55 protein-coding genes (2 of these 55 running past the window's edge) are annotated in these 55,711 nt (G+C 62.4%); 39 read left to right on the top strand and 16 right to left on the bottom strand.

Annotated features, from left to right (window positions below; all coding sequences use genetic code 11):
* From eccCa to rpsI, 6 genes are all read left to right on the top strand, one after another.
* Positions 1-1,039, top strand: the end of a protein-coding gene (gene eccCa, locus ABZS45_RS08370; protein WP_412099436.1) for a type VII secretion protein EccCa. The gene continues 2,690 nt to the left of window position 1, outside the view; the window shows 1,039 of its 3,729 coding nt (coding positions 2,691-3,729); its start codon lies beyond the left edge, outside the window; its stop codon occupies positions 1,037-1,039.
* Positions 1,036-2,166, top strand: coding sequence for a type VII secretion-associated protein (locus tag ABZS45_RS08365; RefSeq protein WP_412099435.1), 1,131 nt, complete (start codon positions 1,036-1,038; stop codon positions 2,164-2,166). The genes eccCa and ABZS45_RS08365 overlap by 4 nt, the downstream gene beginning before the upstream one ends.
* Positions 2,167-2,345: 179 nt before the next feature.
* Positions 2,346-2,663, top strand: coding sequence for a WXG100 family type VII secretion target (locus tag ABZS45_RS08360; protein WP_010189512.1), 318 nt, complete (start codon positions 2,346-2,348; stop codon positions 2,661-2,663).
* 70 nt (positions 2,664-2,733) lie between these two features.
* Positions 2,734-3,021, top strand: coding sequence for a WXG100 family type VII secretion target (locus ABZS45_RS08355; protein WP_412099434.1), 288 nt, complete (start codon positions 2,734-2,736; stop codon positions 3,019-3,021).
* Positions 3,022-3,457: 436 nt separating this feature from the next.
* On the top strand, positions 3,458-3,901 hold the full coding sequence (rplM, locus tag ABZS45_RS08350; protein ID WP_010189505.1) for a 50S ribosomal protein L13: 444 nt from the start codon (positions 3,458-3,460) through the stop codon (positions 3,899-3,901).
* Positions 3,901-4,437: a 30S ribosomal protein S9 gene (gene rpsI / locus ABZS45_RS08345; protein ID WP_070644433.1), complete on the top strand. Its 537-nt coding sequence runs from the start codon at positions 3,901-3,903 to the stop codon at positions 4,435-4,437. The genes rplM and rpsI overlap by 1 nt, the downstream gene beginning before the upstream one ends.
* A 183-nt stretch (positions 4,438-4,620) precedes the next feature.
* Here rpsI and ABZS45_RS08340 read toward each other — a convergent pair whose 3' ends face one another.
* The gene (locus ABZS45_RS08340; RefSeq protein WP_412099433.1) at positions 4,621-6,540 is read right to left on the bottom strand and encodes a BCCT family transporter; all 1,920 of its coding nucleotides are present in this window, start codon (positions 6,538-6,540) and stop codon (positions 4,621-4,623) included.
* 198 nt (positions 6,541-6,738) lie between these two features.
* On the opposite strand from ABZS45_RS08340, the gene glmM reads away from it, so the two are divergent.
* The 5 genes from glmM (at position 6,739) to ABZS45_RS08315 (ending at position 10,695) form a co-directional block, all read left to right on the top strand.
* Positions 6,739-8,082, top strand: a complete 1,344-nt coding sequence (gene glmM, locus ABZS45_RS08335; protein ID WP_412099432.1) for a phosphoglucosamine mutase — start codon at positions 6,739-6,741, stop codon at positions 8,080-8,082.
* A gap of 139 nt (positions 8,083-8,221) precedes the next feature.
* Positions 8,222-8,533 carry a hypothetical protein gene (locus ABZS45_RS08330; RefSeq protein WP_412099431.1) on the top strand — a complete coding sequence of 104 codons (312 nt, stop codon included), beginning with the start codon at positions 8,222-8,224 and terminating at the stop codon, positions 8,531-8,533.
* Positions 8,533-10,119 carry a zinc metalloprotease gene (locus tag ABZS45_RS08325; RefSeq protein ID WP_412099430.1) on the top strand — a complete coding sequence of 529 codons (1,587 nt, stop codon included), beginning with the start codon at positions 8,533-8,535 and terminating at the stop codon, positions 10,117-10,119. Before ABZS45_RS08330 ends, ABZS45_RS08325 begins: the two co-directional genes overlap by 1 nt.
* The gene (locus tag ABZS45_RS08320; RefSeq protein WP_412099429.1) at positions 10,119-10,376 is read left to right on the top strand and encodes a hypothetical protein; all 258 of its coding nucleotides are present in this window, start codon (positions 10,119-10,121) and stop codon (positions 10,374-10,376) included. The genes ABZS45_RS08325 and ABZS45_RS08320 overlap by 1 nt, the downstream gene beginning before the upstream one ends.
* Positions 10,377-10,476: 100 nt before the next feature.
* On the top strand, positions 10,477-10,695 hold the full coding sequence (locus ABZS45_RS08315; RefSeq protein ID WP_412099428.1) for a PLDc N-terminal domain-containing protein: 219 nt from the start codon (positions 10,477-10,479) through the stop codon (positions 10,693-10,695).
* Between the two features lie 70 nt (positions 10,696-10,765).
* Here the strand turns inward: ABZS45_RS08315 and ABZS45_RS08310 are convergent, their stop codons facing one another.
* Positions 10,766-11,587, bottom strand: coding sequence for a dienelactone hydrolase family protein (locus ABZS45_RS08310; RefSeq protein WP_412099427.1), 822 nt, complete (start codon positions 11,585-11,587; stop codon positions 10,766-10,768).
* A gap of 227 nt (positions 11,588-11,814) precedes the next feature.
* On the opposite strand from ABZS45_RS08310, the gene ABZS45_RS08305 reads away from it, so the two are divergent.
* The 11 genes from ABZS45_RS08305 to ABZS45_RS08255 all read left to right on the top strand — a co-directional run bounded on the left by ABZS45_RS08305 (position 11,815) and on the right by ABZS45_RS08255 (position 23,567).
* The gene (locus ABZS45_RS08305) at positions 11,815-13,776 is read left to right on the top strand and encodes a PTS mannitol transporter subunit IICBA (RefSeq protein ID WP_412099426.1); all 1,962 of its coding nucleotides are present in this window, start codon (positions 11,815-11,817) and stop codon (positions 13,774-13,776) included.
* Positions 13,776-14,954 (top strand): mannitol-1-phosphate 5-dehydrogenase, encoded by a 1,179-nt coding sequence (locus ABZS45_RS08300; protein ID WP_412099425.1) that lies wholly within the window; start codon positions 13,776-13,778, stop codon positions 14,952-14,954. The genes ABZS45_RS08305 and ABZS45_RS08300 overlap by 1 nt, the downstream gene beginning before the upstream one ends.
* 11 nt (positions 14,955-14,965) lie before the next feature.
* Positions 14,966-16,837, top strand: coding sequence for a glutamine--fructose-6-phosphate transaminase (isomerizing) (gene glmS, locus ABZS45_RS08295; RefSeq protein WP_412099424.1), 1,872 nt, complete (start codon positions 14,966-14,968; stop codon positions 16,835-16,837).
* A 25-nt stretch (positions 16,838-16,862) separates the two neighbouring features.
* The gene (gene alr, locus ABZS45_RS08290; protein WP_412101160.1) at positions 16,863-17,969 is read left to right on the top strand and encodes an alanine racemase; all 1,107 of its coding nucleotides are present in this window, start codon (positions 16,863-16,865) and stop codon (positions 17,967-17,969) included.
* Positions 17,959-18,423: a tRNA (adenosine(37)-N6)-threonylcarbamoyltransferase complex ATPase subunit type 1 TsaE gene (gene tsaE / locus ABZS45_RS08285; RefSeq protein ID WP_070745591.1), complete on the top strand. Its 465-nt coding sequence runs from the start codon at positions 17,959-17,961 to the stop codon at positions 18,421-18,423. The genes alr and tsaE overlap by 11 nt, the downstream gene beginning before the upstream one ends.
* A 1-nt stretch (position 18,424) precedes the next feature.
* The gene (locus ABZS45_RS08280; RefSeq protein WP_412099421.1) at positions 18,425-20,017 is read left to right on the top strand and encodes an aspartate:alanine exchanger family transporter; all 1,593 of its coding nucleotides are present in this window, start codon (positions 18,425-18,427) and stop codon (positions 20,015-20,017) included.
* A 71-nt stretch (positions 20,018-20,088) separates the two neighbouring features.
* Positions 20,089-20,658, top strand: a complete 570-nt coding sequence (locus ABZS45_RS08275) for a hypothetical protein (protein ID WP_412099420.1) — start codon at positions 20,089-20,091, stop codon at positions 20,656-20,658.
* The gene (tsaB, locus tag ABZS45_RS08270) at positions 20,658-21,350 is read left to right on the top strand and encodes a tRNA (adenosine(37)-N6)-threonylcarbamoyltransferase complex dimerization subunit type 1 TsaB (protein WP_412099419.1); all 693 of its coding nucleotides are present in this window, start codon (positions 20,658-20,660) and stop codon (positions 21,348-21,350) included. Before ABZS45_RS08275 ends, tsaB begins: the two co-directional genes overlap by 1 nt.
* Complete coding sequence (locus ABZS45_RS08265; protein ID WP_412099418.1) at positions 21,347-21,922, top strand: GNAT family N-acetyltransferase; 576 nt, start codon at positions 21,347-21,349, stop codon at positions 21,920-21,922. The genes tsaB and ABZS45_RS08265 overlap by 4 nt, the downstream gene beginning before the upstream one ends.
* Positions 21,919-22,971, top strand: a complete 1,053-nt coding sequence (tsaD, locus tag ABZS45_RS08260; RefSeq protein ID WP_412099417.1) for a tRNA (adenosine(37)-N6)-threonylcarbamoyltransferase complex transferase subunit TsaD — start codon at positions 21,919-21,921, stop codon at positions 22,969-22,971. Before ABZS45_RS08265 ends, tsaD begins: the two co-directional genes overlap by 4 nt.
* Positions 22,972-23,138: 167 nt before the next feature.
* Positions 23,139-23,567 (top strand): hypothetical protein, encoded by a 429-nt coding sequence (locus tag ABZS45_RS08255; protein ID WP_070644421.1) that lies wholly within the window; start codon positions 23,139-23,141, stop codon positions 23,565-23,567.
* Between the two features lie 34 nt (positions 23,568-23,601).
* Here ABZS45_RS08255 and ABZS45_RS08250 read toward each other — a convergent pair whose 3' ends face one another.
* Positions 23,602-24,237 carry a response regulator gene (locus ABZS45_RS08250; RefSeq protein ID WP_412099416.1) on the bottom strand — a complete coding sequence of 212 codons (636 nt, stop codon included), beginning with the start codon at positions 24,235-24,237 and terminating at the stop codon, positions 23,602-23,604.
* Positions 24,234-25,364: a sensor histidine kinase gene (locus tag ABZS45_RS08245; RefSeq protein WP_412099415.1), complete on the bottom strand. Its 1,131-nt coding sequence runs from the start codon at positions 25,362-25,364 to the stop codon at positions 24,234-24,236. Before ABZS45_RS08245 ends, ABZS45_RS08250 begins: the two co-directional genes overlap by 4 nt.
* 112 nt (positions 25,365-25,476) lie before the next feature.
* Here ABZS45_RS08245 and ABZS45_RS08240 point away from each other — a divergent pair, with 112 nt between their 5' ends.
* The 5 genes from ABZS45_RS08240 to ABZS45_RS08220 all read left to right on the top strand — a co-directional run bounded on the left by ABZS45_RS08240 (position 25,477) and on the right by ABZS45_RS08220 (position 30,373).
* Complete coding sequence (locus ABZS45_RS08240) at positions 25,477-26,082, top strand: ABC transporter ATP-binding protein (protein ID WP_412099414.1); 606 nt, start codon at positions 25,477-25,479, stop codon at positions 26,080-26,082.
* On the top strand, positions 26,066-27,340 hold the full coding sequence (locus ABZS45_RS08235; protein ID WP_412099413.1) for an FtsX-like permease family protein: 1,275 nt from the start codon (positions 26,066-26,068) through the stop codon (positions 27,338-27,340). Before ABZS45_RS08240 ends, ABZS45_RS08235 begins: the two co-directional genes overlap by 17 nt.
* A 141-nt stretch (positions 27,341-27,481) precedes the next feature.
* Positions 27,482-27,781 carry a co-chaperone GroES gene (gene groES, locus ABZS45_RS08230; RefSeq protein WP_167595557.1) on the top strand — a complete coding sequence of 100 codons (300 nt, stop codon included), beginning with the start codon at positions 27,482-27,484 and terminating at the stop codon, positions 27,779-27,781.
* A gap of 18 nt (positions 27,782-27,799) precedes the next feature.
* Positions 27,800-29,416 (top strand): chaperonin GroEL, encoded by a 1,617-nt coding sequence (gene groL / locus ABZS45_RS08225; protein ID WP_412099412.1) that lies wholly within the window; start codon positions 27,800-27,802, stop codon positions 29,414-29,416.
* 9 nt (positions 29,417-29,425) lie between these two features.
* Positions 29,426-30,373 (top strand): hypothetical protein, encoded by a 948-nt coding sequence (locus tag ABZS45_RS08220; protein ID WP_412099411.1) that lies wholly within the window; start codon positions 29,426-29,428, stop codon positions 30,371-30,373.
* A gap of 41 nt (positions 30,374-30,414) precedes the next feature.
* Here ABZS45_RS08220 and ABZS45_RS08215 read toward each other — a convergent pair whose 3' ends face one another.
* Positions 30,415-30,714, bottom strand: a complete 300-nt coding sequence (locus tag ABZS45_RS08215) for a WhiB family transcriptional regulator (RefSeq protein ID WP_010189466.1) — start codon at positions 30,712-30,714, stop codon at positions 30,415-30,417.
* A 396-nt stretch (positions 30,715-31,110) separates the two neighbouring features.
* Here ABZS45_RS08215 and ABZS45_RS08210 point away from each other — a divergent pair, with 396 nt between their 5' ends.
* Both ABZS45_RS08210 and ABZS45_RS08205 read left to right on the top strand, forming a co-directional pair.
* Positions 31,111-31,728, top strand: coding sequence for a sigma-70 family RNA polymerase sigma factor (locus tag ABZS45_RS08210; protein ID WP_412099410.1), 618 nt, complete (start codon positions 31,111-31,113; stop codon positions 31,726-31,728).
* Positions 31,729-31,835: 107 nt separating this feature from the next.
* A complete protein-coding gene (locus ABZS45_RS08205; RefSeq protein WP_412099409.1) occupies positions 31,836-32,666 on the top strand; it encodes a hypothetical protein in 831 nt (276 codons plus the stop codon).
* Between the two features lie 78 nt (positions 32,667-32,744).
* Here ABZS45_RS08205 and ABZS45_RS08200 read toward each other — a convergent pair whose 3' ends face one another.
* A complete protein-coding gene (locus ABZS45_RS08200) occupies positions 32,745-33,119 on the bottom strand; it encodes a DUF5319 domain-containing protein (RefSeq protein ID WP_010189463.1) in 375 nt (124 codons plus the stop codon).
* A gap of 148 nt (positions 33,120-33,267) precedes the next feature.
* On the opposite strand from ABZS45_RS08200, the gene guaB reads away from it, so the two are divergent.
* From guaB to guaA, 4 genes are all read left to right on the top strand, one after another.
* On the top strand, positions 33,268-34,782 hold the full coding sequence (gene guaB, locus ABZS45_RS08195; protein ID WP_412099408.1) for an IMP dehydrogenase: 1,515 nt from the start codon (positions 33,268-33,270) through the stop codon (positions 34,780-34,782).
* Positions 34,783-34,791: 9 nt separating this feature from the next.
* A complete protein-coding gene (locus tag ABZS45_RS08190; RefSeq protein WP_412099407.1) occupies positions 34,792-35,988 on the top strand; it encodes a GuaB3 family IMP dehydrogenase-related protein in 1,197 nt (398 codons plus the stop codon).
* A gap of 101 nt (positions 35,989-36,089) precedes the next feature.
* The gene (locus tag ABZS45_RS08185) at positions 36,090-36,776 is read left to right on the top strand and encodes a LysR family transcriptional regulator (RefSeq protein WP_412099406.1); all 687 of its coding nucleotides are present in this window, start codon (positions 36,090-36,092) and stop codon (positions 36,774-36,776) included.
* Between the two features lie 24 nt (positions 36,777-36,800).
* The gene (gene guaA / locus ABZS45_RS08180) at positions 36,801-38,369 is read left to right on the top strand and encodes a glutamine-hydrolyzing GMP synthase (RefSeq protein ID WP_269948407.1); all 1,569 of its coding nucleotides are present in this window, start codon (positions 36,801-36,803) and stop codon (positions 38,367-38,369) included.
* Positions 38,370-38,889: 520 nt separating this feature from the next.
* Here the strand turns inward: guaA and ABZS45_RS08175 are convergent.
* From ABZS45_RS08175 to ABZS45_RS08165, 3 genes are read right to left on the bottom strand one after another with little or no spacing between them, the layout of a single operon-like run.
* Positions 38,890-40,041, bottom strand: coding sequence for an HNH endonuclease (locus ABZS45_RS08175; protein WP_412099403.1), 1,152 nt, complete (start codon positions 40,039-40,041; stop codon positions 38,890-38,892).
* 33 nt (positions 40,042-40,074) lie between these two features.
* Positions 40,075-41,139, bottom strand: coding sequence for a threonine aldolase family protein (locus ABZS45_RS08170; RefSeq protein ID WP_412099402.1), 1,065 nt, complete (start codon positions 41,137-41,139; stop codon positions 40,075-40,077).
* Between the two features lie 11 nt (positions 41,140-41,150).
* Positions 41,151-42,206, bottom strand: a complete 1,056-nt coding sequence (locus ABZS45_RS08165) for a PspC domain-containing protein (RefSeq protein WP_412099401.1) — start codon at positions 42,204-42,206, stop codon at positions 41,151-41,153.
* Between the two features lie 113 nt (positions 42,207-42,319).
* On the opposite strand from ABZS45_RS08165, the gene ABZS45_RS08160 reads away from it, so the two are divergent.
* Both ABZS45_RS08160 and ABZS45_RS08155 read left to right on the top strand, forming a co-directional pair.
* Positions 42,320-43,468, top strand: coding sequence for a PspC domain-containing protein (locus ABZS45_RS08160; protein ID WP_412099400.1), 1,149 nt, complete (start codon positions 42,320-42,322; stop codon positions 43,466-43,468).
* 2 nt (positions 43,469-43,470) lie between these two features.
* Entirely contained in the window at positions 43,471-44,124 is a 654-nt protein-coding gene (locus ABZS45_RS08155; RefSeq protein ID WP_412099399.1) for a response regulator, read from the top strand.
* Positions 44,125-44,319: 195 nt separating this feature from the next.
* Here the strand turns inward: ABZS45_RS08155 and ABZS45_RS08150 are convergent, their stop codons facing one another.
* Positions 44,320-44,730 (bottom strand): hypothetical protein, encoded by a 411-nt coding sequence (locus ABZS45_RS08150; RefSeq protein ID WP_412099398.1) that lies wholly within the window; start codon positions 44,728-44,730, stop codon positions 44,320-44,322.
* Between the two features lie 59 nt (positions 44,731-44,789).
* Here ABZS45_RS08150 and ABZS45_RS08145 point away from each other — a divergent pair, with 59 nt between their 5' ends.
* Both ABZS45_RS08145 and ABZS45_RS08140 read left to right on the top strand, forming a co-directional pair.
* Complete coding sequence (locus tag ABZS45_RS08145) at positions 44,790-45,473, top strand: hypothetical protein (protein ID WP_412099397.1); 684 nt, start codon at positions 44,790-44,792, stop codon at positions 45,471-45,473.
* Entirely contained in the window at positions 45,470-47,014 is a 1,545-nt protein-coding gene (locus tag ABZS45_RS08140; protein WP_412099395.1) for a Y-family DNA polymerase, read from the top strand. Before ABZS45_RS08145 ends, ABZS45_RS08140 begins: the two co-directional genes overlap by 4 nt.
* Positions 47,015-47,019: 5 nt before the next feature.
* Here the strand turns inward: ABZS45_RS08140 and ABZS45_RS08135 are convergent, their stop codons facing one another.
* A complete protein-coding gene (locus ABZS45_RS08135; protein ID WP_412099394.1) occupies positions 47,020-47,673 on the bottom strand; it encodes a hypothetical protein in 654 nt (217 codons plus the stop codon).
* Positions 47,674-47,771: 98 nt separating this feature from the next.
* On the opposite strand from ABZS45_RS08135, the gene ABZS45_RS08130 reads away from it, so the two are divergent.
* Positions 47,772-48,662 carry a sucrase ferredoxin gene (locus tag ABZS45_RS08130; RefSeq protein WP_412099393.1) on the top strand — a complete coding sequence of 297 codons (891 nt, stop codon included), beginning with the start codon at positions 47,772-47,774 and terminating at the stop codon, positions 48,660-48,662.
* Here ABZS45_RS08130 and ABZS45_RS08125 read toward each other — a convergent pair.
* The 4 genes from ABZS45_RS08125 to ABZS45_RS08110 all read right to left on the bottom strand — a co-directional run bounded on the left by ABZS45_RS08125 (position 48,659) and on the right by ABZS45_RS08110 (position 52,331).
* Complete coding sequence (locus tag ABZS45_RS08125) at positions 48,659-49,339, bottom strand: methionine ABC transporter permease (RefSeq protein ID WP_143334286.1); 681 nt, start codon at positions 49,337-49,339, stop codon at positions 48,659-48,661. The genes ABZS45_RS08130 and ABZS45_RS08125 overlap by 4 nt on opposite strands.
* Positions 49,336-50,379 (bottom strand): methionine ABC transporter ATP-binding protein, encoded by a 1,044-nt coding sequence (locus tag ABZS45_RS08120; RefSeq protein ID WP_412099392.1) that lies wholly within the window; start codon positions 50,377-50,379, stop codon positions 49,336-49,338. Before ABZS45_RS08120 ends, ABZS45_RS08125 begins: the two co-directional genes overlap by 4 nt.
* 107 nt (positions 50,380-50,486) lie before the next feature.
* Entirely contained in the window at positions 50,487-51,392 is a 906-nt protein-coding gene (locus ABZS45_RS08115; protein ID WP_412099390.1) for a MetQ/NlpA family ABC transporter substrate-binding protein, read from the bottom strand.
* Between the two features lie 39 nt (positions 51,393-51,431).
* Positions 51,432-52,331: a MetQ/NlpA family ABC transporter substrate-binding protein gene (locus tag ABZS45_RS08110; RefSeq protein WP_412099389.1), complete on the bottom strand. Its 900-nt coding sequence runs from the start codon at positions 52,329-52,331 to the stop codon at positions 51,432-51,434.
* Between the two features lie 164 nt (positions 52,332-52,495).
* On the opposite strand from ABZS45_RS08110, the gene ABZS45_RS08105 reads away from it, so the two are divergent.
* Positions 52,496-55,633 carry an error-prone DNA polymerase gene (locus tag ABZS45_RS08105; protein WP_412099388.1) on the top strand — a complete coding sequence of 1,046 codons (3,138 nt, stop codon included), beginning with the start codon at positions 52,496-52,498 and terminating at the stop codon, positions 55,631-55,633.
* A 6-nt stretch (positions 55,634-55,639) separates the two neighbouring features.
* Here ABZS45_RS08105 and ABZS45_RS08100 read toward each other — a convergent pair whose 3' ends face one another.
* Positions 55,640-55,711 carry the final stretch of a hypothetical protein gene (locus ABZS45_RS08100; RefSeq protein WP_412099387.1) on the bottom strand. 399 nt of this gene lie beyond the right edge of the window, so 72 of the gene's 471 nt are visible here — the last part of the coding sequence; its start codon lies off the right edge, out of view; the stop codon is at positions 55,640-55,642.

Here is a 55,711-nt window from a genome sequence, read left to right as displayed (position 1 = left end):
TCACGTCTTGATTGCGGCGGCGCGGTGGACCAGTTTGCGGCCGTCGATTCGGGATCTCATCGCGGCCCGCCTGGAGCTTCGCTTGGGCGAAGCCATGGATTCCCTCATCGACCGCAAGGCGCAGCAGAAGTTGCCGGCAGCACCCGGGCGAGGGATTACTTTGGCAGGGGAAAACCTCCTTTTTGCAGCGACCTCACCGCAGGATATCGCTCATATCTGTGGCGTGCATGCGGATGCTGTTCCGGTCCCACCGGTGAAGATGCTGCCCGCTGTGCTCACCGAATTGCCTGAGCCGGAAGATGGTTCGTCATCAGACGGCGTGGCCTGGGGCATTGGTGGACCGGACCTGGAGGTCCTCGACTGGGATCCGGGCGTCCAGCCTCACCTCGTGTGCATTGGCTCTCAAGGCTCCGGCAAATCGCATTTTCTCAGCGTGATTCTCGCCGGAATCAGCCAGCTGAGTCGGGAGGAAGCCCGCCTGGTGGTCATCGATGAGCGCCGCGCGCATTTGGGGACGCTGGATGAGGAGATGGTTGCGGCCTATGGGGCGTCGGCAAGCGCGGCCACCCAAGCCATTCTCGATACGGTGCGCACCCTAGAGCAGCGCCTCCCCGGCGCCGACGTCACCCCTGCCCAGCTCGCTGCGCGGAGCTGGTGGCAGGGCCCAGATATTTACCTTGTCATCGATGACCTCGACCTCGTCAGCGAGATAGCGCTAGCACCTCTGCTGGAGCTCCTCCCGCACGCCCGCGATGTGGGGTTGCACCTGGTGCTCGCGCGCAAAGCAGGCGGCATTGGGCGCGCGATGTTTGGGCAGTTCCTCTCGGCGGTGCGGGACCTGCAGCCGGCGCTGCTGCTTCTCGACGCTGACCGTGACGAAGGCGCCATCTTCGGCATCAAACCGACGACATTGCCGCCCGGCCGCGGCCAATGGGTCGTCCGCGGCGTATCCCAAGGCTTGGCGCAGGTCTATGTGCCAAGCGCCGATAGTTCACATACCTCACTACAGACCACAAGCAACAAGGGAGAGAACCAATGACCACGACGCATACACTGCGAACCCCGACAACCGCGCCTGAGACCACGCTAGTTATTACGGTGCTCGATGCCGCCACGATTTATGAAGGCCCAGAGACGATCTATCGCTATGACCTGCCCGGCACTGGAATTGTCGAAGGCTGGGCGCTGGAGGCAGTCCTCGACCAAGCCGAAAAGGTCTGCGGGGCGGAATGGCCGGATATCAACGTTGATGTGGTGGCGGATCCCTCCGGAACGGAGGTCAGCGTCGAAGCCGTGAGTATTCTGCGCCGTCAGCTCGCTGGCGCGGGTGCGACCGTGCAGGAACCAGAACCATCGCCGCCGTCCGTGTCTGTTGCGGCTAGTGCTGCACCGTCTTCTTCCTGTTTGGTCGTGGGCACGCAGCACGAGGACCTTGGGGATGAGGACGCGGCGACTGCCGTGCTGTCCCGGCCTGGCCGCCGCGGGCGTTCGCACCGTGCGGCGCCATCGCGTTGGTCTGCTTTGTTGGGAGGTATCGATCCTTTCTACATTGCTATCGCGGTCATGGTGCTCGTAGTGGCCGGGGTGTCGTGGTGGACTGTCGGTCGCAAGGATGCGGCTGTGGCAGCGTCGACTCCTGATCAGGCAGTTGAAGGGGCATCCGCCGCCTCCGGCTCTTCGGGCACGGCCCCGAATCCCGACACGGAAGCACAGCCCGAGAGCTCTGCTGAGGGGACCGGAGCTGAGGAATCCGGAAGCAGGCAGCTGCGACCCGGTCAGCAGGCCATCGATGTGGAGGGAATGTCCCTGGTGCTTCCTCAAGGATTCCGCACCAGCGTGGAGGATGGTCTGGTCACCGCTGCCGGTGACGACCCCAACCTGCGCATCCTCTTGGCTGCTGATCCACTTTTCAATGTGCCTGTCGACGTTTTGTTCGCAGAGATCAAAGAGCAGATTGAATCCGACCCGGCCCTCCGTGATCCGGTAGAGGAGTCTGGGCGGTTGACTTATATCGAGGACCCCGGTGACGGCTCCCGGGTGACGTGGATGATGTGGGAAGACAAGGGCCATCAGATATCCGTGGGCTGTCACACCAAGTTTGAGCCCAATGTAGTGCAGAAGGCTGCCTGCCGAATGGCGGAAGAATCGCTGGTCAAGAAGGACTAAGCGGGAAAGTTCTGCGAATCTCAAAGAATCTGAAAAATAGCGGGAACCGATGAGCCACTAGCTCAGTCCAATAAGGGTGAGAAGGACACAGGGTGCTTCTCGGGGGAAAGAAACACACACCAATCCCTAGGAATAAGGGATACGCCCCAAGGTAGGGAACAAGACAGAAAGAGAAGGACATGACTCAAACGTTCCGCACAGAAGCCGACGTAATGGTGGCCACCGCTGGCCGCGTCGACTCCACCAACGACGAGGTACAGGGGGAACTCACCCGCCTGCAAGGTGTTGTGGACTCCGTCCGTGGCAGCTGGGCAGGCCGCGCGCAAGTTTCCTTTGACAACCTAATGCAGCGCTATAACTCCTCCGCGCAGCAGTTGCGTGAGGCGCTGACCGCCATCAGCGAGAACATCAGGGACAACGCCCGCAACTTTGATTCGGTCGAGGCTGATAACGCCCAGTCTTTCGAGAACGTTGGCGGCGCGGGCCTGGCCCTCTAAACACGAGCTGCTTTCACTGACTACTGCACACGCTGAATCACGCACGAACACAGAAGAGAAGGAACACGCAATGTCTGGAATCAAGTATCAGTTTGGCGCCATCGCCGGTGCCGCCGCCGACATCAACTCCACCTCCGGCCGCATCAACGGGCTCCTCGGTGACCTCAAGTCCACCCTGCAGCCGATGGTATCGACGTGGGAAGGAGAATCCGCTGCCGCATATAACGCGGCGCAGGCCAAGTGGGACAAGGCAGCCGCCGAGCTCAATACGGTGCTGGCGACCATCTCCACCACGGTTTCTCAGGGCAATGACAATATGAGCGACGTTAACCGTCGCGCTGCCGCTAGCTGGGGCTAAACCACTCCGACTGTAAGTCTTGAGCTGGGTGTGCGGACACTTTCTGCCTGACCATTCACCACCATGAGCAGTGAGCGGGAGGGAGGAAGGCGCGGAGGCTAGGGGAGTGGCGCAGAGAATGGAAGAGCTGGACGCGCCACCTTGACCCACACCACCCTCCGCCCACTCAGTAAAAGGCGCCGGTATCGCTTCTCATCAACGTTTCTGTCTCGAACCCCCACCCCGAATTAGCTGAGATGGAGGCGTTGGTGAGGGGCGATATCGGCGTTTTGGGTTTTTGATCCGCTGCGTACTAAAGTGAAACACCTATGTGTCCGCACCCTCGTTGAACGTTGGTGCGCGCGTGCTGCAGGTCTCCACCGGCCGCTGTATGTACCGCGTAGGGGCTTACATAGCGATGGCCGGCAGTTCCGAGACAGACTTTCAAGGAGTCATTTTGTCTACTTTCCACCCGAAGAGCGGTGACATCACCCGCAAGTGGTACGTCATCGACGCTACCGACGTGGTTCTGGGCAAGCTCGCTTCCACCGTGGCTGACATGCTGCGCGGCAAGCACAAGCCCCAGTACGCACCGAACGTTGATTGCGGCGACCACATCATCATCCTGAATGCGGACAAGATCCACATTTCCTCCAACAAGCGCGAGCGCGAGATGCGCTACCGCCACTCCGGTTACCCGGGCGGTCTGAAGTCCATGACCCTTGGTCAGTCCCTGGACGCCAACCCGGTCCGCGTTATCGAGGAAGCTGTAAAGGGCATGATGCCGCACAACAAGCTTTCCAACGCCTCCATCAAGAAGCTGCACGTTTTCGTGGGCGAGGAGCACCCGTACGCCGGCCAGAAGCCGGAAACCTTTGAGTTTAAGCAGGTGGCACAGTAATGACCGAGCAGAACATCGACAACAATGTAGCCGACGCTGCCGACATCGCTGCAGCAACCGCCGCTACCGAGGAGTTCACCAACACCATCGGTGATTCCCTGGCAACCGATACCGAGGCTGAGGTTGAGACCGCTGCCCCGGCTATCCACGAGGGCCCGATCCAGACCGTTGGTCGCCGTAAGCGCGCCATCGCTCGCGTTCGCCTCGTTGCTGGTTCCGGCAACATCTCCGTCAACGGCCGCGCCTTTGACGAGTACTTCCCGAACAAGCTGCACCAGCAGGACATCCTGCTGCCGCTGACCATCCTCGAGCGCGAGGGTCAGTTCGACATCAAGGTCACCGTCAACGGTGGTGGCCCGACCGGTCAGGCCGGCGCTCTGCGCCTGGCTATCGCCCGCGCACTGAACATCTACAACCCGGCTGACCGCCAGGCCCTCAAGAAGGCTGGCCTGCTCACCCGTGATGCTCGTGCCGTGGAGCGCAAGAAGGCTGGTCTGCACAAGGCACGTCGTGCCCCGCAGTACTCCAAGCGTTAATCTTCGCTTACTGCATTTTTCGAAAGCCGCTGCTTCCCTTTCGTGGAGGCGGCGGCTTTTGCCATGTATGGCAGTGCTGAGGTGTCTGAGGCGCTGCGTGCACACAAGAAACCCCGCCGCCCCTCGCAACCTTAGATGTGGTGTGAGGCGCAGGCGGGGGTGGCAGAGAATCACTCGACGAGGCTAATGGTCGTCCTGTGAATCCTTTTCTTGGCTCTCTGTAAAGTGTTCAAGTTCTGCTCGCTGTTGGTCACGTGTCCGAGCTTGGTCCGCAAGGTATTCATCCGTTGCCGATTCGGTGTACCACTCGTGGAGATAAGGATCATCGCTTTCAATGTCTGCTCCCGCACCTTGGCTTTCTGGAACCGCCGAAGAGCCGAAGATGAAGTCACCGTTGTGCTCCTGCAGGCCGTGTTCGACACCACGAGCAATGGCGGCGTATGCGTAGTTCTTGCGCATGATGAGAGGATCTCGTATGAGGTCTTTGCCCCAGGCGACCATGACTCCGATGAGGATGAAGGCAAAAGGCAGCGAGCACGACACCATTATTGACTGCAAACCGCTGAGAGCATCTTCGCCGGCAATCAACAGCAGCGCCAGAGAGATTCCTCCGAGTGCCGCTCCCCACATGACGGAAATCGGACGTGAAGGAACTGGGCGGCCGGATTGGGACATAGAGCCCATAACGTTTGTTGCAGAATCAGCTGCGGTATTGAAGAAGACAATCACGGCGATGAGGACAGCGACGGTGCTGATGCTAGACAGCGGCAGAGTCCTCATGACGTCGAACATGACGTTCTCACCAGAATCAATAATTTCGATTCCATTCCCGTCGAGATGAGTCTTGATAGCGGTGGCGCCAAAGATTACGTACCACAGCAGAGAAAGGGACGTCGGGACGAGCATGATGACGAGAACAAACTCACGGATAGTGCGGCCGCGCGAGATCTTTGCGATGAACATACCGACGAAAGGCGACCAAGAAATCCACCACGCCCAGTAGAGCATGGTCCACGCAGTAACGAATTCCTTCTCGATCTCGCCCTGCGAGGGTGCTACGGACATCATGTCCGCAAAGTTATTGAAGAATTGCAGTATCGATGCGGGGATCAAATCCAGGATGTATAGCGTCGGTCCAGTAAGGAGGACAAACAACCCTAAACCGACGACGAGGCCCATGTTGATATTCGAAAGAATGCGGATTCCGCGTTGGATTCCGGACATGGCCGAGAAAATGAAGACGACGGTGAGGATCGTAATGATGGCAATGATGGTGCCATCGCCTTCAAGTGGCTTTCCGGTGATGATCGATGTTCCCGTGCGAATCTGCAGTGCACCGATACCGAGGGAGGTGGCGGTGCCGAACAGCGTTACAAGGACTGAAAAGATGTCGACGACTTTGCCCACTGCTCGGTTATTGGAGTCAGGGGCCAGGGGCTCGAAAAGTGAGGAAATGAGGGGAAGGCGTCCGCGGCGGTATGCAGCATAAGCAAGTGAGCCGCCGACAAGAGCGTAGACCATCCACGGCAAGGTGGCTTGGTGGAGGATTGCTTGTGTGAAGGCCGGAAGGACCGCTGCCTCGCTGGCGGGTTCCACATCAGAAAGGTAGGGAGGTGGAGTTAAAAAGTGGGAAAGCGGTTCCATTGGCCCATAGAAGACCAGACCGATTCCCAGTCCGGCTGCGAACAACATGGCGATCCATGAAGAACGAGAAAAGTCAGGCTCCGAATCATCAGAACCGAGTTTGATCTTTCCCGTCGGGGCAATCGCAATCGACAGCAGAAATATGGTTGCTGCGATCATGACGATGGTGAACAGCCACCCAAAATTCTGCACGACCCACGACTGCAGGTTGCTTCCCGTAGCGGCCAGATTATCTGGTGCAATGACTGACCAGATAATGATGCCAATCGTTGCGGCCAAAGCGACGGCGAAGACCGTTTTGTTTGTCTTGAAATCGGCGCGGGTGTCCTCAACGCTGACGCCAGGAATGAGCGCGGGGTGGATCGAGCGCTCACCCGATGCGGCTTTAGCGATCGCGCTCCTTGTTCTGCTTGACGTAGTTGCAGGCGGTTGATCGCCTGCTATGTGTGAATCCTTCACGGGTATTCCTCTCTATGACACAAGAATGAGGTGTCGCATTGTTAATCGTTTCACATCAGCCCGGCGTCAGTGCGACTTAGATACACGAGCTTGGAGAACACTGGACGGGATTCTGCAACGAGGAACCGAAGGTTGCGGCTTGCTGAGGAGCGTCCCCAACATGCAAAAGGTGGTGCGTACCGTGCATAATGAACAATTATGACTCGACTTTTTGGAACCGATGGAGTTCGCGGTCTCGCGAATAAGAAGCTCACACCGATTCTCGCGCTGCGCTTAGGCCAGGCCGCGGCGGAGGTTTTTACTTCCGACCGTGAGTCCTATGAGCGCCGCCCTCTGGCGATTATCGGGCGTGACCCGCGTGTGTCGGGTGAGATGTTGGATGCAGCGATTGCTTCGGGCTTGGCATCGCGCGGCGTCGACGTCGTGCGTGTCGGTGTGCTGCCTACCCCGGCTATTGCGTTCCTTACCGATGATTTTGGGGCAGATCTCGGCGTGATGATCTCAGCTTCCCATAACCCGATGCCGGACAATGGCATCAAGTTCTTCTCCGCCGGCGGCAAGAAGTTGCCGGATGAGGTCGAAGACCGCATCCAGGCTGCTATGGACAATCTCACTGAAGATGGTCCGACTGCGACCAAGATTGGTCGTATTATTTCGGAGGCTCCCGACGGCCGCGAGCGCTACCTCAAGCACTTGGCGGAGGTCGTCACCACTGATCTCAGCGGCATCAAGGTTGTCGTCGACACTGCAAATGGTGCGGCTTCCAAGGTTGCACCGCAGGCCTATGAGGCTGCGGGCGCTGAGGTCATTGCCATTCACAACAAGCCCAACGCCTTCAACATCAATGAGGATTGCGGTTCGACGCACATTGAGAAGACACAGGAGGCCGTCGTCGAGCACGGCGCCGATCTGGGCCTCGCGCACGATGGTGACGCTGACCGCTGCCTAGCCGTGGATGCCGAAGGCAACGTCGTGGACGGTGACCAGATCATGGCGCTGCTCGCCGTAGGCATGAAGGAAGAAAACGATCTCCGCTTCAACACCCTGGTGGCCACCGTGATGTCGAACCTGGGTCTGAAGCTGGCGATGCAGGAGCAGGGCATCGAGGTCAGGGAAACCGCCGTGGGTGACCGCTACGTGCTGGAAGAGCTCAATCGCGGTGACTTCTCTTTGGGCGGTGAGCAGTCCGGCCACGTGGTGCTGCCGGATGATTGCACCACTGGTGATGGCACGCTGACCGGTTTGTCCATCATGGCGCGCATGGCTAAGTCCGGAAAGTCCCTCAAGGAGCTGGCCTCCGTGATGACGGTGCTGCCGCAGGTGCTCATTAACGTTCCGGTATCCGACAAGGCCGTCATCCTTAACGCCCCTGAGGTTAAGGAAGCTATCGCTGCTGCCGAGGCGGAGCTCGGTGATACCGGCCGTGTTCTGCTGCGCCCGTCCGGCACTGAGGAGCTCTTCCGAGTCATGGTTGAGGCTGCTGAAGAGGAGCAGGCGCGCAAGGTCGCAGGCAAGCTTGCGGCCGTCGTTGCTGCAGTTTAGCTCTACTCATTCCACCACAATCCCAGGCTTCTGCCCTGGGGTTTCGTGTTTTGTGGGGTGGTGTGGGAACCAAAGGGGATGTTTCTCAGTCCAATAAAGCAGGAATCACTGTTTGTTGTGGACGAGAAGGAGGGCGCATATGCCCGACGTATTTTTTGATGAGGATGAAGCCACGCGGCTTCTCGACGCCGTCGTGGACCAAACCCGTGCCCAAAGTGACGCGCACCGCGGGGATAGGCCGAACTTTCCCCAATCCTCCGCGGGGCGTGATTTCGGCGGGCACGGCGCACAGATTCAGACCCTGTTGAACCGGCTCCATGAACGCGGTGCGTGGCGGTTAGAGAATATATCGGCCACAGCGGATGCCGCGCGCGAACAACTGCGTGCTTTCGGGGACGTGGACCGCGGCCTCGCCGGGCAACTCGGTGACCAGGAAGCAGGGGTGAATTGATGTCCACGATGGTCAAGTCACTCTTGGGTGATTATTCACAAGCGGTGTCCCAGTTCCAGGCGGCAAGCCAAGGAGGCTATTCCGGGCCCAGCACGCCTATTGGCTTGTTGGGGGACATGGTGGGGTCGGTCGATGGGATTAACCCAGGCGACTTGGTTATGAACACTGCGTCGGCGATGGGTGCTCGCCGGCCAGGGCGCGGTGGTAACGGGTTGCGGGAATTCCTTCTCGGTACGGTTCTATCGCTGGCCGGGGGAGCGATCATGGATCATTTGCGCGGCGTGCAAGACGATTTCGAAAAGGAAAGGGACGAAGCCGATGATTTGGTGGAATCCGCGCAGCAGTGTTCGGATGCCATCGAAGATGTCGTTGATGTTTCTGATTCCGCGGTGGCAGAGCTTATCTCTGCTGTGATTCCACTGATTAACATCTTGACCATGTTGTTGCAGCGGCATCCTCTGGGAAAGGTCATCATCCCGGTGATATCGCGCATTGGTGGGGAGCTTATCGATCAGACGAATGACACCATCACGCAAACGTGCCGGGACCGCGATACCGCCATTGAGAATTGCTATGACGAGTTTGAACGGCGCTGCACCGAGGTGTGCGAGCGGGAGCTGCCGGAAACCCCACCAGAGCCCGAATGCGGCTGTGAGGAGAAGCCGAAAGAGTGCCCGCAACCTGAGCCTGAACCTTGTGCACCAGCCCAGCCTTCACCAGCTCCAGCCCCGTCCGCACCGTCTCAGCCTTCGTCGCCAGCTGCACCGCAGCAACCTGTAGAGCCGAAACCAGAAGCGCCGGTGACACCACCAGAAAAGACGGATCCCACCCAGCCCGCCGCGGTGCCTGAAGAAGAGTGCCTACCGGTGGAAGAGAAGTCACAGGCGGCGAAGCCGACTGAGCCGAGCCATGTGCCGACTGAGCCCGCTTCAACGGCACCAGAAGAGGAGCACACACCGTGCCGCTGCAATGCAGAAAAGGAAGCACAGTCGTGCGGGTGTGGTGGGCATCAGCGTGAAATAGGTACCACGAAGCCTGCAGATGCGGGGGTGGAGGTGCCCACCGAACCTGTCCAACAGGAAGTGATCGATTGCCCTGAAGAGCCAGTAGAAGGCGAGGACTGCGAGGAGCCACAGCTGACGCCAGCTTCGGGAGAAGGTGAGTGCAAGCCTGAAGAAGCCTGCTGTGGAAGCTTAGGCCTGCTTGGCATGGGCGTTGCCATTCTGGGGCTGGGTCTGTTGGCTGAGGCAGCTATGGACTTCGTGGAGAATCTGCCGGAGCCGGAGCCCGTACCGGAGCCTGTACCCGAGCCAGAACCGCAGCCAGAGCCCGAACCCTGCCCACCGCCTGCACCAGAGCCTGCTCCTGACAACGGTGTGACACCGCCACCGCCGGAGCTGAACAATGTTCCTGAGCCAGAGGCACCGCCAGAGAAGCTCGCACACATGCAAGCAGCGGAAGCGCCGGCGTCCGCACCTGAACCTGCGCCCACTCCACCTGCTGGGGCTGAGGCCAAACCAGAAATGCCCCCGCAAGAAAGTTCAGAAACCTCCTCCGTACACGCACGAAAGGCAGGGCAGTGGTAATGCCGCACAATGATTTCGACGAGTTCGCACGCGGATTCCGCGAGCGTACGGCCGCACGGCTGCTGGAATTTGAGAAGGCCATGGCTAAAGCACAGGACGAGCTGGAAAAGTCTGCGCAGCGAGCTGCCCAAGCCCAATCGCATACACAGCCACAGCGGCAGAGCCCAGCGCCCAAGGGCGGAGCCCATGGCCGAAACCAAGGGCAGGGGCGAAGCCGCCCCCGCGGCCAAGTACAATCAGTGCTCAGGCGCGGCTGATATGGAAACCGGAAAACATGTCGGTGTGCTAGCAGCCCCAGGTGTTACTGTGGCGTGAGTAGCCGCTGCACATATCAACCAAGGCTTGGGAGAAGACCGCATGACAGTTCCTTGGCTTTATGACGTCTTGTGGGGCGTTCTTCCCATCCTGTATCTCGCAGCAGCCTTGATTGTGATTGGCGTCGGGATAAAAAGTGAAAGCGATACGCCTCGAATAGCACTGTGGACGGCCGCTCAGCTGCTTCTCCCAGGAATTGGCCTTATCGCCTGGCTTCTCCTTGAAGTTCCCCGCTTAAAACGACTAAAGCAGGACGAATAAACGATCGTCCTGCTTTAGTCGGAGCACACGTGCGCCTTGCGGTGCTAGCTCGTCGAAACCTTTCCCGTCGCTAGAAACCCGCGCGCTTGGTGAGGTCCTCGCCGAGGAAGCTCTCGACGCCCTTGGCGGAGGCGTCGGCAGCCGCAAAGGCGTCATACTTGGATTCGCCAGCGAGGGTGGACAGGAAGAAGCCAGTGACAAGGCCGCGGGCAGTTTCGACTGCGGAACCTTGGAAGAAGCCGGAGCCAAGCGCCAACTTGAAGAGCTTGTCCTCGCTGAAGCCGGACTGCGTGCCCTTAGCAATTTCGCGGTAAGCCACCGGACCGCCCCAGGCGTTGGCTAGCTTCGCGGGATTACCGGCGCGGAAGATATCGTCCTGGCCTGCTCCGATAACGAGGCCGCGGGCCTGAACAGCGTGGGCGGCCTGAACTGCAGATGGGGAAGTATCAGCGGGGTAGAGGGCAGCGACGGCGCGCACCTTCGGGTTATCGACGGCAGCCAAGGTGGCTACGCCACCGCCCATGCCGTGGCCAAAGACACCCAGCTTGGAGGCGGACACCGAAATTTTGCCGGTTCCTAGCCTGACGCCAGCGGCGATCTGCAATGCCGATTCGAGGTCGGCAGCCAAGTTACGGTGCTTGGCAAAGACACCTGTCTCCGTATCGGGAGCAACCACCACGATGCCCCAGCTGGCCAAGTGGCGCAGGGTGGCGTGGTAGTCCTTAATGCTCTTCGTCCAATCGTGGGCAAACGCCACGGCGGGCAGACCTTTGCCCTCAACCGGGGTGTACACCTTGCCTTCCAGCCCTGCATAGGACAGGTCCCCGACGAGAACGCGGTGCGGGCCGCGCTTGGACAACGTACCGAGATGCTTCTTCAAATTCGCAGACACGCTTTACAGAATAGAGCAAAGACCACTCGGACAGGTGGAAAGGGCGCCAACAGCGGTACAAAAAGAGCGCAAAGCACCGGAGTGTGACAGGGGGCAAGTGTAGTTAGCACATGGTGGTGCACGCTATGTGAATAAGTCGATTAGTTATAGGATCAACACTTGTAAGTTCTACCCCCGTGCGCGGGCTTCGCGTGCGCGCACCCCAGCCGCTAGTAAGGACAACTCACATGGCTGAGACGCAACGAAATAAGGGCGGCGTACGAGTAGCCGTCCAAAAGTTTGGTACGTTCCTTTCATCGATGATCATGCCGAATATCGGCGCCTTCATCGCATGGGGAATTTTGACTGCCCTCTTTATCCCCGATGGGTTCTTCCCCAACGAGAAAATTAATACTTTGGTTGGTCCGATGGTGACCTACCTGCTGCCCATCCTCATCGCCTATACAGGTGGCAAGCTCGTCCACGAGGTTCGTGGTGGCGTTGTCGGTGCTATCGTCACGATGGGTGTCATTATGGGCACTTCCGCGCCGGAGTGGATTGGCGAAGATGGCCACGCCTCACCGATGTTCCTCGGCGCGATGATTTGTGGTCCGTTGGCTGCATGGTTGTTCAAGAAGCTGGAGACTTTGTGGGCGGGCAAGGTCCGACCCGGATTCGAGATGCTGGTGGACAACTTCTCCCTGGGTATTTTCGGCTTCGCAGGTGCCATTGCGTCGATGTACTTGCTGACACCGGTGATGAACTTCATCATGGATATTGCTGGTAAGGCCGTAGAATTCCTAGTTTCACACAATCTCCTGTGGCTGACCTCGGCACTCATTGAGCCGGCGAAGGTCTTCTTCCTAAACAACGCAATTAACCACGGTGTGCTCACCCCACTAGCTACCGATCAGGCTGCGCAGACCGGCAAGTCTGTTCTCTACCTGTTGGAGGCTAACCCCGGCCCGGGTCTCGGCATTCTCTTGGCCTTCATGGTCTTCGGTGCAGGCTCTGCGCGTGCGACCGCTCCGGGCGCGGCGCTGATCCATTTCTTCGGCGGTATTCATGAAATCTACTTCCCGTACGTCCTAATGCGCCCTCAGCTGCTCATCGCGGCTATTGGTGGCGGAATGACCGGTGTTGCGGTCAATACGATTATGGACGTCGGCCTGCGCTCCCCGGCCGCCCCAGGCTCCATCATTGCTATCTATGGCACCGTCGCTTCCGATTCTTACCTCGGCGTCACTATTGCCGTCGCCGCATCGGCAGCAGTGTCCTTCGCCATTGCGGCCCCGATTCTGAAGCTGACCAAGGGTGCAGACGATCTGGAGAAGGCCACGGCCGACATGGAAGCCATGAAGGGCAAGAAGTCCTCCGTGGCTGGTGCGCTTTCTGCAAAGTCTGCAGAGGATGCTCCGAAAATTCGCAACGTTGTCTTTGCCTGCGATGCCGGTATGGGCTCGTCTGCAATGGGTGCTTCAGTGCTCCGTAACAAGATCAAGGAGGCTGGGTTCGGCAACGTTGTGACCGTGACCAACTCTGCGATTAACAACCTCAAGGACGAGTACGATCTGGTCGTCGTCCACGAGGACTTGGCAGAGCGTGCAAAGCCTGCCACGCCGTCAGCACTACACGTAACCGTTGACAATTTCATGGCGTCGCCGCGCTACGACGAAGTAGTAGATCTCATCCGCAAGCAGCAGTCCGGAAATACAGCTGCGGCCACGGAGGCGGCAGTGCAGCGCGACATCGCCTCAGAAGAGTCTGAATCAGCTGGTAGCGAAGTTCTCAGCGCGGACACCATCGTGCTGGATGGTCACGCGTCCTCGCGCGACGAGGCTATCGACGCCGCTGGCGCACTGCTCGTTTCCGCAGGTGCCGTCGATCAGACATACGTCGATTCGATGCATGAGCGTGAAAAGTCTGTGTCTACCTTCATGGGTAATGGCCTGGCTATCCCGCACGGCACGAATGAGGCCAAAGATTCCATCAAGAAGTCTGCTGTCTCCTTTATCCGTCTTGATGAGCCCGTAGACTGGGGCGGCAAGCCCGCCACCTTCGTTGTCGGTATTGCTGGTGCAGATGGCTCCCATCTGAAGACCCTGGCCAAGATCGCCAAGATCTTTGGTAAGGCGGACACCGTGGAGCAGCTGGAAAACGCGACCACGAAGGAAGAAATTCTCGCAATCTTTGAAAAGGTGAACAAGTAATGACCACTAAGAAGGCACTCCATTTTGGCGCCGGCAACATTGGCCGCGGCTTCGTTGGTGTGATCCTGCACGAGGCTGGTTATGAGCTGGCTTTTGCGGATGTCGCTGCACCACTGATTGATTCCCTCAATGAGCTCGATTCCTACACGGTGCACGAGGTCGGCGCCGATGCGCGCGACGTCATCGTGACGGACTTTGCTGGTGTGAACTCGGCGGAAGACCTTGACGGTCTGTACACGCAGATTGTTGAGGCAGACCTCATCACCACCGCGGTGGGACCGACCGTCTTGGGACTCATTGCGCCGTCGATCGCGGAGGGCCTGAAGCGTCGTGCTGCGGCAGGCAAGGGCAAGGTTGCCGTGATGGCGTGTGAGAACGCTATCAACGCCACTGACGGCCTGGCAGAAGCAATTCGCACGACTTATCCGGACGCTGACCAGATTGCGTTCTTCCCCAACACTGCGGTGGACCGGATCGTTCCGAACCAAGAGCGACGCACGGGGGCTGAAGCCCTAGATGTCACCGTGGAGACCTACCACGAGTGGGCTGTCGAGTCCGCGCCCTTTACCGAGGCAGGGCTTGAGGTTCCCAAGATTGCGGGTATCACGTGGGTCGAGGATCTAGCGCCGTATATCACCCGCAAACTCTTTACCGTGAACACGGGCCACGCTGCCACTGCCTACTTTGGAAAGCAAGCAGGTATCACCGCCATTGCCGATGCGCTGTCGCGCGAGGATATCCAGTCGAAGGTCGCGGCCGTCCTAGCGGAAACCAAGCAGCTGATCGTGGAGAAGTTCAATTTCGATCCAGAGGTCCAGCAGGCCTACGTGGATAAGATTCTCACGCGTTTCCAGAATCCCGAACTGCCGGATACAACCGAACGCGTGGGACGTGCACCGCTGCGCAAGATTTCTCGAAATGAGCGCTTCATCGGCCCTGCCGCAGAATTGGCAGAGCGCGGATATGAAGCTACTGCGCTGGTCGGTGCAGTATCGGCAGCGCTCGACTTTGACGTGGCAGAAGACGCTGAGTCTGTCGAGCTCCAGAAGCGTCTTAAGGAGGCCGGTGATAGCCGTGAGGCAACGGACGCGCTGGTCACTGAACTCACGGGTATCGCCCCAGAGCATCCTTTGTTTGCAGAGCTGTCTCAGGCATTCGCCCGCAAGAACGTAAGGTAGGCTCAATACTTATGTGTGGAATCGTTGGATATGTTGGCCACAACACTGATGGCCGTGATTACTTTGCCTTGGACGTAGTACTGGAAGGACTGCGCCGTTTGGAGTACCGCGGATATGATTCCGCTGGTGTCGCTATGTACGCCGATGGTGAGATTGGCTGGCGTAAGAAGGCCGGAAAGGTCACCGCGCTTGACGCGGAGATTGAAGCCCGCCCGCTCAAAGACTCCGTCCTGGGCATCGGCCACACACGCTGGGCTACTCACGGTGGCCCGACCGATCTGAACGCCCACCCGCACGTGGTGGATGGCGGCAAGCTCGCCGTCGTGCACAACGGCATCATCGAGAACTTTGCTGAGCTTAAGAGCGAGCTGGAGGGCAAGGGACATAACTTCGTCTCCGAGACCGACACCGAGGTAGCCGCCACCCTTCTGGCAGATGTGTTCCACAACGAAGCCGGCGGTGACCTCACCAAGGCTATGCAGCTGACCGGCAAGCGTCTGGAAGGTGCGTTTACTCTCTTGGCTATTCACGCCGAGCAGGCGGATCGCATCGTGGCTGCACGCCGCGATTCGCCGCTGGTCATCGGCCTGGGTGAGGGGGAGAACTTCCTGGGTTCGGACGTCTCCGGCTTCATCGACTACACCAAGTCTGCCGTGGAGATGGACAACGACCAGGTCGTGACCATCACCGCAGATGACATCGAAATCACCGACTATGAGGGCAACCCCGCCCAGGGCAAGCCTTTCGAGATCAAGTGGGACGCTGCCGCTGCCGAGAAGGGTGGCTTCAACTCCTTCATGGAGAAGGAAATCCACGACCAGCCAGCAGCAGTGCGCGATACCCTGCTGGGCCGCCTCGACGAGACCGGCAACCTGATCCTCGATGAGATCCGCATCGAGGAATCGGTGCTCAAGTCCATCGACAAGATCATCGTCATCGCCTGCGGCACCGCCGCCTACGCCGGCCACGTCGCGCGCTACGCCATCGAGCACTGGTGTCGCATCCCGTGTGAGGTGGAGCTGGCCCACGAGTTCCGCTACCGCGATCCGATCGTCAACGAAAAAACCCTGGTCGTGGCCCTGTCCCAGTCGGGCGAGACCATGGATACCCTCATGGCCGTGCGCCACGCCCGCCAGCAGGGCGCCAAGGTGATTGCCATCTGCAACACCCAGGGTTCCTCCATCCCGCGCGAGTCCGACGCCGCCTTGTACACCCACGCCGGACCGGAGATCGCCGTGGCCTCCACCAAGGCCTTCCTGGCGCAGATCACCGCGACCTACCTGCTGGGCCTCTACCTGGCACGTCTGCGCGGCAACATGTTCTCCGATGAGGTCAACTCCGTCCTCGAGGATCTGCGTGATATGCCCGATAAGGTCCAGGCAATCATCGACAATGAGCAGCAGGTCTATGACCTGGCCAACGCTATGGAGAACGCTAAGTCGGTGCTCTTCCTGGGCCGCCACGTCGGCTTCCCCGTCGCGCTGGAGGGCGCGCTCAAGCTCAAGGAGATCGCCTACCTGCACGCTGAGGGCTTCGCCGCCGGCGAGCTCAAGCACGGCCCCATCGCGCTCATCGAGGAAGGGCAGCCGGTCTTCGTTATCGTGCCTTCCCCGCGTGGCCGTGATTCCCTGCATGCCAAGGTTGTCTCGAATATCCAGGAGATCCGCGCCCGTGGTGCTATCACCATCGTCATTGCGGAAGAAGGCGATGAAGCCGTGGAGGCCTACGCCAACCACATCATCCGCATCCCGCAGGCGCCGACGCTGATGCAACCGCTGCTGGCTACCGTTCCGCTGCAGATTTTCGCCTGCGGTGTAGCCACTGCCAAAGGCTACGACGTGGACCAGCCGCGCAACCTGGCGAAATCGGTGACCGTCGAATAGCGCTGAGCCCTCAAGTGGCACAATGGTGGGTATGTTAAAAACCACCGTTGACCTCAACGCTATTGCCCACAATGTTGCTCGCGTGAAGGAGGCGGTGGCCCCGGCCCGCCTCATGTGCGTGGTCAAGGCGGATGCCTATGGCCACGGCATCGAGCGCTGCGCACCGGTCATGGCGAAGGCGGGGGCAGACGCCTTCGGGGTGGCCACCTTGGCCGAGGCAGTCGCACTGCGGAAGGTCATCGACACCCTCCCCATCGCTGCGTGGTTGTGGGAGCCGACGGAGGACATCGCCCCGGCCCTAGCCGCTGGTATCCAGATCGGCATCCCCTCCTTGGCACACGCCCACGCACTCCTCGAGGCCGCCGATGCGCCCACCGAAGTCTTCGTGATGGTGGAGACGGGGATGCACCGATCGGGCGTCGACAAGCATGCGTGGGAGGAGACCTTCCGCCTGCTTGCCGACGCCCCCCACATCACCGTCTTAGGCCTCATGTCCCACTTCGCCTGCGCTGATGAGCCGGCGCACCCGCACAATGATCATCAGGAATCTGAGTTCCACCAGGCCCTAGCACTTGCCCGTGAGGTAGGGCTGAAGTGCCCGCTGAACCACCTGGCTAACTCGCCCGCGGCCTTGACTCGCCCCTCGGCGCGTTTTGAACAGGTGCGCGTCGGTGTGGCCCTGTACGGGCTCGAACCGGTCGCCGGGCGCGACCATGGGCTGGAACCCGCCATGACGTGGGAGGCTTCCGTCGTCGCAGTGAAGCCGATTTCGGCGGGAGAGTCCACGAGTTATGGCCTGACCTGGACCGCGGACAGCGACCGTCAACTCGCCATCGTCAGCGTGGGCTATGCCGATGGGCTGCCGCGCGCCTTTCAGGGGGCGCTGCAGGTCGGCATTGATGGTGAGCTCTACCAGCAGGTGGGGCGGGTCTGCATGGACCAGATCGTCGTCGACCTCGGCGCGAACCCTCACGGCGTGCGCGCCGGAGACACTGCCGTTATCTTTGGGCGCGGCGGTATGAGCGCCACAGAATTGGCCGAGGCAGCTGGGACCATCAACTATGAAGTGGTGTGCCGCCCCACCGGGCGCACCGAGCGTACATACCGCGAAGGAGCTAGCGATGCGCAGTGATTTTCCACACGAAGGACGCCGTGAGGCCGCCACGCCAGAGGATGCCCAGGCACTTGGTGAAGAGCTAGGCGCGGCGCTGGAAGCAGGGGACCTCGTTATCCTCGACGGCCCCTTAGGCGCCGGGAAAACCACCTTTACGCAGGGCATTGCCCGCGGTATGCAGGTGAAGGGACGGGTGACCTCACCGACCTTCGTCATCGCGCGCGAACACCCTTCCCGCGTGGGCGGGCCGACGTTGGTGCACGTGGATGCCTACCGCCTCCTCGACCATTCTGAGGATCCGTTGGGGGAGCTGGACAGTCTAGACTTGGACACCGAAATAGAGGATGCTGTCGTCGTCGCCGAGTGGGGCGGGGGCTTCATGGAGCGGCTTTCTGACGCGTACCTCGCTGTGAGAATCAACCGCGACTCAGATGATGACGTCCGCGTATTTACATGGAAATGGGTGAATTAACGTGCTGGCTTTTCTTGCTGAACAGCCCTTGCTGACGCTCTTTCTCATCATGGCGGTGGGACTAGCCGTGGGCAAGATCAATGTCTTCGGCATCTCGCTCGGCGCCGCCGCCGCGATGTTCGTGGCCTTGGGCTTGTCCGCGGCGAACCCGGATATCGTGGTCCCCGCCTTTGTCTATCAGTTTGGTCTGGCCATCTTTGTTTACGTCATCGGCCTGAACTTCGGCCGCAGCTTCTTCGAAGATTTCCGCCGGCGCGGCTGGAAGATGTCCATGGTTGTCATTGCCTTCTTCTTCGTGTTGGCGGGGCTGACAACCCTGGCGATGCGCATGTTTGATCTGGACCCCGCGATCAGCGTGGGTACCCTTGCAGGTTCGCTGAGCTCGACGCCCGGTATGGCCGCGGTTGTCGAGGCCCTGGGCGGCGATAGTACTCCGGTGGTGGGCTATTCGCTGGCCTACCCCGGCTGCATTATCGGCACCATTTTGGTGGCCGCGATCGGTGCGAAGGTCCTGCGTGTGAACCACGTTGAGGACGCCCGTGCCGAGGGCATGATTGCGGAGCCGTTGGAGTGGCGGGCGGTGCGCCTGACCCGCGACTTTGACGCAACGGTAGGTCAGCTGCAGGAGGTGACTGGCGAGCGCGTCATCGCTACCCGCCACGTGAACAATCCACACAACCACAACCTGGCCTACCCGGAGCTGCCGCTGCGCGCCGGCATGGAGCTTTTGCTCAACGGCACGGCCCCAGCGCTGGATAGCGCGATTTCCCAATTGGGTGAGGAGATCCACCTCAACCTCCACGAGGAGGATGGCCTGGTCTACCGCCGCCTGACTGTGTCCAGCCCACGTGTTGCGGGCTATCAGCTCAAGGACTTGGACACTGTGAAGGAAGGCTTCCTCATCGCGCGCGTGCGCCGCGGTGACTCGGACGTTGTACCGAACGAGGAAACCGTCCTGCACTACTCGGACCGCGTGCGCGTCATCACCGCGCCGGGCCGGCTTGACGACGTCCGCCGTTTCCTCGGCGACTCCGAAGCCAAACTCGGCAACGTCGATCTCTTCCCCTTTGCCCTCGGTCTCTTCATTGGTCTGCTCTTCGGCGCTATCCCGATTCCGTTGCCGGGGGGCACGACGCTCTCCTTCGGTTTCGGTGGCGGACCCATCGTCGTCGGCCTCATCCTGGGCGCGCTGGGCCGCTCGGGCCCGATTAACTGGCAGCTTCCTTTCCACGCCAAGCAGACAATCTCCACGCTGGGATTGACCTTGTTCCTGGCGGGCGTGGGTACGTCGGCAGGCGGCCAGTTCCGTGATGCCTTGTCGGATCCGACCTCCCTGAAGTACATAGGCGTGGGCATTGTGCTGTCGCTGGTCTCCGCCATCGGCATCGTCGCGGTATCCATGCTGGTGCTGCGCCTGAAGTTTGATGAGTCGATGGGTATCGCTGCCGGCATGACCACGAACCCGGCAATCATGGCCTACCTCAACCCGCAAACCGGTACTCAGCTGGCTGAACGCGGCTATGCCACCGTGTATCCCACGACAATGATTGGCAAGATTCTCATGTGCCAGGTCTTGGCCTTGATTATCGTTTGATAGTCGTCGCGTAGGATGTCCCCGTACTGTTTATTCCCGCTATCCCCGCGTGAGGAGCTAACACCACCTTTATGAACAAGCTTGGTCAATTCATCACCACTGTCGTTATCGGCGGCTTCGCCGTATTCCTTGCCGCCCTCATCGTGCTGCCGATGGTCCGGACCGCAGATGCGGAGCCGAAGGAGCCGTCAACCGTTGCTCAGTCCTTGAGCGCCTACCCGAAGAATCTGGACTTCGCTGTGTTCATCCCGCAGGATGTGTACGGCCAGGAGTGGGGCGCAATCGCCGCTGTTTGCCCGGGCGCTACTGAGGAGCAGCTCAAGAAGGGCGGCGTCGAGACGAAAAACCTCAATATCGACTTCGCTGATGGAGCCGTGCCTGATGACGTGAACTACATCCTGCTGGCTTCGCAGAACAATGAATTCAAGGCGGAGAAGCTGCCGCGCTCGAAGGTGGACCTGTGTGATGGTCTGCTGCAGCAGTTGAAGTCGCCGGAAGCTGCCAGCCAAGACATCCCGCCGCTCCTGCCGTTCCAGCAGGGCCAGCCGCTGCAGTTTATGCGTGATACTCAGGAATACGCAGAGAAGATGGGGAAGAACAACCCCGACTACGTCGATACCGACTGGCACCTCGCAGGCTAATGAAGGTTCTCGCACTCGATACCGCCACCACGGATCTGGTTACGGGCATCGTTGATACCGACACTGGGGAGAGCATCGACCGCGTTATCAGCGGTACGCGCGCCCACAACGAGCAGCTCATCCCTACCACCGAAGAGCTGCTTGCCGACGCCTCCCTGACCTACCCAGATCTCTCCGCCATCGTCGTGGGCACGGGGCCCGGGCCGTTTACCGGTCTGCGTGTGGGCATGGCCACCGCTTCCGCCCTGGGAGTGGCCCTTGACCTGCCGGTACATGGTGTGTGCACTCTGGACGCCATCGCGCACGGCCGCGCGGGGGAGTGGTTGGTGGCCATCGACGCCCGCCGCAAAGAGGTCTACTGGGCCACCTTTGCCGATGGGGAGCGTCGCAGCGGCCCAAACGTATCGAAGCCGGAAACCCTTGATCTGAGCGCCGCCGGACTCGCGAGCCCGGAAAGCGTGCGCCTAGTGTTCCCCGAGTCTATTGCCCCGCGTTTGCCGGAGGGCATCGCTGACCTTCCCCGTGAGTGGGCTACCCCGCGCGCAGCGGGTTTGGTTGCCTGCGCCGATCTGTCCGCTGAACCTGAGCCGCTTGTCCCGCTCTACCTTCGCCGTCCCGATGCCGTGGAACCACAGGCCAAGCCGCGCTCGGCTGCCTTGGTCGGCGGCATCGAGGGGACAGCGGCATCATGAGGCTGCGTCCGCTCGTGCTTGACGACGCACCCCGCTGCGCCGAGCTGGAAAAAGTACTCTTCCCCGGGGAAACTCCCTGGCCGTCGCGTGCCTTCGAGCAGGAAATCGCGGCGGGGCACACCACCTACTGGGCGGTTGACATGAATGTCAACCGCGTAGACCACAACGACAACCGCGTAGACCACAACGACAACCGCGTAGACCACAACGACAACCGCGTGGGCCACAACGACAACCGCGTGGGCCACAACGACAAGCGCGGTGAGCTTTTCGGTTACGCCGGTGTGGGACGGATGGGGCCCGCGGCGTGGCCGGAATACGAAATTCGCACCATCGGCGTCGACCCCGCGGCCCAACGGCAGGGCATCGCGCGGATGATGATGGATGCCATCGTCGAACTCGCCGACAGCCACGACGCACCTATCTTCCTCGAAGTCCGCGTAGGTAACGATCCCGCCATCCGCCTCTATGAGGCCTATGATTTTGTCATCAATGGCCTGCGCCGCAACTACTACCAGCCCTCCGGCGCGGACGCCCACACCATGTACCGACCACGAAAGAGTGAGAGATGATAATCCTCGGCATCGAGTCCTCCTGCGACGAAACCGGAGTGGGCATCATCGAGCTATCGGATGACGGCCACATGGAGATCCTCGCCAACGTCGTCGCCTCCTCCATGGAGCAGCACGCCCGCTTCGGCGGCGTGGTTCCGGAGATCGCCTCCCGTGCCCACCTTGAGGCCATGCCGCAGGTGATGAAAGCGGCGCTGGAGGAGGCGGGCGTCGACAAGCCAGATGCGGTGGCCGCCACCGTGGGGCCGGGCCTTGCCGGCGCGCTCCTCGTGGGCGCTTCTGCAGCCAAAGCTTTTGCTTCCGCGTGGGGCGTTCCCTTCTACGGCGTGAACCACTTGGGCGGGCACGTGGCGGTGGCGAACCTGGAGGGCGAGGAGCTACCGCACTCGGTGGCCCTGCTCGTCTCCGGCGGCCACACGCAGCTGCTCGAGGTGGAAGCCGTGGGCAAACCCATGAAGGAGTTGGGCACCACGCTTGACGACGCCGCCGGCGAAGCCTACGACAAAGTCTCTCGCCTGCTGGGCTTGGGGTATCCGGGAGGGCCGGTCATCGATAAGCTGGCTGCCCAAGGAAAGCCCACCATCGACCTGCCGCGGGGGTTGTCCAAGGCTGAGGACCTGCGCGGACCCAACCGCCACAACTTCTCCTTCTCTGGGCTCAAGACCGCGGTGGCGCGCCACGTGGAAAAAGCTGAGCGCGAGGGCACGACGGTTCAGGTTGAGGACCTGTGCGCTTCCTTCCAGGAAGCGGTGGCTGATGTTCTGACTGCCAAAGCCGTGCGCGCCTGCCAGGACACAGGCGCCAAGGTGCTGCTGCTCGGCGGCGGAGTGGCAGCGAATTCGCGGCTGCGCGCACTGGCGGCAAAGCGCTGCGAGTCTGCGGGCATTGAATTGCGTGTGCCGCGCTTCAAGCTATGCACCGACAACGGCGTGATGATTGCGGCGGTGGCCGCCCAGCTCATTCACGAAGGCGCCGAGCCTTCCGGCCTGGCATGCGGGACGGATACGCAACTTGAGGTGGAAGTTCCCCTCGTCGCCGCCGCGCGCTAGCAGATTCGTACCGCGCTCTGTGTCGTCGAGATTGAGGACGCCGGTCACGGCCGCGCTCTAGCGGATGCGTACTTGGGGGTGCGCTCTAGCGGATGCGCAACCCCCAGGGTGCCGGTAGTGTGATGACCGATAATCGTCCGGCTCACACACAAGGAGCTCACACCGTTATGACCACTGGATTCCTCGTTAACCCCGATCTGTCCCGCCGCATCATCGAGTTTGAACTCGAACAGGCAAATCAATTCCTCGGTGGTACCACTGAGGATCGCGTTTCCGTGGCCTTCCAGGATGATGGCCAGACCTACGCGGCGTTGTTTAACCCGAACGCGAAGGCTGACGACGCCGACCCGAACCCGGTGGCCTCCTTGGCCCGCAACGCAGCGGCTACCGGCAACTCCGCTTTCCTGCAGGACCCAATCCGCTCCATCTGCGGACCGGTCATCTTTGTCGCTGCCGACGGTGACGATAAGAACATCGACGAAGTCGTCGAAGCCGTGGAGCACGGCATCCGCGCGGTGAAGAACTACCGCGAGGACAACCCGGAGGAGTACAACCTCTGGCGCGCGGCCGTCATCAACTCTGATAGGCAGGTCTAATTCCAGCCTTTGTTTGTAGGGCCTGAGCGCTTTTCTAGCGCTCGGTGTGCCGCAGCCATGTCAATACGGCCTTCACCCGTCGGTTGGAGTCCTCGGGTCGAAACCCGAGCTTTATAAATACATTGGAGACGTGCTTGCTTACTGCTCCGGAGGTAAGGACGAGCGTGTCCTCAATGTCTTTATTGCTCAATCCTTGGGCCATAAGCCCCAGTACCTCCCGCTCGCGAGCGGTGAGCCGGGCTAAACCAGTGTGCCTTGCGGAAAGCAGCGCCGTGACCACCTCTGGGTCCACCACGGTGCCGCCGCGGGCGACATCGTTAAGCGTGCGCACGAATTCTTCAACATCAGAAACGCGCTCCTTGAGTAGGTACCCGAATCCGCCGTGCTCCAGGAGGCGGTCGAGATAGCTTGCCGCTACGTATTGGCTGAGCACCACTACGGGTTGGGCGGGGTTGGCTGCCCGCAGATCATGCACGGCTTGAAGCCCGTCATCGGTCATCGTGGGCGGCATGCGCACATCGCTGATAATGAGGTCGAAGTCTTCCTGCCCTGCGATGGCGCGCAGTGCTTCGGCATCTGTGACTGCCGTGACGCTATGGCCTAACGCACTGAGTAGTTGCTCCAACCCCGCGCGCAGGAGCGCGGAATCTTCTGCGAGTAATAGCTTCATTTCGCCTCCTTCAGCGGTAGTTTGACCAGCAGCTGGCCGCCGTCTTCACGCGTCGCATTGGCGCTAGCAGCATCAAAGGTCACCGTGCCGCCGAGTGCAGCAGCACGCTCGCGCAGCCCGGCGAGGCCCGTGCCCGAACCCACAGCTGCACTCTCACCGTCCGGCTCTTTGTCCGTGGGTCCCGTGCCATTATCTACGATTTCTAGGCGCAGCATATCCCTAAAAGCGACCGTTACCGCGGCTTCGGTGGCTGCACCGTGCTTAGAGGCGTTTGTGAGCGCCTCGGCGACTGCATGGTAGGCCAGCAGCGCTGTGGTCTCGTCAATCGAGCTCTCAGCGCCCTCTACGCGAAGTGTGGTCTCAAGCCCGGAATGGGCGAGTAACTCGTCGAGGGCGGGGATAAGTCCGTCATCGAAAAGCACCTGCGGCGCAATGCCACGCACTGTCGCCCGCAATGAAGCCAGGGCCAAAGAGGCATTATGTTCTGCGTCCGTCAAGGCCTGCTGTGCTTGGGGCGGGGCTTGTAGTTTTGCTGCGGCTAAGTTGAGCTTGAGCGCGGTGAGGTACTGCTGCGGGCCATCGTGCAGTTCGCGTTCGATGCGGCGGCGCTCGCCGGAGAAGGCATCAATGAGTGTGGTACGCGAGGCTGCCAATTCCTCAGCCGAAGGACTCAATGCCAGCCGCGTTAGCGTGGTCGACGCCAAGACCAAGAGGCGGTTGAGGCCTACCAATAGAGCCACCAGCACTGCCGCAGCCAGCCAGCAGGTGAAGAAAATCAGCGGACGGTTGGAGGTGGACCACTCGCCAACGGAGAACTCAGCCTTAGGTACGAATGGCGCTATCACTAGCACACCCGCTGTGAAACCCAGGGCCGTCCACGCGGTAAAACACGCAGCTGAAATCAATAACTGCAACACGAGGTGATAGAACTGCTGCCAATCAAACCATCGATCTGCGCGCCGGGGTGGAATTTCCACGCCCATCCACTGTGCGCCCATCCGGCCGACAAACTCCGCGGCGCGACCCACCAACGGGATCCACGGCAGCATCAACACCGAAATCACCAAGGTTGGGATACACAGCACGCCGAGGAGGAGGCTCCACGCACAGGCTTTGAGGGTTCGCATAGTCTTCGACCCTATCCGCCATGCCGGTGGAAGGGCAGTGGAGCTAGCTCCACCATTTTCCGGGTAGCCCGCCCCATGTCATTGCTTTGCGTGGCCGAGTGGAATCAGAGGCATGTTAAAAGCAGAAAACCTCAGTAAGCGCTACGGCCGCCGCACCGTGCTCAATCGCGTCAGTATGTCCATCGCCCCAGGCGAATTCGTGGCCATCATGGGGCCGTCCGGAAGCGGCAAAACCACGCTCTTGAACCTGCTATCCGGGCTAGATAAGCCCACGTCCGGCCGAGTCAACGCGCCGGGGCGCAAGCAGCGTGCATTTGTATTCCAGGACTACAACCTGCTGGAATCCCTCAATGCGCAACGCAATGCTACCTTGACGGCGCGTTTTTCCGGACGGCGCCCTACACGCGGCCGGGTGGCAGAGGTCTTCGACTCACTCGGTCTCGCTGGATTGGAGAGTCGCCTGCCCGCGCAGCTGTCTGGTGGGCAGCAGCAACGCGTGGCCGTCGCCCGGGCATTGCTGGCCCAAGCGCCCTATATCTTCGCTGACGAGCCTACGGGCGCGCTTGACGACGCCACCGCTTCCACCGTCCTATCCCACCTTCGCGCCGTCGCCCGCGATGGAGCCAGCGTGATCATGGTGACTCACTCGCACCTTGCCGCCGAGGCGGCCGACCGGGTCATTTCCTTGGAGGAGGCGGCCCATGTTGGTGTGGCTTAAGGACTTACAGTCCAATTGGCTATCGTGGCTGGCCGTAGCGTTGACCTTGGTGGTGTCTTCCACCTCGTGCACCCTAGCGCTAGCCATGCTGGTCGGTTCCTCCGGAGCCGAAGAAAACCCCGCTGGGCCTCTGGGCGGCACGGTGCTGGCAATGTCACTGTGCGTGGTGGTGCTGGTGACGCTGTCTCAGATGCGCCTTATTATCGCCGAGCGTGAACCGGTCTATCGTTCTTGGCGCATGGTGGGCATGCCGAGATGGATGATCCTGTTTTTCATTCTGGGCCAAGTCGCGGTGGTCAGCGCGGCCGCCGGATTACTCGGTGTGCTGCCGGCCCGTCCACTGCTCGCACCGTGTGTGCGTGCCCTGCGCAGTGACGGCATCCCCATGCCAGATATTGCCATAACCGGCCAGGTTGTTGTCATTGCGGTAGCCGTCTGCATGTCCGCGGCCCTAGTTGGCGCGCTCCCTCCACTGCGCCGAGTCTTTCGCCCGCGCGCCACCGCACACCCGGTGTGGCTCATGGTGAAATTCCTGCTCGCATCCGCGGCCATCGGCGGCACGGTTTACGGGTGCCTGCACATCGATGACCCCGGCGACCTCCTGTCGGCCGAGATGGGCTTGGTCATCCTCGTCGCGCTCTTCTTACCCTGGCTTATGCCTGTTCTGGATCAATGGACCCGCGCGGCCGGCGTCGCTGGGGCTAATGTGCGCGTGCGCCGGTCCTTTTCCACCCCGCACATCGTGCCGTGGGTGCTCGTCGGTGGCTTTATCGTCGCCGTCGGCTCGGGCCTGCGCTTTGGGAACGACGCAGGCGCCGGCGGCACCTTGTCCTCCTGGCAAGTCTTCATCGCCCTTTTAGGGCCTGTCTTTGCCCCTAGCATCGTGGGCGCCGTGCTTACCTCGCTGCTGATGCACGGCCGCATCGCAGCCGATATTCGTGGCCTTACCTTGGCAGGTGCTGCCCCTCTGGCTTGGATGCGTGTGCAAGTAGGGGAGGCGGCTTGCCTCGCCTTGACTGCGGCTGGCGTGGTCTGTGCACTGTGCTTGGCGACGCTCCTCCCACTCCACCACCTCCTTACCCCACAAGAAGCACTCGGTCGGACAATCCTGGAGGAGCTATGGTGGCCGTCCTACGCCGTAATTTTCGGCGCAATGTTTATCGCCCTGGGCGTCGTCAAGCTGGCGCTGGCCGGCTTTGTGCACACACGAGCGGCGTCGTTCGCGGAGGGCGAACGACTTAGCGGCCCACAACGTTGAGGGCTAGCAGTCGCGAGGGTAGAGTGCTAGGCAGGTTGTTTTGACCCACAGTTGTTCACCCGCGACGACGGCTGTGCTGGGCTACCCACAACCGGCACACGCGCGTCCACGTGGACGTGCACTAGGAACACTTTGGAGGAAATCATCATGGCAAACATCAAGCCGCTGGAGGACAAGGTCCTCGTCCAGATCGTTGAAGCTGAGACCACCACCGCGTCCGGTCTGGTTATCCCGGACTCCGCGAAGGAGAAGCCGCAAGAGGCCACCGTCGTAGCCGTCGGCCCGGGCCGCACCAACGACAAGGGCGAGGTCGTCCCGGTTGGCGTCAACGAGGGTGACACCGTCATCTTCTCCAAGTACGGCGGCACCGAGCTGAAGTACGACGGCCAGGAGTACCTCCTGCTGTCCGCTCGCGACCTGCTCGCTGTCATCGAGAAGTAAAAGTAGGCGATTAACCCTATGCCAAAGCTGATTGCATTTGACCAGGAGGCCCGCGAGGGCATCCAGCGCGGTGTAGACACGCTGGCCGACGCCGTCAAGGTCACCCTCGGCCCCCGCGGCCGCAACGTCGTGCTGTCTAAGGCCTTCGGTGGCCCGACCGTCACCAACGACGGCGTCACCATCGCCCGCGACATTGATCTCGACGCTCCTTTTGAGAACCTCGGCGCCCAGCTGGTGAAGTCCGTGGCCGTCAAGACCAACGACATTGCCGGTGACGGCACCACCACCGCCACCTTGCTGGCCCAGGCACTCGTCTTTGAGGGCCTGCGCAACGTTGCCGCTGGTGCTAACCCGGTGGAGCTCAACAAGGGCATTGCCGCGGCCGCTGAGAAGGTCGTCGAAGAGCTCAAGAAGCGCGCCACCCCGGTGAATTCTTCCTCGGAGATCTCCCAGGTTGCTACCGTGTCCTCCCGCGACGCGGAGGTTGGTGAGATGGTTGCCGGTGCGATGGACAAGGTGGGCAAGGACGGCGTCGTGACCGTCGAGGAGTCCCAGACCATCGAGTCCACCGTGGACGTGACCGAGGGCATTTCCTTCGACAAGGGCTACCTCTCCCCGTACTTTGCGACGGAAGAGGAGACCTACAACGCCGTGCTTGACGACGCCGCAATTCTCCTCGTCCGCAACAAGATCTCCTCCCTGCCGGACTTCCTGCCGCTGCTGGAGAAGATCGCGGAGTCCTCGCGCCCGACGCTGATTATCGCTGAGGACATCGAGGGCGAGCCGCTGCAGGCGCTCGTCGTTAACTCCATCCGTAAGGTCCTCAAGGTCGCCGCCGTGAAGTCCCCGTACTTCGGCGAGCGCCGCAAGGGCTTCATGGATGACCTGGCTGTTGTCACCGGTGCTACGGTCGTCGACCCGGAGGTTGGCATCAACCTCAAGGAGGTTGGCCCCGAGGTTCTCGGTTCCGCACGTCGCGTCACTGTGTCCAAGGAGGACACCGTGATCGTGGATGGTGCAGGTACTGCTGAGGCCGTCGAGGAGCGCCGCGAGCAGCTGCGCCGCGAGATCGAGCGCACCGATTCCACCTGGGATAAGGAGAAGCTCGAGGAGCGCCTGGCCAAGCTGTCTGGCGGTGTTGCCGTCATCCGCGTCGGCGCCGCTACCGAGACCGAGGTCAACGAGCGCAAGCTGCGCGTCGAGGATGCCATCAACGCCGCCCGCGCGGCCGTTGAGGAAGGCGTTATCGCCGGCGGCGGCTCCGCACTGGTTCAGATCTCCCAGGAGCTTGAGGCTTTCGCCGAAGGCTTCGAGGGCGAGGCCAAGGTTGGCGTGCTGGCTGTCGGCCGCGCGCTGACCCGCCCGGCCTACTGGATCGCTGAGAACGCCGGCCTGGATGGTTCCGTCGTCGTCGCCCGCGTTGCGGAGCAGGCCAACGGTGAAGGTTTCAACGCCGCCACCCTGGAGTATGGCAACCTGCTGGAGCAGGGCATCATCGACCCGGTAAAGGTCACCCACTCCGCCGTGGTTAACGCCGCCTCCGTGGCCCGCATGGTGCTCACCACCGAGGCTTCCGTCGTGGAGAAACCCACCGAGGAAGAGCCGGCTCAGGCCGGCCACGCGCACGCGCACTAGCAAGTGCGCGTGGGAAGCAGGAGCTTCCCACATAGCCATAAGGAATTCCCGCGTAGCCGCAAGGAAGGCCCGTCGCCCGCATCCCTCGCGGGGCGGCGGGCCTTCGCCGTGTCTGGGGCGGGGGAGCCCTTGCCCCTCAACGACGGCGCCATCATTTACCCCGGCATGAAGGTCGGCTCGTGGATGTGGCGCGCCTACGCCGAGTCCGGGCTGTATCCGGCCGACGTGCCGGTCCAGGACTTCATCGAGGAGCAGAAGCGTGATCTCTATGAGGTCGGGACCAAGGTCAAGGTCGGCGGCGTCAACATGAGTTACATGGGGCTGGTTACGCGCCTGAAGACGAACGTGTTGAGTAGTCCCTACAGGCACATGCTTGCCTTTGTCCAGCACGCAGTGGTCTTTGTAGATTGCCCGGAGTGCCACGGCACGTGCTTGGCGCAGCACGCGCGCGAGTCCTACTTCAATGGCGTCTCCATCGCGGACGTCTGCGACATGGAGCTTGCCGACGCCGCCGCATGGCTCCGCACCATCAACTCACCCCTTGCCGTGGCCCCGCTACGCGGGTTGGAGGCGGCCCTGGATTTGGGGTTGGGCTACCTGACTTTGGGGCAGCCGCTCTCGACGCTCTCCGGCGGCGAGCGCCAGCGGCTGAAGCTGGCGGTGCGGTTGTGCGACCGGAAGGCGACTGCGGACATCATCGTGCTCGATGAGCCCACCGTGGGTCTGCATCACAAAGACATCGACACCTTGCTGCGTCTTTTTGACACGCTTGTCGACGCCCACCTAACCCTCATCTGCGTCGAACACCACCGCGCCGTCCTGGCGCACGCCGATCACATCATTGATCTCGGTCCTGGCGCGGGCTCAGCCGGTGGCGAGGTTGTGGCGGCCTGCTCGCCGCGCGAGTTCTTAGAAACGGACACGCTGACCGCCCGCTACCTAACGCAGGCCCTGTAAAACCGGTTGACGCTAGGGGAGCGGGAGGAAGAAGGAGCGGACTAGGCGCCGACGGTCGCGTGGGTGCGGCGCGAGCGCAAGGCAACGACGCGCTCGGATTCGCTCATGCCGCCCCATACGCCATAGGGCTCGCCGGATGCGAGGGCGTGTTCGCGGCACATCTCGATGACCGGGCAGGTGTGGCAAATGGCCTTGGCGCGGTTCTCGCGCTGGGCGCGGGCACGACCGCGCTCGCCGTCTGGGTGGTAGAACACGTCAGAGTTTTCCCCACGGCATGCGCCGTGTAGCTGCCAATCCCAAAAGTCCGTATTGGGCCCGGGGAGCAGGAAAGGCTGAGACACGTTCGATTCTCCTTATTCGTCAAAGATAGAGTGCCCGAGCACAGGGCGTGCTGTAAGCGCGACCCAACGCGGGGTGATAGTCCCGTGAGAGCTAGGGCGAAGTAAGACGAGATCGAAGTGTGTCTTCCCTTGGTAAACGGAGTGTTAAGCATTGCTGACATGCAGGTGTAACTAGCCGAAAAGCCATACTTTTACCCGGTGTGACCTGCATTTAAGGTTAAGATGAACGATGAATGAACTTTTTCATCGCAGCTCAAAGGCTGGGGAATGGACCCGTCGTTTCGGGTTTCGCCAAAAGGTTATGACATGATGTTCATGCAGAATATGTAGTAATGAATTAAACGCATTCATTAAGAAAAGACTTTAGGCAGAAGAGCACAAAGCAGAAGAGCAAGGATGGCAGTGGCTACACATGCTACAGGCGCAGGCGGCTCCTCCACAGCGGCGAAGCGCGACAGCGATAAGGAACTAGCGGATCTCGTTCCGCTAGCCGTCGACGGTAGCCGCCGTGCCCTGCAGCGCATCATGCGCATCATTCACCCGCAGGTCCTGCGCTATTGCCGCGCACGCATTGGCGGCCACCGCCAGCCCACGGCGGAGGATGTGGCACAAGAGATCTGCTTGGCGGTGGCGACGTCGATTGGCACGTACAAGGACAAGGGCCGCCCGTTTATGGCCTATGTGTATGGCATCGCTGCCCACAAGGTGACTGACGCTCACCGCGCCCTCAGTCGCGACCACACACACCCGACGGAAGACCTTCCGGAAGACGCTGCTCAGGACGCTACCCCCGAAGAATCAGCCCTTGAAGTAGACGGTAGTAACAGAGTGCGGGCAATGCTCGATACGTTAAGTGACAAGGCCCGGGACATTATCATCTTGCGTGTGTTCGTGGGGCTGTCGGCAGAGGAGACCGCGGAAATTGTGGAGTCGACCCCTGGCGCAGTCCGCGTGGCGCAACATCGTGCACTTGCGCAATTGCGCAAATCCCTCGATTCGCACGAGACGCCGTGAACCAGCAGCGTGAACCAGTAGTTGGGCTAGCCCCAGAGCTAGCAGTGAGCCATCGGTACTTGGCACCGACAAATTTAAAATTTTTCTAATAAGGAAGGGAGGACATCATGGCAAAAAAGGACCAGCCTCAGCAGGGTGTCGCTGAGCAGCTGCAGCCTTTGGTCGATGATGATGCATTCCTCACCACTCTCTCCGAAGGAACGGATCCCTCCGATGGCGGTGATGAGTTGGCGGGTCTTCTGCTGGAGCTGCGCGGGGACGTCGAGAAGCAGATGCCCCCGGCCCCTCTCATCGAAGGCGCGGAGGAGGAGCCGGAGGTTATTTCCCTCGGCGCGGCACGTCGCCGTCGGAGCAAGCCATTCATGCACGGCCTCATTGGTGCGGCCGCAGCTACGTTGCTCATTGCAGGTACCGGAGCTGTGGTGGTCAACGCTGGACCGGGTTCCCCGCTGTATGGCGTGAACCAGTCGCTCTTCGGCGCAGACGAGCACAATGTGTCTGTGGTTGAGCTTGCCGGAACACTCGATGAAATGGAGAGGCGTTCCGCTGAGGGCGATATGGACGGCACCCGTCAGCTGCTTGAAGAAGCCCGGAAGATGGTGGATCAGGCCAAGCGGGAACGCGAGGCGGAGTCCCCGAGTACGACGAAACAACAGCCCCGCACCACGGTGACGCAGACACAGACGGTGGAGAAGCCCGCCCCGGTAGAGGAACAGAAGCCACCGGAGCCGGAGACCGTCACGCAGACCGAGACTGCGGTCTCTACCGTCGTGGTGACCCGTACGGTATCGGCAGGCAACCCACTGGAGCCGCCGACGCAGAACCAGCCGGAGCCAAGTCAGCCGGGTGGTGGAGAGCAGGCGACGCCACCGCAGAATGACAACTCGGATGGCGCTGGGGATAACGGCCAGCTCCCGCCGCCGCAGTTCCAGAAATAAAACCACAAAGAACCTCTTTCCTCCCACACCAGGAGGAAAGAGGTTCTTGTCGTTGAGATGCGCGGTACTTCAGCCGCGTTAGTAGCGCGAATCCATACCGTCGAGGTAGCCCACCGCATAATCCCACGGAACATAGCGCATCGGATCCGGCTCGGCACCCGGCTCGTGCACGGGGGCGAGCTGGCCTGCCAGCGTAGCCTGCATGTTGGAGGCCATAATGTCCCACTCGTAGAAGTGGTTTTCTTCGCAGTCCTCGCAGAAAAAGAAGATGCCGTCGATGCCGCGCGGGCTCAAAACACGCGCAAACTCTTGGACCATGGCCAGATCATGAATGACGGCGAGACGGTCCTCCTCAGACAGCGGCTCGACGTGCTCATCCTCCTCGAGGAAGGAAGCTGGGTCGTTCGGGTCGTCCGCGAAAGGATCGCGGGGCATGTTGGCGAAAAAGTTCACGCCTGCGAGCCTATTGACTCCGTGCGCGCAAGGCAATTCCCTATAGAGACTTTTTCTATACCCACGGCTACCACTACGGGGCGTCCACGCACTACAGTGAGGGCTACCGCATACAACTATCTGGTCAGTTTAGGAGAGCCCCACCCTCATGAGCCACGTCCACACCGGCGGAGACAACCCCGACAAGATTGCACTCTACGGCCTTACTTTTGATGATGTTCTGCTGCTTCCCGCAGAATCCAACGTCGTTCCCTCCGAGGTGGATACCTCGGCGCAGTTCACCCGCAACATTCGCCTCGGCGTGCCTCTGGCTTCCGCCGCGATGGATACGGTGACCGAGGCCCGCATGGCCATCGGCATGGCGCGCCAGGGCGGCATCGGCGTTCTGCACCGCAACCTTTCCGCAGAGGAGCAGGCTCAGCAAGTAGAGATCGTCAAACGTTCCGAATCCGGCATGGTCACCGACCCGGTCACGGCCACCCCGGACATGACTATCGACGAAGTCGACACGCTGTGCGCGCGGTTCCGGATTTCGGGCCTGCCGGTCGTCGATAAGCAAGGCACCCTCGTGGGCATCTGCACCAACCGTGACATGCGCTTCGAGCCGGATTTCTCCCGCAAGGTTTCCGAGATCATGACCCCGATGCCGCTAGTCGTGGCCAAGGAAGGCGTCAGCAAGGAAGAAGCGCTGGAGCTACTGTCCGCCAACAAGGTGGAGAAGCTGCCCATCGTCAACGGTGAGAACAAGCTCGTCGGCCTCATTACCGTCAAGGACTTTGTCAAGACCGAGCAATTCCCCAACGCCTCCAAGGATGCTTCCGGGCGCTTGCTCGTGGCGGCGGGCATCGGTACCGGTGAGGAGTCCTACCAGCGCGCAGGCCAGCTTGTCGACGCCGGCGTAGACGTCCTCGTCGTCGACTCCGCCCACGCCCACAACAACCGCGTGCTGGAGATGGTCTCCCGTGTGCAGAAGGACTTTGGTGACCGCATTGACGTCATCGGTGGCAACTTGGCCACCCGTGCTGCTGCACGCGACATGATTGAGGCCGGCGCCGACGCCATCAAGGTCGGTATCGGCCCGGGCTCCATTTGCACCACGCGCGTCGTGGCGGGCGTAGGTGCCCCGCAGATCACCGCCATCATGGAAGCCGCCGCCGTGGCCGGCCCGGCGGGTGTGCCGGTTATTGGTGACGGAGGTATGCAGTACTCCGGTGACGTCGCGAAGGCCCTGGCGGCCGGCGCCGATACCGTCATGCTGGGCTCCATGCTGGCTGGTACCACGGAGGCACCGGGTGACATCGTCGTGGTCCAAGGCAAGCAGTACAAGCGCTACCGCGGCATGGGCTCCATGGGTGCTATGCAGGGCCGCGGCCTGTCAGGGGAGAAGCGCTCCTACTCCAAGGACCGCTACTTCCAGGCCGACGTCAAGAGTGAGGACAAGCTGGTGCCAGAAGGTGTGGAGGGACGCGTGCCTTTCCGCGGTGATATCGATGCCATCGTTCACCAGATTGTGGGCGGCCTGCGCGCCTCGATGGGCTACACCGGCTCCGCTAACCTGGCCGAGCTCAAGACCAAGCAGTTTGTCCAGATCACCGCTGCGGGCCTCAAGGAGTCTCACCCGCACCACCTTCAGCAGATCGTCGAAGCTCCGAACTACCGCTAAGGACTAAGAATGCGCGATTACGTAGAAATCGGCGTCGGCCGCGAGGCCCGCCGCACCTATGACTTGAACCAGATTTCCCTGGTGCCGACTCGCCGCACCCGTTCCTCCAAGGACGTGGACACCTCATGGCACATCGATGCCTACACTTTTGAGGTCCCGTTCGTCTCCGCGCCGACTGACGCGCTTGCCACGCCTGAATTTGTCATCGAGATGGGCAAGCAGGGCGGCCTAGGTGTTATTAACGCCGAAGGCCTGTGGGGCCGCCACGAGGATCTGGAGGGTGCGATTGCTCGCGTTACGGAAAACTTCGGTGACCTGTCCACGCTGCAGGAGCTGCACGCAGCACCCCTGAACGAGGAGCTGTTGGCCGAGCGCATCGCGCAGGTGCGCGATTCCGGCGTGACCGTGGCCGTGCGCGTCTCCCCGCAGCATGCTCGCGAGCTGGCGCCCGTGGTTATTAAGGCCGGCGCGGAGTTGCTGTTCATCCACGGCACTTTGATTTCCGCCGAGCACGTGCAGACTGGCGGCGAGCCGCTCAACCTCAAGGAATTCATCGGTTCACTGGATACCCCGGTGGTGGCTGGCGGCGTGGCGGATTACACCACGGCTCTGCACCTCATGCGCGCGGGCGCTGCGGGAATCATCGTCGGATCCGGTGTGAACACCAACCCGGAGACCGTGGGCATTGATATTCCCATGGCGACGACCATCGCGGATGTTGCGGCCGCACGTCGCGACTACCTGGACGAGACCGGGGGCCGCTACGTGCACGTGCTTGCCGACGGCGACATCTTCACCTCCGCAGACATCGCCAAGGCCATTGCCTGTGGCGCCGATGGTGTCGTTCTAGGCCCGGTCTTAGCCCGCGCGGCGGAGGCCGGCGGCAAGGGCTGGTACTGGCCGTCCACGGCCGGCCACCCGCGTTTCCCGCGCGGCCTCATTGAGCCGATTGGCGTGGCCGATTCCCTCCTGGGCACCGGCACTTTTGGCGCCGATGCTTTTGACGCCGCCGCTTCTGGCAACGCAGCTTCTGGCGCCGCCGAGGACGCCTCAGCGGGTGCGCCTTCCTTGGAGGTCGTGCTTCACGGTCCGTCCAACGAGCCGCTGGGTGAGCTCAACCTGGTCGGTGGACTCAAGCGTGCCATGGCCAAGTGCGGCTACACGGACCTGAAGTCCTTCCAGAAGGTCGGGCTGGCCGTCCGCTAGCCCCCGTCAGGCGCAGCTGCCCGTTGGAGCGCTGCGCCGAGCATCACTTATTTTGCTGTTGCGTGGCTTGCGAGCCGGTGTTTTCTGACGGCGTGGGCGCAGTGCCACCTTGCAGAAAACCACGCACCCGCGCACAGCAAGAAGAAGCCCCCTCGCAGGTCGAGGGGGTCTCCGTTTCCCAGCAGCTGGCACAGTGCGAGAAGGACGTCGGTGTGGCGCTCTATGAAAAGGTCGGCCGGCGAGTGCGTTTGACGGAACAAGGAGAAATCCTCGCCTCCTACACGACATTTCAGACCATCATGTCCTCGCTGGTGCCGCGGGCGCTCACGGAGTTGGCGCGCGAATTTCCGGACCTACGCGTGCAGATTGTTCAGCGCGAAGCTGATGGCTCGATGGAGCTGCTGCCGCGCCGGGAGCTGCTTCTCGACGACCCCCTACGCCTCATCACCCCGCTCACCGGCCCCTGGAGCACGCTGCGCCTCGAAGATTTTGCGGCGTTCGATGACGAAATCCCTTTTGCCATGGACCCGGAGGAGTTTTACTGGGGCGTTTCGTTCACAGGCTGTGCCGCCGGCATGGTTTTAACCCCAGCGTATGAAACCCCGGACCTTTTCCTCGACGAGATTGAGGGCGTGCGCGTAGTTCCCTTGCCTGGTAATCCCACTCGTACGCTGTATACCGCGGTGCGCGCCGGGCGCGAGGGGCACCCCGCTCTGCGGGCGTTCCGGGAGGCGCTAGGCAAGGCGGCTGCCACCGCTAAAGATTTTGGGCCACTCCCTGCGGTCTAGGGAGCGGGTTCTTGCGTTAAACTGATGACCGTGACTAACCCAAATACAACCCCGCGTCCTGTCCTCGTGGTGGACTTTGGCGCCCAGTACGCGCAGCTCATCGCCCGGCGCGTGCGTGAGGCCAACATCTACTCCGAGGTTGTCCCCAATTCCGCCTCCGTGGAGGACATCAAGGCCAAGAACCCGGCCGCGCTGATCCTCTCCGGTGGCCCGTCCTCCGTATACGCGGACGGCGCCCCTGCACTGAAGCCGGAGCTGCTCGAACTCGGCATCCCGGTCTTTGGTATCTGCTACGGCTTCCAGTCCATGACCCAAGCCTTGGGCGGTACCGTGGCCTCCACTGGTGCCCGCGAGTACGGCCGCACGGACATGACCGTGTCCGGCGGCGTGCTGCACAAGGGCCTGGAGGACACCCACAAGGTGTGGATGTCGCACGGCGATTCGGTCTCTGAGGCCCCGGAGGGCTTTGAGGTCACCGCCTCTTCCGAGGGCGCTCCCGTGGCCGCCTTCGAGTGCCTGTCCAAGAAGATGGCCGGCGTGCAGTACCACCCGGAAGTTCTCCACTCGCCGCACGGCCAAGAAGTGCTCACGCGCTTCCTGACTGAGGTCGCAGGTTTGGAGCAGAACTGGACCGCAGAGAACATTGCGGAGCAGCTCATTAACGATGTGCGTGAGCAGATCGGCGAGGAAGGCCGCGCGATCTGCGGCCTGTCCGGCGGCGTGGATTCCGCCGTGGCAGCAGCGCTGGTGCAGCGTGCAATCGGTGACCGTTTGACCTGCGTCTTCGTCGATCACGGCCTGCTGCGCGCGGGTGAGCGTGAGCAGGTGGAGAAGGACTTCGTGGCGTCGACTGGCGCCAAGCTCATCACCGCTGATGAGCGCGAGGCTTTCCTTTCCAAGCTGGCCGGCGTGACCGAGCCGGAGGCCAAGCGTAAGGCTATCGGTGCGGAGTTCATCCGCTCCTTCGAGCGTGCCGTCGACCAGGCGCTGGACGGCCAGGACGCCGCCTTCCTGGTGCAGGGCACGCTGTATCCGGACGTGGTGGAGTCCGGTGGCGGTGACGGTACCGCGAACATTAAGTCCCACCACAACGTGGGTGGCCTTCCTGACGACGTCGAGTTTGAGCTCGTCGAGCCGCTGCGCCTGCTCTTCAAGGATGAGGTGCGCGCGGTTGGCCGCGAGCTGGGCCTGCCGGAGGAAATCGTGGCGCGCCAGCCCTTCCCGGGCCCGGGCCTGGGTATTCGCATCATTGGTGAGGTCACGGAGGAGCGTCTCGAGACGCTGCGCCAGGCGGATCTCATCGCGCGTACCGAGCTGACCAACGCTGGCCTGGACGGCGAGATTTGGCAGTGCCCGGTGGTGCTGCTTGCCGACGTCCGCTCCGTCGGCGTCCAGGGCGACGGCCGCACCTATGGCCACCCGATCGTCCTGCGCCCGGTGTCCTCCGAGGACGCCATGACCGCGGACTGGACCCGCCTGCCGTACGACGTGCTGGAGAAGATCTCCACCCGCATCACCAACGAGGTCAAGGAAGTCAACCGCGTGGTGCTCGACGTGACGTCGAAGCCGCCGGGAACCATTGAGTGGGAGTAAGCGCAGCCGAAAGGCACTGGGACACGCACTGTAGCAGTGCAGTGAAGTATCTCAGTGAGATAGCGCAGTGCTAGAGAGCGTGCAGCGAAGCAAACTCCCAGACGCTGCGTAGCGCGGCCGTGCCTTGAAATAACAGGGCGCGGCCGCGTTCCTCGTTTTTCGGTCCCCGGTACTCAGCTCCCCGGAATGGAGCAGAAGCTCCTGCGCACCCACCGCAGCCGCAGGCGTCAGCCGGCACCGTACGGTTAACACGCATGCTGTTAGCGTGCTCGTCGCCAGTCTGCACGTTGTTAGTGTGCCCGTTGCTATATCGACGGTGTTAGTACGCACGGCGCTAGGACGCATACTTCTATAACGCGCGCGCGAGTATCCGCACGCCGAGCGAAAATTCTCAGCGAGCGGCTGTTTGTTGCTAAGGCGTCGCAGGCCGGTGAGCCGGCGTCCTACGACCCATCGATCCGGTTGATCTGGCGACCGGTTGGATTTCGACCTTGGGATTTGGGCGAAGTAGTTGAAGTCATCAACTCGGCGGCGGGTCCGGAGGTTCGCCGGAGTTATTCGGCGGCGCCCCGGGTCCAGAGCCGTATGGCGGGCCGGATGTTGGCGGATCTGAGGATGCGCGAGCAGTGCCTGGTGCTCGCCCCGGAGCGGAGCGCGGCGGGTGGGCCGGGCTTTCGATAGGAATCGGCGGGCCGGCCCACGGCGGCAGGTAGTGCACGCGGCCATCGATGCGGTCGAGGTGCCCGCGGCCGGTGGGCTTTTCCGGATCATCGTCATTGACCGCGTTGTGGTAGGCACACAGCGGCACCAAGTTGGACATATTCGTCGGCCCGCCATCTTGGAAGCGGGTGAGGTGATGAATCTGCGAGTCCTCGGCAGGCGCATTGCATCCCGGCCACGCGCACGTCGGATGCTCCGCCGACAACGCGAGGCGCTGCTTTACGTTGGCAAAGCGGCTCGCCATGTACAGGTTCACGGGGCCGCGATGGGGATGGACGAGGGTGATGAGGCCGACGTCGGCAAGCTTTTCGCGCACGAACTCCGCGCCCGTCATCGTCGCCCCATTCGTCAGCTGTAGTTCGATCTCCTCGCCATCACCATCGACGATGCGGTCCAGCTCATCCAAGCGCACGATGACGTTGGACTGCAGCTTCTGACCGGAGCCACCCCCGCCGCGGAACACGGTATGCGCCGCGGTGAGCAAGTCCTTGTCGGTGGTCTTGAGCACGGCCAGCAGCTTGGAAATATTGAGCGAGGAATCCGTAATGCTCAGCGTGTGGTTGCGGCCCGCGCGCCGTGTCACCCGCACGCCTGGGGCGGGGTCCTTGGGCGGGCGCCACTCTTTGAGTTTTGCCTTCGCCACCATGGGGATTTTCTCCCGCGGGGTAGCGGCCAGCAGTTGGCGCAGTTCCCACGCCTTGCGGGCCTTGAGCTTGGAACAATAGCGCTCAATATCGAGGAGAGTGAACACGTCGTGGCCCGTGCGGCGGGCCTTGCGCTGCCGGGAGCGGAACATCGTGTCCCCGAAGTACAGCGCGTGCAGCCCCAGGAGCTTCTCCGCGAAATCTGGCCGCGCACCCATCTCAACCAGCTGCGCGCGCGTGACACCGGCGCATTGCTCGACCACGTCGAGCCCGCGCGCTAGTGCTTGAATGTAACCCCCCAGTTGCATAGCCCACAGCCTAAACCAGGCCGGGGAACCTCGCTACTTGAGCACAGAAATCGCAGCGCAGAGCTTATCGACGTCCCCCTCTTCCGTCGACCACGCCGTACAAAAACGCACCACCCGCAGGCCTTCGTGTTCTTCGAAGAACTGGCACACGAAGTCCTGCGAGAGCTTTTCTTCTTGCTCGCGGGTAAGTAGCGCGAATTGCTGGTTGGTGGGGGAGTCAAAGAGCATGTCGATGCCTGCGGCGTGGAAGGCCTCGGCGATGCGCTGGGCCTGGGCATTGGCGCGGGCGCAGATCTGCTCGTAGAGGGTCGTTGCAGCCGTGCCGGCGACCGCATCGGCGGATTCAGGAGTGGGGGCGCTGAAGAGGGCGGCGAATTGCGCGCCGAGCAACCAGCCCTTGGCCAGCAGGCCGCCGTTTTGCTTCATCGCATTGCGAAAGCGCGGCGCATCCGCGGGGAAGACGATGGCTTCGCCGAAGAGGGCGCCGCATTTGGTGCCGCCGATGGTGAAGACGTCGACAAGCGCGGCCAGGTCCGGCAGGGTGATATCCGCAGCGGACAGGCCGTAGCCGAGGCGGGCGCCGTCGACAAACAGGCCCAACTCGTACTCATCGCAGACCTCGCGCAGGGCCACGAGCTCCGCGCGGGAGTAGGCGGTGCCGAACTCGGTGGGCTGCGTGATGTAGACCAGTGCGGGCTCCGGCATGTGCTCTTCCACCCCGGAGGCGTGGTACTCATCCAGGCAGGCACGCACCTGCGCGGCGGTGATTTTTCCCAGCTGATTTGGCAGCGTGATGACCTTGTGCCCGGTGTGCTCGATGGCGCCCGTCTCATGGGTAGCGATGTGCCCGCTATCCGCCGCGATAACACCCTCCCAGGGGCGCAGCCGGTGGGCAATGACGGTGGCATTGGCCTGCGTGCCACCGACCATGAAATGCACCTCGGCGTTCGGTGCTTGGCAGGCAGTGCGGATGCGCTCAGCGGCCGTGGCACACAGCTCGTCGGCACCATAGCCGGCATAAGCCCCGCTCGCCCCCGCGATGGCATCAAGGACGAGGGGGTGGGCGGAGCGGTGGTAATCATTGCCGAAGTGAATCATGGTGGGCCAGTTTAGCCGGTGACGGTGAGCTCGCCGATGCCTTGGTCGATGCGGATATCTAGCAGCGCATCATCGTCATGGCGGTTGGTGCAGTTGCTTTCTCCTAAGCCGCTGTCACACGTGAGTGATACAGGGACGTCCTTCGGGAGGATGATTTCGACGCTGCCGATGCCGACGTCGATGGTGACATCGTGCGTCTTCTTGAGGTCTTCGATCTGGCTCAAGTCCACCGTAGAGGTGCCAATACCTAAGTCATAGTATTCCTGGAGCTCATCTTCATGGGTGGGCGCGATGTGCTGAGACCCGACATTGAAACGGGCGCTGAAGCCGGATTCTTCGTCGGCCTCGGAGACGAAGGTGACTCCAAGGAAGGCAATCGTCAGAGCAACGCCGACGGCACCTAGCGCAATCGCGCCCTCGACCCACTGCGAACCGCGCTTCTTTGTCGGTTCTTCCCGCGGGCCCGGCTCCGGCAGGTCCCAGGCATCGGGCACCACGCCGAGCGGATCCCAGGACGGCGGGGTCCTGCGCCCCGGCGGGAAAGGATGGCCGTCTGCCGGGGTATAAGGGTTGAGGTTGACAGGTTCCTCGCGCACCGGCTGTTCGGTGGCCAACAGCCCGCTGGGCGGTAGTGGTTCGCGTTGGTGAAGGGCGTACCACGCCAGCGCCAACAGGCCGAAGGTCAGCGTAGCGGGCGGAAGGCCGGCGAGGAATTGTCCGCTGAGGAACAGCGGGCCGGAGCTAAACGTAAGAAGGACGCCGATAATCAGCACCCAGCCGAGCTCTTGTTCCTCCTTGACGCCATCTTTGCCCAGGGCCGCATCGAGCGGGCAGTAGGGCGAACCGAAGCGCGGCATGAGTGCCCACGCGGCGAGGTAGGCGGCGATGCCGCCGCCGAAGGCGAGTGCTGCGACCACGAAGGCCACGCGGACGATCGTGGGGTCAAGCTGGTAGCGCACCGCGATGCCTTCGCAGACACCAGCGATGTGCGCGTCACCGCCCTGTTTCTTAGGAAGGCGGACGGGGCGGGTCGTCCACATCTGGTTGAGTGTGCTGTTCTTCGTCATGCTTTTATGGTGCCGCGTGGGGCCTCGCGGCGGTATCGGTAATCGCCCTGATTTTTCGACCTCAGGGTTGTCCCTGATGTGCCCGAGGGGTGGTGCGTGGGACTATGTCTAGTATGACTTCGCCCTATGTGCCTGCAGAAAACGCGGCGCCTTATCCCGTGATGTCGCGCCCCCAATCTGGCCGCGTGGTCGCCGGCGTGGCGGCGGGGCTGGCGCAGAATCTGGGGGTTTCGGCGCTCTCCGTGCGCATCGCCTTGACCGCGTTGACCCTGCTGGGTGGGGTGGGGGCGATGGCCTATGCCGGGCTGTGGATTTTCACGCCCGCGCTTGACGACGCCCCCTCCACCCGCCGCAGCCCCCTCTCCCTCGTGCTGGTGTTCCTGGCGCTGGCGGGTAGTGCGGTGGGGGTGTTGGGGGTTTCGGGGGCGTCGCTAAGCGTGGCGGTGCCATTGGCGGTGGTGGCCATCGGCGCGGTGCTGGCGTGGTTGGCCTATGACCGTGGCCTGAATACCCCGGTGGGCCTGGTTGCTGTGGCGGCCGGTGCTGTCCTGGTCATCGGTGGCGTCGTGGTGGCGGCGGTGACGTGGGAGAGCGGATCGGGTTCGGCGATCCTGGCCACGGCGCTCACACTTGTGGGCTTCGGTGCGCTGGTGGTGCCGCTGGTGTTGAAGCTCTGGCGTTCGCTATCGCAGGAGCAGGCGGCCAAGGCGGTCTCAGAGGAGCGCGCCGAGATTGCCGCCCGCCTGCACGATTCGGTGCTGCAGACGCTGGCGCTGATTCAGAAGCGGGCGGGGGATTCGCGTGAGGTGACGCGTTTGGCGCGCGCCCAAGAACGCGAGCTGCGCGCCTGGCTTTTCGACGCCCCCTCCGCCGCCCCCACCACCTGTTTTGGTGCGCTCGAAGCAGCGTGCGGGGAGGTGGAGGATCTCTTTGACATGCGGGTATCCGCAGTGACGGTGGGTGAGGACACGGAGTTGACGGAGTCCGCGAAGCTGCTTATTCAGGCCGCGCGTGAGGCGATGGTGAATGCCGGCAAGCACGCGGGCGTGGACGTGGTGGACGTCTACGCGGAGTTGTTGGCGGGCGAGCTGAGTATCTTCGTGCGCGACCGCGGGGTGGGTTTCGACGTGGAGGATATTCCCGCTGATAGGCACGGGATTCGTGACAGTATTCGCGCGCGCGTAGAGGGATCTGGTGGGCGCGTGCGGATTGCCTCGACCCCGGGGGAGGGCACCGAGGTGGAGCTCGCGGTAGCGTTATGAGCATGGTGAAGGTCTTTTTGGTTGATGATCACTCCGTCTTCCGTGCGGGCGTGCGCGCGGAGCTGGCGGCGTCCTCGGAGATTGAGATCGTGGGCGATGCTGGGACCGTTTCGGAGGCACTGGAGGGCATTGCGCGTACCTCCCCGGACGTGGTGCTTCTTGATGTCCACATGCCCGACGGCGGCGGCCTCGCCGTTATTAACGCGACGGCTAATCAGCCGGCGCGGCCGGTGTTTTTGGCGCTGAGCGTGTCGGATGCGGCGGAGGATGTGATTGCGCTGATTCGGGCGGGCGCGCGCGGCTACGTGACGAAGAATATTTCCGGCCCGGACCTGGCCGAGGCGGTGGTGCAGGTGCATAGCGGGGACGCATACTTTTCGCCGCGCCTGGCGGGCTTTGTCCTTGATGCTTTTGCCTCCGGTTCGCCCGCGCCGGAGCCGGAGGAGGGGCAGGACCCGGCGGTGGATGCGCTCACGCGGCGCGAGCTGGAGGTCTTGAGGCTGCTTGCGCGCGGCTATACGTACCGTGAGATTGGCAAGCAGTTGTTCATTTCGGTGAAGACGGTGGAAACGCACGCCTCCAATATTTTGCGCAAGACCCAGCAATCCAACCGCCATCAGCTCACGCGCTGGGCCACTTCGCATGACCTAGCTTAGGAGGACCGCACGCAGCGGGCTTGGGGAAGGTCTGGCCGAGGTAGCCCCGGTTCCGGGCTAGGCGGGTTGGCAAAGGCGCTGGCGCAGACAACCCCGCGCAAACCAGGATCGGAGGCCGGTGGAGGTGGTCGCCGCTCACACAGTTAGTCCGGCATAGGCGGTCGGGCTTAGACGGTCGGGTTTAGGCGGTTGGGGTTAGGCAGGGGGCGCGTAGGCGAGCTTGCGGGAGCCGTCAACGTGGGGGAAGAGCAGGAAGGCCGCGCCTGAAACGAGCACCCACACTAGCGCGCTGCCCCAGGCAGGCAGCGCGAGGAGCGGGGAGAACATGACCATCAGCCACAGCGCCATAAGCGGGATGAGCTGTGCGGCGTTGGGCAGCATGGTGACGTTGTGGCGCTGGGCATAATCGCGCAGGTCAGCACGGTAGGGGTGCAGGAATACGAGCGCGCAGGCGGCGAGAAGGAAGAACAGGCTGAGCCCTAGCGCGAGGCCGAAATGGATGCGGCTGCTACCTGCCGCCACGGCGGCGCCGGCCAAGGCGGATCCGCCGAGTCGCACCCACAGCGGGGTGGGGATAGGGGTGGTGTGCGCGCGGAGGGGATTCATGGCGCCTAACGCTACCAGCGTAATTGCGCGCGTCCGGGGAGAGGTTCATAATAGGAGCCATGAATCAAACAGGTGTTCGTGTAGCGGGTGGCTCCCGAGCTGACCAGATTGCGGTTCTACGCGCCCAGATTCAACGCTTGGAAACCCCGGATGATTCTGCGCAGGTACAGCCGGAGGCGGAGCTCCTCGGAGTCCCCGAAAAGCTATCGGAGCTGCTCCCGGGCGGTGGTCTGCCCCGCAAACAGGCAACCGCCTGCGCGGAATGTGCTGCGCTCGTGGTGGAGCTGATATCCCATGTTAGCGCGGCGGGCGGACATGTCGGGGTGGTGGGCTGGCCCGATCTCTTACTCGCACAAGTGGCCGAGGAGGGTGATGTCTCCCGGGTTATCACGGTGCCCGATCCAGGCGCGGAGCCCTGGGCGGTGACCGGCGTGCTGTGCGAGGGGCTGGATCTAGTCGTGCACAAGGGTGCAGGCGCGCTGAGCCCCACCCGGGCGCGCCCCGTGCTGGCAAAACTGCGGGCTGGGCAGGCGGCCCTGCTTACCGTGGGAACCCGGCTGCCGGGCACAGCTGTGGAGATCGGCGCGGAAGTTATCGCAGTGCATGGCGTGGGCCGGGGCAGCGGGCGGATTCGGGGGGTTGATATAGGGGTGCGGGTGGCGTCGGCAAGCATGCGCCCGCGGCGTGGAGTGCTCACGTGCGGGCAGCGGCCGGATACACGTCCTCACCTGGAGGCGGTGTGAGGGTCGCGGCGCTGTGGTTCCCGGATTGGCCCATCCAGGCGCTGCAGGAAGATAGCAGGGAGGCGTGCGCCATCGTGTCCCAGCACCGCGTCGTTGTGTGCAACGCGGCGGCGCGCCGGGCGGGGGTACGCCGCGGGATGCGGGTGCGCCAAGCCCAAGCTCTCCTACCGGAGCTGCGCGTGGAGGAGGCCAACCCGGACCGAGACGGGGTGGTGTTCGCGGAGATTGCCGCGGGGCTGGACGCGGTGGCGTCGTCGGTGGAGGTGCTGCGCCCTGGGCTGGTCATCGTGGACGCGGGCGCGGCCGGGCGTTTCCACGGCAGCGAGGCGAAGGCGGTGGAGATGCTTGTCGACGCCACCGCCAGATCCCACCTCGACGCCACCGTCGGCGTCGCCGATGAGATTGCCACCGCACTCATTGCCGCGCGTCATCACAATCTAGGCGCGGTGGTCCCGCAGGGAGGCTCGCGCGACTTTCTGGCTCAGCAGCCGGTGGGGGTATTGGCCGCGGAGGTGGCGCTGGGGTGTTCGGCGGACGTGGTTCATTCCTTGGAGCAGCTGGGCGTGCGCACGCTAGGGGAGCTGACGAGCCTGCCGTTGCGCCAAGTCACCACCCGTTTTGGCGAAGCTGGGCGGCGGTGCCACGCGGTGGCTGCGGCCGCACCGGATAGGCGCGTGGCACCGGAGCTTGCGCGCCCCGACCTGGGCGTGGAGCAGGGCTTCGAAGAACCCTTGGCGCGCGTGGATGCTGCGGCCTTTGCCGCGCGTCAGCTCGCGGCGCGCCTGCACGTGCTACTCGAGGAAGCCGGCGTGGTGTGCCTGCGCTTGCGCGTTGCTGCGGAATTTGAGGGCGGCGAGCGCCTGGAGCGGATCTGGCGTACCCAGGAAGCGCTCAGCGAGGCCGCTACAGCGGACCGCATGCGCTGGCAGCTCGATGGTTGGCTGAGTGCTGCGCGGGCGGGGAGTGCGCCGGGTGAGGGAGGGGGCATCGTCAAGCTGGCGTTGGAACCAGTGGAGGTTACCCCGCCGGGGGATGGGCTCCTGTGGGGTGCGGGCGAATCCGCGGAGCAGGCCAAGCGCGTTATCTCGCGGGTGCAATCCCAGCTGGGAGTGGACCGCGTGTTGCAGCCCCGCCCGGCGGCGGGGCGTGGGGTGGCCGAGCGCATCGAGTACGTCCCCTACGGCGAACAGCGTGACCCGCAGCCGGAGGGCACGTGGCCGGGGCGCATCCCGGCGCCGCTCCCGGCGAGCCTGGCGCACCCAGCCGCGCGGATTCGGCTTATCGACGTCTCATCGAAGGACATCATCGTCACCGCCGAGGCCCTCCTCTCCGGGGAGCCGGCGGGTCTGGGATGGGGGCGCCACCGCTACCGGGTGACCGGTTGGGCTGGCCCGTGGCCCGTGGACTCTGAGTGGTGGGAAGCAGGTGTGGCGCAGCGCTGCGCGCGTCTGCAAGTCGTCGGGGAAAACGAGAAAGGCCAGCGCGCCTGGCTCCTCGTGTGGGCAGGCGGGCGCTGGTCGGTGGAGGCAACCTATGCCTGAACTGTTTAGTTCAGGATGTCGATAACCAGGCGCGTCGGTGCCTTGAGCACCTGAACCGAGTATGGGTGGCGCCCATCAAGCCCGATAACGAACTGCGAGCGGGCCTCGAAGGTGCCGCCGCTGACCACCTGGGTCACCAGCCCGCCGGCGCCCTTCACGGTACCGATATTCGGGTCTTCCATGTCGAGCTGGAAGGGGTAAGCGGTGCCGTCGATGCTGACGTCGAGCGCGGTGGAACCTTTGTAGGCAATTGGGTTGCCGGAGCCCTGCTGGGCGGGGGCATCGGTGTAATCAATGAACCAGCCCGGTGAACCGTTCCCGACAAACTCGAAGACCACGCGGTCAAAACCTTCGTGCTTGCCCACGCGGACATCAGTCACCACCAGCTCCGAGGGGGCCGGTGGGCGGAGGGTTTTCATCTCCATGTTGGCGTCGCCCAGCGGGGTCAGCCCAGCCGGTGCGGCGGGGGAGGGGGCAGTGGGAGTAACGGTAGCCGTGGAGGTGGAGGCGCCGGACAGGGTGGCGTCGAGAGTCTTCGTGGGGCCGTCGGGGCTGCCGTCCGGGGAGGAAGACGGAGCGCATCCCTGAAGCGCGAGCGCACCCGAGACAACGAGTGCGGCCACTGGGGCGGCTGTGCGCAAGAGGTTATGTTTCGGCATGGTTTCGAGCGTAGTGGCACTACGGGGAATTATATGCATCGAGCTAGGCATCGTAACCACATTGTTGTGAAGAAAGTGATGCCAGTTAAGATGGCGCCATGACCTTCTGCTCCGACGTCCAGGTCGAGCCCCTGGCCGGTACCGCAAAACAAGAATCTGTGTACGTCCTCTTTGAGTGGCCCACGGCGTGGTCGCGCGACGTGCTTGACGGACGTACCTTTGGCCCCGGCTTGACTGCGAAGCTCAAGGCCAAGCTCAAAGGCGTGGCGGGCCTGCAACTCATTCGCCGCCCCGGGCGCGCCGGGCATGAGCGGGGGATGGGGCACTTCCGCTGTTTCGTCGTGTGGGCACGCGAGGGGTTGGTACAGGATTACGTCCTCAACGGCCCGGAGGACATCCTCGATCTGGATCTGGAGCACCCCACCGGCACCTGCCTGCCCCTGGTGCTCGTGTGTACCCACGCCAAGCGCGATGCCTGCTGCGCAATCAAGGGCCGCCCGCTTGCCGCCTCCCTGGCGTGCGAATTTGGGGAGACCGTGTGGGAAACCTCCCACACCAAGGGGCACCGTTTCGCGCCGTCAGTGCTGTTGATGCCCTGGGGCTATTCCTTTGGTCGCCTCAACGTAGACGCCGGCCGCGAGCTCGTGGGCAAGGCCTTGCACGGCGAGTATTTCTACCCCGCCAACAGAGGTTCCGGTCTTCACACTCCCCAAGGTCAGGTGGCGGAGCTTGCGGTAGCGCGCCAGCTTCTCGACGCCTCCGAGACCCTCCACTACGGCGACCTTACCGTCGACGCGGCGGACAACACCGCGGCGGACAACACCGCCGCGAGGAACGGCAACGCCGTCATGGTTGTACGCCACCGCGACGGCCGCGCATGGGACGTAGAACTCGAAGAAAAAGAGGTCTCCGGCGTCGTCTCCTCCTGCGGGGACAAACCGAAGACCTCTCGAATCTACGTCGCACGTCGCGTCGCGCGACGCGGCTAGCGGCGCATAATCTTGGCCGAGAGCCAGTTGCCGAAGAACTGCGCTGCCTGCACCAGCACGATGATGATGAGGGTTGCCACCACGGTGACTTCCCACTCGAAGGCGCGGTAGCCGTAGACAATGGCGAAGTCACCCAAGCCACCGCCGCCGACATAGCCCGCCATCGCGGACATATCGACGATGCCGATGAACAGGAAGGTGTAGCCCAGCACCAGCGGGCCGAGCGCCTCCGGAATGATGACCGTTGTGATGATCTTCCATGGCGAAGCACCCATCGCGCGGGCCGCCTCAATCACGCCCGGATCCAGCGCCACGAGGTTCTGCTCCACGATGCGCGCCACCGCGAAGGTAGCCGCGATCACCATGACGAACGTGGCCGGCTCCCGGCCGATGGAGCTGCCCAGCACCGCCACCGTCAGCGGCTGCACAAAGGCCAGCAAGATAATGAACGGAATCGGGCGAATAAAGTTCACCAGGATGTTGATGACGAAGTGAATGGGCTTGTTCTGCAGAATTCCGCCCGGGCGTGTGGTGTAGAGCAGGATGCCCAGCACGAGACCGATGATGCCGGCCACCACCAGGGTGGTGGCGACCATGATGAGGGTGTCCTTGATGGCGTCGACAAGCGTGCTGCCCAGTCGATCCCAATTGGCCTGCGCGAGGTAGGTGACGTTCATCGTTGGATCTCCTCAATATCGGTGGTGCGTTGCATGTGTGCGTAGAAATCTTCGATGGCCGCATCCGGGCCGTTGAGGCGCACGGTGATCTTGCCAAAGGAATGCTTCTGCAAGGTGGTGATGCCGCCGTGGACCACGGCGATGGACACGCCCTTGTCCGCGAGCTTGCCGGCGGCGTCGAAGAAGCCCGACTTTTCCGTCAAGTTGATGGTGAACAGGCGGCCCTCGTGGGCCAGCAGGTCATCGGCCTCAACGACGTCCGGGGTGTTGCGCAGCGAGGTGGCCACGAACTTCTCCGCCACCTTGGTCTGCGGATTGGAAAAGACCTCATAGACGCTGCCGGCCTCGATAACGCGTCCGCTTTCCATGACGGCCACCTTGTCGGCGATGGAGCGCACGACGTCCATCTCGTGAGTGATGACCACGATGGTGATGCCGAGGTCGCGGTTGACTTTGCGCAGCAGGTCAAGAACCTCGTGGGTGGTGGTGGGGTCGAGCGCCGAGGTGGCTTCATCTGCCAGCAGCAGGGAAGGGTTATTAGCCAGTGCGCGGGCGATGCCGACGCGCTGCTTCTGGCCACCGGAGAGCTGCTCCGGGTAGTTATCGCCCTTGTCCGCCAGGCCGACGAACTCCAGCAGTTCCTGTACGCGCTGTTTACGCTCTTGCTTGTCGACGCCCTGCAGCTTCAGCGGGTACTCAATATTGCCCGCCGCGGTGCGGGAGGACATGAGGTTGAACTGCTGGAAGATCATGCCGATGTTGCGGCGGATGCCGCGCAGCTTGGATTCGGGGAGGGGGACGACATCGGTGCCGTCGAGAAGCAGCTGCCCTGAGGTCGGCTTATCCAGGCCGTTGATCATGCGCACCAGCGTGGACTTGCCCGCGCCGGAGAAGCCGATGATGCCGATGATCTCGCCGGGCTCGACGGTCAAAGAGACATCATCAAGCGCTTTCGTGGTGGTTTTCTTGTTTTTAAAGACTTTGGTGATGTTGCGGAATTCAATCCGGGTGCCCCGGTGGGCGCCTTGTTGTTCAGTCACGTGGTTTTCCTTTGTACGTGTCCGTGTGGTGAATAAGCAGGGAGTAACGGGCAAAATCCCCCGGGTCACGCAAACGAGCGTGAGCGCGGGGGAGGAGGGAGATTCGCTTAGCTGGAGGAGGCTTCCTCTTCCAAGCGCTCCAGAATCTCCTGAAGCTCTGGCTGCGGTTTATCCACGAAGATGGTGGTGCCACCTGTGGTGTCTTGTACCGCGGCTTTCACCTCATCAGAGAGGTAGAGTTCAGCCAGCTTCTTGACCTTCTCATTGTCTTTGTCTTTTTCCTGCACAGCCCACACGTTGACGTAGGGGTCGAACAGGATCTTCGGGTCGGCGTTGGGGTTCTCCGGGTCGTCGTAAAGCACGGCGTCGGCCGGGTTGATACCCGCGCGCTTGAAGAAGGAGTTGGTGATGATGGCGGGCTTGCCTTCGCCGAAGGCGGACGGGGTCTGGGAAGCATCGACCGGGGTGATGCTCACCTTGGATGCGGCCTCGTCGATGTCGGCGGGGTCCGGGGTGAGCTTGCCCTCTTCCTTGAGCACCAGCAAACCGTTGGCAGCTAGCAGGTTGATGGCGCGGCCCTGGTTGGTGGCGTCGTTGGGGATGGCGATGTCTTGGCCCTCAATGCCGTCGATGCTGTCGTGGCCCTTCCAGAACAGCGGCATGGGGTAGACCTGCGTGGAGGCCACCGGAACGAGGTTCGTGCCGTTGCCCACGTTGTACTCAGCGAGGAACTTCAGGTGCTGGAACTTGTTGGTATCCGTGCTGCCCTCAGCCAGGGACTGGTTGGGGGTGGCATAGTCGGTGAAGCTCTTCATCTCGATCTCGATGCCTTCCTTGGCAGCGAGTTCTTTGAGTACGCCCCACTCCGGAAGCTCGGCGTCGGTGGTGCCGATGATGATGGGATCCTCGGCGGTGCCGGCAGCGAAATCGGAGCTTGCAGACGAGCAGGCGACCAGGCTGGTAGCGGCAACCAAGCTAGCGGCGGCGGCTGCTACGAGGCGGCGGATGCGCATGATTCGTCCTTTACTAGTTAGTCAGTGGTGGGATTGTGCTTAGACCTGCTCTTCGAGGCGCTCCAGGATCTCCTGGAGCTCCTCCTGGGAGCGGTCGACGGCCACGGCGGTGTCGCCGGAGGACTTCAGAACGGCGTCGGTGACCTTCTGGTCCTTCCACAGCTCGGCCAGTTCGTGGAGGGTCTCGTTATCGGCGTCGTCGGCGCGCACGGCCCAGACGTTGATGTAGGGCTCGGCCTCGGTGGAGTCCGGGTCATCCTGAGCGACGGCAGACTGCGGGTCAATGCCAGCGCGCTCGAGGAAGGAGTTGTTGATGACTGCCGGCTTGCCCTCGCCGTACGCGGCCGGGGTCTGGGCGGCGTCCACCGGGGTGACCTTGACCTTGGACTTCTCCTCATCGATGTCCAGCGGGGTGGGGGTCAGCGGGCTGCCTTCCTTGAGGGTGACCAGGCCTTCCTGAACCAGCAGGCCGATGGCGCGGCCCTGGTTGGTGGAGTCATTCGGGATGGCGACTTCCTGGCCCTCGATGTCAGCGAGGTCCTTGTGGTCCTTCCAGTAGATGGCCAGCGGGTAGATTTCGGTGGCGGCCAGCGGGACGAGGTCGGTGCCGTTGCCCTTGTTGTACTCAGCGAGGAACTTCAGGTGCTGGAACTTGTTCGTTGTCAGCTTGCCCTGGTCCAGAGCCTGGTTCGGAGTGTTGTAATCGGAGAAATTCTCCAGCTTGACGTCGAAGCCAGCTTCCTTGGCCAGGTCCTGGAAGACGGCCCACTCTTCCATGTTGGCGTCGGTGGTGCCGATGGTGATGGTGGAGTCCTTGGTGATGGCTTCGCCGGAATCCTTGGACTCGGCGGAGTCCGAGGAGTCGGAGGAGCAAGCAACCAGGCCGGTTGCGGCGATGACGGCTGCCGAGGTGGCAGCAAGTACGCGACGGATGCTCATGGTGGGTTCCTAGTGTCCCTTCTTGGTTTGTGCGGCAAGTCGTGTCACCGCAGGAGTTTGCACTGCAGGAAAAACTAGCAACGATTGAACCGCTTTGTCTATCCAGGAGATTGTTCAACGATAACCTTGACGGGAACCTGTGTTCGAATCTAATGTGTGGGGCTATGAGATTCAATGGGGGTAAGGCGCTGCCGTGGTCCCGGGTGGAGAGGATTCTCTCGGGGCGTCCGGGCCCTGTCCCGGTCTCGGTGGATCATCTGTCGCAGGTCAGGGGCGTGCCGAAGGTAGAGCATTCTTCCGTGCCTTTTGCGGAGCTACACGCGGTAAGTTCCTATAGCTTTCTGCGCGGCGCCTCTGAGCCAGAAGAGCTCGTGGCGCGCGCCGCCGAACTGGGTTTGCGGGGGATTGCGCTGGTAGATCGGGATGGATTCTATGGTTTGATGAAATTTGCGGAGGCTGCCGCCAAAGTTGGTTTGCCTGCAGTCTTTGGTGCGGAGCTCAGTCTCGACCCGGCCCCGCTGACCGTTCTGGCGCGCACCCCGGAGGGCTATCGGCGTCTATCCCGGCTCATCGCCCGCGCCCACATGGAGGCGGGGGAGAAGGGGGTCGTGTCCTATCCTTCATTGCCGGAGATTGGTGCGCTGCTGCAGGATGAGTGCCTCTTCCTGGTGGGCTGGGAGTGGTCGGAGTATTTCGATCATCTGGTCGATGGAATAAAAATAGACAGCATGGTTCTGGAGTACGCATGTACCCAGCTCCCAGAGGATGCGGACCACCACCTACTGCTGGATTCCTTGCCGGTTCCGCGCGCCATCGCTTCCGCCCACCCGGCTGCCGCCACACGGGAACACGCGCGGTTGGCCGGGGCCAAACAAGCCTTGTCCAGACGCCTCGCGCTTGCCGACGCCTCCCCCAACTCCCACCCCATGGGCTCGTCCTGGCTGCGTTCTGGGGAACAGATGGCGCGCCTGCTTCCTGAGCGCCCCGAGCTTATTGCGGAGACCGTCCGCGTCCTCGAGGAATGCAGCTTCACGTGGGAGGCGCTGGCCCCGAACCTGCCTGACTTCGACGTACCAGAAGGGCATACCGAGATGTCCTGGCTGGAGCACCTCACTTTCGAGCGCGCGGCAGTGCGCTATGCCACGCGCCCCGAGGAGGTTCGGCGCAGGGCGTGGGAGCAGATGCGCTATGAGCTGGGTGTGGTGAAGCAGCTGGGATTTCCCGGCTACTTCCTTATCGTGTGCGATCTGGTGGATTTTTGTAAACGGGAAAACATCCTGTGTCAGGGGCGCGGGTCGGCGGCGAATTCGGCGGTGTGTTTCGCGTTGGGGATTACGAACGCGGAGCCGATTTCCGCGGGCCTACTTTTTGAGCGCTTCCTCTCCCCGGATCGTGACGGTCCGCCGGATATCGACATTGACATTGAATCCGGGCGGCGCGAGGAGGTTATCCAGTACGTCTACGCCAAGCACGGCCGTGAGAGGGCGGCGCAGGTGGCCAACGTGATTACGTATCGCCGCAAAGGCGCGCTGCGGGATGCTGCCCGCGCGTTGGGCTACCCACAGGGCTCGGCCGATGCCTGGTCGAAGGGCATGGCGCCCGCGCCTTCGGAGGTTGAAACCTTGGCCAAGCAGTTTCTGGGGCAGCCGCGCCATCTGGGTATTCACTCCGGCGGCATGGTGCTGTGTGATCGACCGATTGCGGATGTCGTGCCCGTGGAATGGGCGCGCATGGAAAATCGCTCGGTTCTGCAGTGGGATAAGGACGATTGCGCCGCAGCTGGGCTGGTGAAATTCGACCTGTTGGGCCTAGGCATGCTCGAAGCCCTGCACCACATGATGGACTTGGTGGAGGAGAGCACCGGCCGGGTGGTCAACTTATGGGAGCTGGACCTGGCTGACGTGGAAGTCTATGACATGCTGTGTCGCGCGGATGCGGTGGGGGTGTTCCAGGTGGAATCGCGCGCGCAGCTGAGCACGTTGCCGCGGTTCAAACCGCGGGTCTTCTTCGACCTCGTGGTGGAGGTCGCACTCATCCGGCCGGGCCCTATCCAGGGCGGGTCGGTGCACCCCTACCTGCGCCGCCGCGATGGCAAGGAGCCGGTGACCTATGACCATCCGGTGCTAGAGAAGTCCCTGGGCAAGACGCTGGGAATTCCGCTTTTTCAGGAGCAGCTCATGCAGATTGCAGTCGATGCTGCCGGGTTCAGCGGTGCGGAGGCGGATGACCTGCGGCGTGCGATGGGATCGAAGCGCTCGCCGGCAAGGATGGCAGCTCTCAAGCAGCGCTTCTACGAGGGGCTTGAAGAGACCAACGGGATTACCGGCGAAATCGCGGACAAGCTGTGGGCCAAGATAGTGGCTTTCGCCGCTTACGGCTTCCCGGAGTCCCACTCGCAGTCTTTTGCCTCCTTGGTGTACTTTTCGGCGTGGTTTAAGCGCTATTACCCGGCGCAGTTTTGCGTGGGCTTGTTGCGCGCGCAGCCGATGGGTTTCTACTCGCCGCAGTCCCTCATTCAGGATGCCCGCCGCCATGGGGTGGAGGTGCTGCCGGTCAGCGTCAACGAGTCGGGCCGCGAGGCCCGCGCTGTGGTGGGAGAGGACGGCGAGGTTCGCATCCGCCTGGGGCTTAACCTCATCAAAGGCTTGGGGGATAAGGCCGCCGACCGTATTGAGGCGGCCGCGCCGTTTGCCGACGTCCCCGATCTCTCCCGACGCGCCGACCTCACCGTTGATCACCTGGAGGCCCTCGCGGTGGCGGGGGCCTTGGATGTCTTTGGGGTGGATCGCCGCCAGGCCTTGTGGCAGGCCGGCGTGGCAGCGACGGAGCGGGAGGGGATGCTGCCGGGGCTGTCGGCCATTGCGGCGCCCGCGCTTCCCGGTATGAGCGCGTTTGAGCTCATGGCGGCGGACGTGGCGAGCACCGGCGTGACCCACAACCAGCAGCCCATGGAGCAGGCGCGCGGGGCGCTGCGGGCCCGCGGGATGCTGAGTGCCGCGGATTTACCCGGCGTGGAGGATGGGACCCGCGTGCGCATCGCCGGGGTGGTCACGCACCGCCAGCGTCCGCAGACGGCGGGTGGTGTGGTCTTCTTTGGACTGGAGGATGAGACCGGGTTGATGAACGTCATGGTCACGCCCGGTCTATGGGCTCGGGATAAAGTCACCGCCCGCACCGCACCCGCGCTCATCGTGCGTGGCATCGTGCAGAACGCTTCCGGCGCGGTCACTATTGCCGCGGACCGCCTTGAGCCGCTGGCCTTCGGTGAGGCACTCTCGCGCGGCTCGCGCGACTTCCGCTAAGTGGTTTTACTCCTTGGAGATGAGCTCGTCGCGGTTCATCTTTCCGGCGAGGGAACGCGCCACGGAGAAGGGCAGCCA

This window comes from Corynebacterium aurimucosum, assembly GCF_046895345.1.
GTDB lineage: Bacteria > Actinomycetota > Actinomycetes > Mycobacteriales > Mycobacteriaceae > Corynebacterium > Corynebacterium aurimucosum_G.
Note: the sequence above shows the minus strand (reverse complement) of the source record. Positions and strands in the feature narration are given on the sequence as shown.

What these genes read in the sequence shown, in the direction of transcription:
- rpsI (WP_070644433.1), top strand. Translation starts at nt 3,901, where the DNA reads ATGACCGAGCAGAACATCGACAACAATGTAGCCGACGCTGCCGACATC.
- ABZS45_RS08305 (WP_412099426.1), top strand. Translation starts at nt 11,815, where the DNA reads ATGGCTGAGACGCAACGAAATAAGGGCGGCGTACGAGTAGCCGTCCAA.
- ABZS45_RS08175 (WP_412099403.1), bottom strand. Translation starts at nt 40,041, where the DNA reads ATGCAACTGGGGGGTTACATTCAAGCACTAGCGCGCGGGCTCGACGTG.
- tsaB (WP_412099419.1), top strand. Translation starts at nt 20,658, where the DNA reads ATGAAGGTTCTCGCACTCGATACCGCCACCACGGATCTGGTTACGGGC.
- ABZS45_RS08150 (WP_412099398.1), bottom strand. Translation starts at nt 44,730, where the DNA reads ATGAATCCCCTCCGCGCGCACACCACCCCTATCCCCACCCCGCTGTGG.
- ABZS45_RS08325 (WP_412099430.1), top strand. Translation starts at nt 8,533, where the DNA reads ATGTCCACGATGGTCAAGTCACTCTTGGGTGATTATTCACAAGCGGTG.
- ABZS45_RS08170 (WP_412099402.1), bottom strand. Translation starts at nt 41,139, where the DNA reads ATGATTCACTTCGGCAATGATTACCACCGCTCCGCCCACCCCCTCGTC.
- ABZS45_RS08320 (WP_412099429.1), top strand. Translation starts at nt 10,119, where the DNA reads ATGCCGCACAATGATTTCGACGAGTTCGCACGCGGATTCCGCGAGCGT.
- ABZS45_RS08315 (WP_412099428.1), top strand. Translation starts at nt 10,477, where the DNA reads ATGACAGTTCCTTGGCTTTATGACGTCTTGTGGGGCGTTCTTCCCATC.
- ABZS45_RS08245 (WP_412099415.1), bottom strand. Translation starts at nt 25,364, where the DNA reads ATGCGAACCCTCAAAGCCTGTGCGTGGAGCCTCCTCCTCGGCGTGCTG.
- tsaE (WP_070745591.1), top strand. Translation starts at nt 17,959, where the DNA reads ATGCGCAGTGATTTTCCACACGAAGGACGCCGTGAGGCCGCCACGCCA.
- ABZS45_RS08165 (WP_412099401.1), bottom strand. Translation starts at nt 42,206, where the DNA reads ATGACGAAGAACAGCACACTCAACCAGATGTGGACGACCCGCCCCGTC.
- ABZS45_RS08250 (WP_412099416.1), bottom strand. Translation starts at nt 24,237, where the DNA reads ATGAAGCTATTACTCGCAGAAGATTCCGCGCTCCTGCGCGCGGGGTTG.
- groL (WP_412099412.1), top strand. Translation starts at nt 27,800, where the DNA reads ATGCCAAAGCTGATTGCATTTGACCAGGAGGCCCGCGAGGGCATCCAG.
- tsaD (WP_412099417.1), top strand. Translation starts at nt 21,919, where the DNA reads ATGATAATCCTCGGCATCGAGTCCTCCTGCGACGAAACCGGAGTGGGC.
- ABZS45_RS08105 (WP_412099388.1), top strand. Translation starts at nt 52,496, where the DNA reads ATGAGATTCAATGGGGGTAAGGCGCTGCCGTGGTCCCGGGTGGAGAGG.
- ABZS45_RS08265 (WP_412099418.1), top strand. Translation starts at nt 21,347, where the DNA reads ATGAGGCTGCGTCCGCTCGTGCTTGACGACGCACCCCGCTGCGCCGAG.
- ABZS45_RS08355 (WP_412099434.1), top strand. Translation starts at nt 2,734, where the DNA reads ATGTCTGGAATCAAGTATCAGTTTGGCGCCATCGCCGGTGCCGCCGCC.
- ABZS45_RS08115 (WP_412099390.1), bottom strand. Translation starts at nt 51,392, where the DNA reads ATGCGCATCCGCCGCCTCGTAGCAGCCGCCGCCGCTAGCTTGGTTGCC.
- ABZS45_RS08275 (WP_412099420.1), top strand. Translation starts at nt 20,089, where the DNA reads ATGAACAAGCTTGGTCAATTCATCACCACTGTCGTTATCGGCGGCTTC.
- ABZS45_RS08135 (WP_412099394.1), bottom strand. Translation starts at nt 47,673, where the DNA reads ATGCCGAAACATAACCTCTTGCGCACAGCCGCCCCAGTGGCCGCACTC.
- ABZS45_RS08255 (WP_070644421.1), top strand. Translation starts at nt 23,139, where the DNA reads ATGACCACTGGATTCCTCGTTAACCCCGATCTGTCCCGCCGCATCATC.
- ABZS45_RS08125 (WP_143334286.1), bottom strand. Translation starts at nt 49,339, where the DNA reads ATGAACGTCACCTACCTCGCGCAGGCCAATTGGGATCGACTGGGCAGC.
- ABZS45_RS08190 (WP_412099407.1), top strand. Translation starts at nt 34,792, where the DNA reads ATGCGCGATTACGTAGAAATCGGCGTCGGCCGCGAGGCCCGCCGCACC.
- ABZS45_RS08235 (WP_412099413.1), top strand. Translation starts at nt 26,066, where the DNA reads ATGTTGGTGTGGCTTAAGGACTTACAGTCCAATTGGCTATCGTGGCTG.
- ABZS45_RS08210 (WP_412099410.1), top strand. Translation starts at nt 31,111, where the DNA reads ATGGCAGTGGCTACACATGCTACAGGCGCAGGCGGCTCCTCCACAGCG.
- ABZS45_RS08145 (WP_412099397.1), top strand. Translation starts at nt 44,790, where the DNA reads ATGAATCAAACAGGTGTTCGTGTAGCGGGTGGCTCCCGAGCTGACCAG.
- ABZS45_RS08300 (WP_412099425.1), top strand. Translation starts at nt 13,776, where the DNA reads ATGACCACTAAGAAGGCACTCCATTTTGGCGCCGGCAACATTGGCCGC.
- glmM (WP_412099432.1), top strand. Translation starts at nt 6,739, where the DNA reads ATGACTCGACTTTTTGGAACCGATGGAGTTCGCGGTCTCGCGAATAAG.
- ABZS45_RS08155 (WP_412099399.1), top strand. Translation starts at nt 43,471, where the DNA reads ATGGTGAAGGTCTTTTTGGTTGATGATCACTCCGTCTTCCGTGCGGGC.
- guaB (WP_412099408.1), top strand. Translation starts at nt 33,268, where the DNA reads ATGAGCCACGTCCACACCGGCGGAGACAACCCCGACAAGATTGCACTC.
- ABZS45_RS08360 (WP_010189512.1), top strand. Translation starts at nt 2,346, where the DNA reads ATGACTCAAACGTTCCGCACAGAAGCCGACGTAATGGTGGCCACCGCT.
- ABZS45_RS08240 (WP_412099414.1), top strand. Translation starts at nt 25,477, where the DNA reads ATGTTAAAAGCAGAAAACCTCAGTAAGCGCTACGGCCGCCGCACCGTG.
- guaA (WP_269948407.1), top strand. Translation starts at nt 36,801, where the DNA reads ATGACCGTGACTAACCCAAATACAACCCCGCGTCCTGTCCTCGTGGTG.
- ABZS45_RS08205 (WP_412099409.1), top strand. Translation starts at nt 31,836, where the DNA reads ATGGCAAAAAAGGACCAGCCTCAGCAGGGTGTCGCTGAGCAGCTGCAG.
- ABZS45_RS08160 (WP_412099400.1), top strand. Translation starts at nt 42,320, where the DNA reads ATGACTTCGCCCTATGTGCCTGCAGAAAACGCGGCGCCTTATCCCGTG.
- ABZS45_RS08365 (WP_412099435.1), top strand. Translation starts at nt 1,036, where the DNA reads ATGACCACGACGCATACACTGCGAACCCCGACAACCGCGCCTGAGACC.
- ABZS45_RS08110 (WP_412099389.1), bottom strand. Translation starts at nt 52,331, where the DNA reads ATGAGCATCCGTCGCGTACTTGCTGCCACCTCGGCAGCCGTCATCGCC.
- ABZS45_RS08330 (WP_412099431.1), top strand. Translation starts at nt 8,222, where the DNA reads ATGCCCGACGTATTTTTTGATGAGGATGAAGCCACGCGGCTTCTCGAC.
- glmS (WP_412099424.1), top strand. Translation starts at nt 14,966, where the DNA reads ATGTGTGGAATCGTTGGATATGTTGGCCACAACACTGATGGCCGTGAT.
- ABZS45_RS08130 (WP_412099393.1), top strand. Translation starts at nt 47,772, where the DNA reads ATGACCTTCTGCTCCGACGTCCAGGTCGAGCCCCTGGCCGGTACCGCA.